Source organism: Vibrio sp. SALL6 (assembly GCF_002002385.1).
GTDB lineage: Bacteria > Pseudomonadota > Gammaproteobacteria > Enterobacterales > Vibrionaceae > Vibrio > Vibrio parahaemolyticus.
Genome location: NZ_MQVK01000007.1, coordinates 1 through 54,372, shown reverse-complemented (window position 1 = coordinate 54,372; position 54,372 = coordinate 1). Strand labels below are relative to the sequence as shown.

The 54,372-nt window shown below is 46.4% G+C and carries 54 protein-coding genes, 1 tRNA gene, 1 pseudogene and 1 riboswitch; of the genes and pseudogenes, 19 read left to right on the top strand and 37 right to left on the bottom strand.

Going from position 1 to position 54,372, the window contains the following annotated elements; genetic code table 11:
• The first annotated feature begins 183 nt into the window (after positions 1-183).
• Positions 184-639, top strand: a complete 456-nt coding sequence (locus tag BIW15_RS04295) for an RNA-binding protein (RefSeq protein ID WP_005480876.1) — start codon at positions 184-186, stop codon at positions 637-639.
• Here the strand turns inward: BIW15_RS04295 and murI are convergent.
• From murI to btuB, 3 genes are read right to left on the bottom strand one after another with little or no spacing between them, the layout of a single operon-like run.
• Positions 593-1,405 carry a glutamate racemase gene (gene murI, locus BIW15_RS04290; protein WP_025509482.1) on the bottom strand — a complete coding sequence of 271 codons (813 nt, stop codon included), beginning with the start codon at positions 1,403-1,405 and terminating at the stop codon, positions 593-595. The genes BIW15_RS04295 and murI overlap by 47 nt on opposite strands.
• Positions 1,406-1,445: 40 nt before the next feature.
• Entirely contained in the window at positions 1,446-2,129 is a 684-nt protein-coding gene (locus BIW15_RS04285; RefSeq protein WP_077280626.1) for an ATPase, read from the bottom strand.
• 59 nt (positions 2,130-2,188) lie between these two features.
• Positions 2,189-4,024: a TonB-dependent vitamin B12 receptor gene (btuB, locus tag BIW15_RS04280; protein WP_025627366.1), complete on the bottom strand. Its 1,836-nt coding sequence runs from the start codon at positions 4,022-4,024 to the stop codon at positions 2,189-2,191.
• 55 nt (positions 4,025-4,079) lie between these two features.
• Positions 4,080-4,280, bottom strand: a riboswitch (cobalamin riboswitch).
• A gap of 184 nt (positions 4,281-4,464) precedes the next feature.
• Here btuB and trmA point away from each other — a divergent pair.
• Positions 4,465-5,574 (top strand): tRNA (uridine(54)-C5)-methyltransferase TrmA, encoded by a 1,110-nt coding sequence (trmA, locus tag BIW15_RS04275; protein WP_005480873.1) that lies wholly within the window; start codon positions 4,465-4,467, stop codon positions 5,572-5,574.
• Between the two features lie 65 nt (positions 5,575-5,639).
• Here the strand turns inward: trmA and BIW15_RS04270 are convergent, their stop codons facing one another.
• Together BIW15_RS04270 and fabR are read right to left on the bottom strand one after the other, a co-directional pair.
• Positions 5,640-6,005 carry a YijD family membrane protein gene (locus BIW15_RS04270; protein WP_005460363.1) on the bottom strand — a complete coding sequence of 122 codons (366 nt, stop codon included), beginning with the start codon at positions 6,003-6,005 and terminating at the stop codon, positions 5,640-5,642.
• Positions 6,005-6,646: an HTH-type transcriptional repressor FabR gene (fabR, locus tag BIW15_RS04265; protein ID WP_005480868.1), complete on the bottom strand. Its 642-nt coding sequence runs from the start codon at positions 6,644-6,646 to the stop codon at positions 6,005-6,007. The genes BIW15_RS04270 and fabR overlap by 1 nt, the downstream gene beginning before the upstream one ends.
• 262 nt (positions 6,647-6,908) lie before the next feature.
• Between fabR and sthA the strand changes: the two genes are divergently transcribed.
• Positions 6,909-8,339, top strand: a complete 1,431-nt coding sequence (gene sthA / locus BIW15_RS04260; protein WP_077280625.1) for a Si-specific NAD(P)(+) transhydrogenase — start codon at positions 6,909-6,911, stop codon at positions 8,337-8,339.
• 95 nt (positions 8,340-8,434) lie between these two features.
• Here sthA and dinF read toward each other — a convergent pair whose 3' ends face one another.
• The 3 genes from dinF to lexA all read right to left on the bottom strand — a co-directional run bounded on the left by dinF (position 8,435) and on the right by lexA (position 11,444).
• Positions 8,435-9,778 (bottom strand): MATE family efflux transporter DinF, encoded by a 1,344-nt coding sequence (gene dinF / locus BIW15_RS04255; protein WP_179115223.1) that lies wholly within the window; start codon positions 9,776-9,778, stop codon positions 8,435-8,437.
• Positions 9,779-9,833: 55 nt separating this feature from the next.
• The gene (locus tag BIW15_RS04250) at positions 9,834-10,628 is read right to left on the bottom strand and encodes a class I SAM-dependent methyltransferase (protein ID WP_005496421.1); all 795 of its coding nucleotides are present in this window, start codon (positions 10,626-10,628) and stop codon (positions 9,834-9,836) included.
• Positions 10,629-10,823: 195 nt separating this feature from the next.
• Complete coding sequence (gene lexA, locus BIW15_RS04245) at positions 10,824-11,444, bottom strand: transcriptional repressor LexA (RefSeq protein WP_005480871.1); 621 nt, start codon at positions 11,442-11,444, stop codon at positions 10,824-10,826.
• Positions 11,445-11,811: 367 nt separating this feature from the next.
• Between lexA and plsB the strand changes: the two genes are divergently transcribed.
• Complete coding sequence (plsB, locus tag BIW15_RS04240; protein ID WP_023583990.1) at positions 11,812-14,238, top strand: glycerol-3-phosphate 1-O-acyltransferase PlsB; 2,427 nt, start codon at positions 11,812-11,814, stop codon at positions 14,236-14,238.
• Between the two features lie 57 nt (positions 14,239-14,295).
• Here the strand turns inward: plsB and ubiA are convergent, their stop codons facing one another.
• Positions 14,296-15,150 (bottom strand): 4-hydroxybenzoate octaprenyltransferase, encoded by an 855-nt coding sequence (gene ubiA / locus BIW15_RS04235; RefSeq protein WP_005460372.1) that lies wholly within the window; start codon positions 15,148-15,150, stop codon positions 14,296-14,298.
• Entirely contained in the window at positions 15,151-15,690 is a 540-nt protein-coding gene (locus BIW15_RS04230; RefSeq protein WP_005460374.1) for a chorismate lyase, read from the bottom strand.
• A 153-nt stretch (positions 15,691-15,843) separates the two neighbouring features.
• Here BIW15_RS04230 and BIW15_RS04225 point away from each other — a divergent pair, with 153 nt between their 5' ends.
• A complete protein-coding gene (locus BIW15_RS04225; RefSeq protein ID WP_005460376.1) occupies positions 15,844-16,254 on the top strand; it encodes a flagellar basal body-associated protein FliL in 411 nt (136 codons plus the stop codon).
• Between the two features lie 59 nt (positions 16,255-16,313).
• Here the strand turns inward: BIW15_RS04225 and glpG are convergent, their stop codons facing one another.
• The 6 genes from glpG to ftsY form a co-directional block, all read right to left on the bottom strand.
• Entirely contained in the window at positions 16,314-17,156 is an 843-nt protein-coding gene (glpG, locus tag BIW15_RS04220; protein WP_025506374.1) for a rhomboid family intramembrane serine protease GlpG, read from the bottom strand.
• Entirely contained in the window at positions 17,156-17,476 is a 321-nt protein-coding gene (glpE, locus tag BIW15_RS04215; protein ID WP_005460380.1) for a thiosulfate sulfurtransferase GlpE, read from the bottom strand. Before glpE ends, glpG begins: the two co-directional genes overlap by 1 nt.
• A gap of 491 nt (positions 17,477-17,967) precedes the next feature.
• Positions 17,968-18,828: an RNA polymerase sigma factor RpoH gene (gene rpoH, locus BIW15_RS04205; RefSeq protein ID WP_005490420.1), complete on the bottom strand. Its 861-nt coding sequence runs from the start codon at positions 18,826-18,828 to the stop codon at positions 17,968-17,970.
• A 175-nt stretch (positions 18,829-19,003) separates the two neighbouring features.
• Complete coding sequence (ftsX, locus tag BIW15_RS04200; protein WP_005481956.1) at positions 19,004-19,972, bottom strand: permease-like cell division protein FtsX; 969 nt, start codon at positions 19,970-19,972, stop codon at positions 19,004-19,006.
• On the bottom strand, positions 19,962-20,636 hold the full coding sequence (gene ftsE, locus BIW15_RS04195) for a cell division ATP-binding protein FtsE (RefSeq protein ID WP_005481953.1): 675 nt from the start codon (positions 20,634-20,636) through the stop codon (positions 19,962-19,964). Before ftsE ends, ftsX begins: the two co-directional genes overlap by 11 nt.
• A gap of 22 nt (positions 20,637-20,658) precedes the next feature.
• Positions 20,659-21,894 (bottom strand): signal recognition particle-docking protein FtsY, encoded by a 1,236-nt coding sequence (gene ftsY, locus BIW15_RS04190; RefSeq protein ID WP_005484141.1) that lies wholly within the window; start codon positions 21,892-21,894, stop codon positions 20,659-20,661.
• 223 nt (positions 21,895-22,117) lie between these two features.
• On the opposite strand from ftsY, the gene rsmD reads away from it, so the two are divergent.
• A complete protein-coding gene (gene rsmD, locus BIW15_RS04185; RefSeq protein WP_005455148.1) occupies positions 22,118-22,717 on the top strand; it encodes a 16S rRNA (guanine(966)-N(2))-methyltransferase RsmD in 600 nt (199 codons plus the stop codon).
• 25 nt (positions 22,718-22,742) lie between these two features.
• Entirely contained in the window at positions 22,743-23,009 is a 267-nt protein-coding gene (locus tag BIW15_RS04180; protein WP_005496405.1) for a DUF1145 domain-containing protein, read from the top strand.
• A 53-nt stretch (positions 23,010-23,062) separates the two neighbouring features.
• Here BIW15_RS04180 and BIW15_RS04175 read toward each other — a convergent pair whose 3' ends face one another.
• The 4 genes from BIW15_RS04175 to BIW15_RS04150 form a co-directional block, all read right to left on the bottom strand.
• Positions 23,063-23,647 (bottom strand): YhgN family NAAT transporter, encoded by a 585-nt coding sequence (locus tag BIW15_RS04175; protein ID WP_005455144.1) that lies wholly within the window; start codon positions 23,645-23,647, stop codon positions 23,063-23,065.
• 118 nt (positions 23,648-23,765) lie between these two features.
• Entirely contained in the window at positions 23,766-23,987 is a 222-nt protein-coding gene (locus BIW15_RS04170) for a YecH family metal-binding protein (protein WP_025632157.1), read from the bottom strand.
• 69 nt (positions 23,988-24,056) lie between these two features.
• The gene (locus BIW15_RS04165; protein ID WP_005481960.1) at positions 24,057-24,677 is read right to left on the bottom strand and encodes a lysoplasmalogenase; all 621 of its coding nucleotides are present in this window, start codon (positions 24,675-24,677) and stop codon (positions 24,057-24,059) included.
• A gap of 976 nt (positions 24,678-25,653) precedes the next feature.
• Positions 25,654-26,022 carry a hypothetical protein gene (locus BIW15_RS04150; protein ID WP_005489749.1) on the bottom strand — a complete coding sequence of 123 codons (369 nt, stop codon included), beginning with the start codon at positions 26,020-26,022 and terminating at the stop codon, positions 25,654-25,656.
• Positions 26,023-26,263: 241 nt separating this feature from the next.
• Between BIW15_RS04150 and BIW15_RS04145 the strand changes: the two genes are divergently transcribed.
• Entirely contained in the window at positions 26,264-26,593 is a 330-nt protein-coding gene (locus tag BIW15_RS04145) for a DUF2500 domain-containing protein (protein ID WP_023583986.1), read from the top strand.
• 1 nt (position 26,594) lies between these two features.
• Here the strand turns inward: BIW15_RS04145 and BIW15_RS04140 are convergent, their stop codons facing one another.
• The gene (locus tag BIW15_RS04140; protein WP_005489757.1) at positions 26,595-27,608 is read right to left on the bottom strand and encodes an acyltransferase; all 1,014 of its coding nucleotides are present in this window, start codon (positions 27,606-27,608) and stop codon (positions 26,595-26,597) included.
• 251 nt (positions 27,609-27,859) lie between these two features.
• On the opposite strand from BIW15_RS04140, the gene BIW15_RS04135 reads away from it, so the two are divergent.
• Positions 27,860-28,240, top strand: a complete 381-nt coding sequence (locus BIW15_RS04135; protein WP_021449829.1) for a cystatin domain-containing protein — start codon at positions 27,860-27,862, stop codon at positions 28,238-28,240.
• An 80-nt stretch (positions 28,241-28,320) separates the two neighbouring features.
• On the opposite strand, the gene arsJ is transcribed toward BIW15_RS04135, so the two are convergent.
• From arsJ to rhtB, 6 genes are all read right to left on the bottom strand, one after another.
• Positions 28,321-29,538, bottom strand: a complete 1,218-nt coding sequence (gene arsJ, locus BIW15_RS04130) for an organoarsenical effux MFS transporter ArsJ (protein ID WP_025795796.1) — start codon at positions 29,536-29,538, stop codon at positions 28,321-28,323.
• 256 nt (positions 29,539-29,794) lie between these two features.
• Positions 29,795-30,289 carry a cyclin-dependent kinase inhibitor 3 family protein gene (locus BIW15_RS04125; RefSeq protein WP_045588365.1) on the bottom strand — a complete coding sequence of 165 codons (495 nt, stop codon included), beginning with the start codon at positions 30,287-30,289 and terminating at the stop codon, positions 29,795-29,797.
• Between the two features lie 12 nt (positions 30,290-30,301).
• Complete coding sequence (locus BIW15_RS04120) at positions 30,302-31,303, bottom strand: ArsJ-associated glyceraldehyde-3-phosphate dehydrogenase (protein WP_077280623.1); 1,002 nt, start codon at positions 31,301-31,303, stop codon at positions 30,302-30,304.
• A 42-nt stretch (positions 31,304-31,345) separates the two neighbouring features.
• Entirely contained in the window at positions 31,346-31,681 is a 336-nt protein-coding gene (locus tag BIW15_RS04115; protein WP_005478993.1) for a metalloregulator ArsR/SmtB family transcription factor, read from the bottom strand.
• 106 nt (positions 31,682-31,787) lie between these two features.
• A complete protein-coding gene (locus BIW15_RS04110; RefSeq protein ID WP_005459079.1) occupies positions 31,788-33,011 on the bottom strand; it encodes an EAL and HDOD domain-containing protein in 1,224 nt (407 codons plus the stop codon).
• 24 nt (positions 33,012-33,035) lie between these two features.
• The gene (gene rhtB / locus BIW15_RS04105) at positions 33,036-33,653 is read right to left on the bottom strand and encodes a homoserine/homoserine lactone efflux protein (protein WP_005459098.1); all 618 of its coding nucleotides are present in this window, start codon (positions 33,651-33,653) and stop codon (positions 33,036-33,038) included.
• Between the two features lie 65 nt (positions 33,654-33,718).
• On the opposite strand from rhtB, the gene BIW15_RS04100 reads away from it, so the two are divergent.
• Positions 33,719-34,729 (top strand): alpha/beta fold hydrolase, encoded by a 1,011-nt coding sequence (locus BIW15_RS04100; RefSeq protein WP_005459120.1) that lies wholly within the window; start codon positions 33,719-33,721, stop codon positions 34,727-34,729.
• Between the two features lie 245 nt (positions 34,730-34,974).
• The gene (locus BIW15_RS04095) at positions 34,975-35,799 is read left to right on the top strand and encodes a Cof-type HAD-IIB family hydrolase (protein WP_005478981.1); all 825 of its coding nucleotides are present in this window, start codon (positions 34,975-34,977) and stop codon (positions 35,797-35,799) included.
• 50 nt (positions 35,800-35,849) lie between these two features.
• On the opposite strand, the gene BIW15_RS04090 is transcribed toward BIW15_RS04095, so the two are convergent.
• A complete protein-coding gene (locus BIW15_RS04090; RefSeq protein WP_023623316.1) occupies positions 35,850-36,320 on the bottom strand; it encodes an EVE domain-containing protein in 471 nt (156 codons plus the stop codon).
• Between the two features lie 47 nt (positions 36,321-36,367).
• Here BIW15_RS04090 and BIW15_RS04085 point away from each other — a divergent pair, with 47 nt between their 5' ends.
• Together BIW15_RS04085 and BIW15_RS04080 are read left to right on the top strand one after the other, a co-directional pair.
• Positions 36,368-37,918, top strand: coding sequence for a COG3650 family protein (locus BIW15_RS04085; RefSeq protein ID WP_077280622.1), 1,551 nt, complete (start codon positions 36,368-36,370; stop codon positions 37,916-37,918).
• The gene (locus BIW15_RS04080) at positions 37,918-38,532 is read left to right on the top strand and encodes a tRNA-uridine aminocarboxypropyltransferase (RefSeq protein ID WP_031848964.1); all 615 of its coding nucleotides are present in this window, start codon (positions 37,918-37,920) and stop codon (positions 38,530-38,532) included. Before BIW15_RS04085 ends, BIW15_RS04080 begins: the two co-directional genes overlap by 1 nt.
• 72 nt (positions 38,533-38,604) lie before the next feature.
• On the opposite strand, the gene BIW15_RS04075 is transcribed toward BIW15_RS04080, so the two are convergent.
• The 7 genes and pseudogenes from BIW15_RS04075 to BIW15_RS25045 all read right to left on the bottom strand — a co-directional run bounded on the left by BIW15_RS04075 (position 38,605) and on the right by BIW15_RS25045 (position 45,946).
• Complete coding sequence (locus BIW15_RS04075; RefSeq protein WP_023623315.1) at positions 38,605-41,091, bottom strand: EAL domain-containing protein; 2,487 nt, start codon at positions 41,089-41,091, stop codon at positions 38,605-38,607.
• A gap of 139 nt (positions 41,092-41,230) precedes the next feature.
• Positions 41,231-41,947: a 5-amino-6-(5-phospho-D-ribitylamino)uracil phosphatase YigB gene (gene yigB, locus BIW15_RS04070; protein WP_029847443.1), complete on the bottom strand. Its 717-nt coding sequence runs from the start codon at positions 41,945-41,947 to the stop codon at positions 41,231-41,233.
• Positions 41,948-41,955: 8 nt separating this feature from the next.
• Positions 41,956-42,888: a tyrosine recombinase XerC gene (xerC, locus tag BIW15_RS04065; protein WP_005459099.1), complete on the bottom strand. Its 933-nt coding sequence runs from the start codon at positions 42,886-42,888 to the stop codon at positions 41,956-41,958.
• On the bottom strand, positions 42,854-43,585 hold the full coding sequence (locus BIW15_RS04060; protein ID WP_020839837.1) for a DUF484 family protein: 732 nt from the start codon (positions 43,583-43,585) through the stop codon (positions 42,854-42,856). The genes xerC and BIW15_RS04060 overlap by 35 nt, the downstream gene beginning before the upstream one ends.
• The gene (dapF, locus tag BIW15_RS04055) at positions 43,579-44,409 is read right to left on the bottom strand and encodes a diaminopimelate epimerase (protein WP_005459097.1); all 831 of its coding nucleotides are present in this window, start codon (positions 44,407-44,409) and stop codon (positions 43,579-43,581) included. Before dapF ends, BIW15_RS04060 begins: the two co-directional genes overlap by 7 nt.
• Positions 44,410-44,419: 10 nt before the next feature.
• Positions 44,420-45,673: a diaminopimelate decarboxylase gene (gene lysA, locus BIW15_RS04050; RefSeq protein ID WP_065771460.1), complete on the bottom strand. Its 1,254-nt coding sequence runs from the start codon at positions 45,671-45,673 to the stop codon at positions 44,420-44,422.
• A gap of 61 nt (positions 45,674-45,734) precedes the next feature.
• Positions 45,735-45,946: pseudogene (locus BIW15_RS25045) on the bottom strand (lipoprotein).
• Between BIW15_RS25045 and cyaY the strand changes: the two are divergent.
• Positions 45,926-46,240, top strand: coding sequence for an iron donor protein CyaY (gene cyaY, locus BIW15_RS04040; protein WP_005459084.1), 315 nt, complete (start codon positions 45,926-45,928; stop codon positions 46,238-46,240). The pseudogene BIW15_RS25045 and the gene cyaY overlap by 21 nt on opposite strands.
• A 68-nt stretch (positions 46,241-46,308) precedes the next feature.
• Here cyaY and BIW15_RS04035 read toward each other — a convergent pair whose 3' ends face one another.
• Positions 46,309-48,837 (bottom strand): class I adenylate cyclase, encoded by a 2,529-nt coding sequence (locus BIW15_RS04035; RefSeq protein WP_005496375.1) that lies wholly within the window; start codon positions 48,835-48,837, stop codon positions 46,309-46,311.
• Positions 48,838-49,184: 347 nt separating this feature from the next.
• On the opposite strand from BIW15_RS04035, the gene hemC reads away from it, so the two are divergent.
• From hemC to BIW15_RS25445, 5 genes are all read left to right on the top strand, one after another.
• Positions 49,185-50,123 carry a hydroxymethylbilane synthase gene (hemC, locus tag BIW15_RS04030; RefSeq protein WP_077280621.1) on the top strand — a complete coding sequence of 313 codons (939 nt, stop codon included), beginning with the start codon at positions 49,185-49,187 and terminating at the stop codon, positions 50,121-50,123.
• A 2-nt stretch (positions 50,124-50,125) separates the two neighbouring features.
• Positions 50,126-50,854: a uroporphyrinogen-III synthase gene (locus tag BIW15_RS04025; RefSeq protein WP_077280620.1), complete on the top strand. Its 729-nt coding sequence runs from the start codon at positions 50,126-50,128 to the stop codon at positions 50,852-50,854.
• A gap of 17 nt (positions 50,855-50,871) precedes the next feature.
• Complete coding sequence (locus BIW15_RS04020) at positions 50,872-52,083, top strand: uroporphyrinogen-III C-methyltransferase (protein ID WP_077280619.1); 1,212 nt, start codon at positions 50,872-50,874, stop codon at positions 52,081-52,083.
• On the top strand, positions 52,083-53,264 hold the full coding sequence (locus BIW15_RS04015) for a heme biosynthesis protein HemY (RefSeq protein ID WP_077280618.1): 1,182 nt from the start codon (positions 52,083-52,085) through the stop codon (positions 53,262-53,264). The genes BIW15_RS04020 and BIW15_RS04015 overlap by 1 nt, the downstream gene beginning before the upstream one ends.
• Positions 53,265-53,775: 511 nt before the next feature.
• Positions 53,776-53,937, top strand: coding sequence for a transposase (locus tag BIW15_RS25445; RefSeq protein WP_180710147.1), 162 nt, complete (start codon positions 53,776-53,778; stop codon positions 53,935-53,937).
• 277 nt (positions 53,938-54,214) lie between these two features.
• Here the strand turns inward: BIW15_RS25445 and BIW15_RS04005 are convergent.
• Positions 54,215-54,305, bottom strand: a tRNA-Ser gene (locus BIW15_RS04005).
• Between the last annotated feature and the right edge of the window lie 67 nt (positions 54,306-54,372).

The window sequence follows — 54,372 nt, the reverse complement described above, 5'->3', positions numbered from 1 at the left end:
TGCAAAAAAACTTTCAACCGTTCATTAATCCATCAAAACGCCGAAATTTGCATATTTCTTCGTCACATTTGAGACATATCACAGCAATTGGTTGGAAAAACACCAACCATATACGTAAGATTCATGTGTCTATTCTGTTAAATAGACAATCGATCTCTTTATTATCTATATGTAGTAATCAAAATGACGTCTAAAAAAAATCTGATCCTATCTGCCGGGCTGGCCGTCATTGGGGGAGTGCTATTCTCTCAATTCGCTATTCCACCAGCTTTGAGCTTTCTTATCGGTGTTGCCGCTACTGCTTTTCTATTTTCATTTTCTAGCCAAACACCATCTATTCAACCAACGGAATCTGATCCTTCAACTAAAACGCTGTATGTCGGTAACCTTCCTTATAAAGCAAATGAGAGTCACGTTCGTGATTTATTTGCAGAGTATGGGCAGGTATTCGCTGTGCGCTTAATGAAAGATAAACGCACAGGTAAAAGAAGAGGGTTTGGTTTTGTCGTTATGGCCGCTGCTGACGCAGAACCGGCTATCGCGAAGTTAAATGAAAGGGAATATATGGAGCGAACACTTAAAGTTCGTATTGCTAACGATCCGAAACATCCAGATGGCGATAAATCTGAACTGGATTAAATCCTAATTTCGCCAAACAAATGTTCAGTGCATCTTCTTGCCAAGGAGGTGCGCTGGCAAAGATTCGTTTTATCCCTTCTTCTTTCTCTTCAAGCTCGCCACAAGATAGTAATGCTTTAACCCGGCGCGCTATCGCCTCCCCAGAATCAATCAAAACGACGTTGCTACCCAGCACTTGCTGAATTTCGTTTTTGATTAGTGGGAAGTGTGTACAACCAAGTACAGCGACGTCTACTTTATTGCATAGCGGCGATAAGATACTTTTCAGTTCATCCAAAGGAACACTTTCACCACGTAGCTTTTCTTCTGCCATATCAACCAAACGCGTCGAACCTAGCAATTCAACTGGCTTACCTTGTGCAAAATCGCGGATCAGTTCATGAGTGTATTGACGAGTGACGGTCGCAGGCGTTGCGATTAACCCTACTCCCTGAGTCGCTAGTAGGGAGGCCGGTTTGATGGCAGGCACGACGCCAACAACTGGCACTGATAAGTTGCCACGCAATGACGGCAGCACGATTGTACTGGCAGTATTGCACGCAATGACGACGATATCGATGTGATGCTCTGCCACCAATGCGGAAACCAGCTGATTGACGCGCGAGATAAGCACATTCTGATCAAGTTCGCCGTAAGGATAAGCTTCGTTATCGAACAGATAGAAGTAGTCTAAGTGTGGAAGGAGTTGGTGAATTTCTTGGAAAACTGACAGTCCGCCGACACCGGAATCAAACACTAGAACTTTTTTCTTACTTGATGCTCGCACGAGTCTTACCTGATGAATAGAGACTCGGCGATCATACTGGTTAGATTTGTTTTGGCAATGCTTTGGCGCGGTATCTTTGATGGCTAAATCGCTCCCCTATTTCTACTTCAAGCTTAGTCAGTTCTATATGTCCTTGAAATGATGGGGTTGATGTCACCAATGTGTGGAACTCACCATTTTCTCCACATGGATCAATATGACGTGGTAATGACTCGATTAATACTTGGTCATACCAACGACCACACCATTCTGGAGAGAGAACACTTCCGTCTATGGTGATCAACATAGCTTGAATACCACGCTCTATGATTTCCATCGCTAGTTTTTCGCTGCTCTCCCCTAATAGAGGAAAGACGCACTCCCAACCTGCAGGTTCAATGTAACTGCGTCGGTAATCGGCAATGCCATTGCAAAACATATCGCCAAATGCGACAGCTTCTACGTTTAGACCACTACTTTGTAATGCATTAACGATGGTCGATTGATAAATGTCGTTACTTGGAAAGACTTCAGGTAGCTCGATAGTAATGAGCGGAAGCGCAAGTAAGTCTGCTTGCATTTGTACAACCTCAAGCGGAGTTGCTTGAAAAGGGACTTCTTTTCCTACGTAAGTCGTGTACAAACCGACAACTTGATAATTTGGATTCTCGTTAAGGCGCTCAAGCGTTAATGTCGAATCTTTACCGCTGGACCAACTGATCACCACTCGCTTGGGTTTCTTCATTCGATTTTCCACCACAAAATATTAAAAACCGCCCGAAGGCGGTTTGTGCTCATTCACGATTAGAATTCGTAGCCAACGTTGAGATAGTACGCTCGCTCTGCAGCAGGGTAACCTTTTGCCATCTCATACTCTTCATCAAGTAGATTATCGATACGAGCGCTAATAGAGGTCGACTCATTCGGATAGTAAGTCACCGCCGTATCAACCAACGAGTAAGAAGAAAGCGTAATATCTTGTGAAGGCCAAGTGCTGTAATCCACATCTGGACGCTTACCGACGTACTGATAGCTAACCGACCAATCCACTTTATCGAAGCTCACTAAAGCATTCCACTTATACATTTCTTTAGCGCGGCGCTGCAACTGATGCCCTTTATCGTCTTCAGCATCTTTGTAATCTGCACTCAACTGGTGCTGCACAATCCCTGTATCAAACTCAGCAACAAGCTCCACACCTTGGATATGTGTTTCACCATCGACATTCAAATATTTGTATGTGGTTGGATGGTAATCGATAAGATTCGTGATTTTATAGTCATAACCCGTTACGGACCAAAAAACGCCTTGGACATCACCGCTGAATGCTAACTCCCAAGCATCTGACTCTTCCGGCTTCAGATCTTTCTCACCGTATGTTGGGTCATACTGTTGATATAGGTTTGGAGCCTTAAACGCAGTACCAAAAGAGGCTTTAACCCCAAACTCTGGTACAAACTGGTAACCAGCCGCTAAACTGTAAGTGAACTCACTACCGTATTCTTCGTTATCATCAAGGCGAGCACTGCCCTCGAGCATTGCTTTATCAATACTGGTGGTTGCCATACCAAACAGAGCGCCATTGGTACGATCAAACGTTTTATTCGCACTCTTGTCTTTATAAGACTCGTTGCGCCAATCAATACCACCAGCCAACGTCGTATTGTTGTTTAGCAAGTAACTGTTGGTCCACTGGACATTTTGCTGCTCAAGTTCATCTTCAGTACCTGAGTGTTTGCCTTTTGCTTGCTCATAGTTCCAAGACTTCTGTTTCTGTGCTGTTACTTGTAGTTCTGACATCACATTATCAGACTGATACTTACCGCCCAGAGTGACAGAAAGATCGTCTTTTTCTGCTTCGTAGTAACCGCGACTGCCGTAGCTGCTGTCATATTGATAAACATTTTCGTAAGCACGTAGGTTACCAAATGCAGACCACTGGTCATTGAAGTTATGCACGTAACCTAGCAGACCATTCTTTGTATCAAAGCCATGGCGATCGCCGTCATTAACTCCCGGTACAGGACGAACGTTATAACCATCATCACTTTCACTACCAAGCGCGATATTTAGCTGGCCGCTCTCTGTGACTTTAATACCAGATGCCGCACTCAATTCTTGATAATCTAAACTACCTAAACCCGCACTTAACTTCGTTCCTTCTTCGTCAGCACGCGCAATGGTGATGATATTGATCACGCCCCCAATCGCTTCTGAGCCATAAAGTGACGCACGCGCACCACGCACGTACTCAATACGTTGAACGTAAGTAAGTGGGATTTGGTTAAAGTCCACAGCGCCCTTCGCTGCTCGTGCAAAACGTACGCCATCAACCAGTACTAAAACTTGGTCGGAACTGGTTCCACGAACAAATAAAGACGCTAACTGACCACGACCACCATTTTGTGAAACTTGAATTCCGGTAAGGCGACGCAATACATCTGGTAGGGTTTTCGCTTGAATGCGATCGATGTCTTGTCGAGTAACTACTTCGACATCTGCCAACGTACGGCTTTCGGCTTGCTCAAAACGGTTTGCAGTAACAACGATGGTTTCGTCAGTGGAGGTTTCTTGGGCCTGTAGATAAGAGACAGGTGAAAGCAGCGATGCCAAAGTGATCGCCAGTGCGGATTTTCTCATTGTATTGTCCTAAATCGCGTAATTCCTTCCGAGCCCTGTCATCATGACAGTCCAGTGCTGTGGCTCAGTTGTTGGCAGGTATTCGGACTCAAGAGCACGGGTGTACCGCCTACTTGCTCGACTTCCCACATAAACTAATGCAGTGTCTGATGAGCGTTCGTTCTCTTTTACCGCTGCGCGTCAGTTCTGGATTCACACCAGATTCCCATTTCAGCCATCTAGATTGCTAGATAGCACCAACTTGAGGCAAATATTATTCAGCTATTGATTATTTGTCCAGCCAATATTGCCCTTAGAAGTTGTAACGTTTTGATTGATTTTGCTTTCTACTCTGCCTGTACGCACTATCTTTAAATCAATTCCAGTACAAAACTGGACATCCTATTGAGATTGAATAAAATCTGCGCTCTTAAATTGAATGCACCATAAAAGGTAAGATCATGGCTACTCTTGATGTAAATCCACAACGCTACCAAGAACAACTGGCTGAAAAAGTCGAACGTCTCACTGATATGTTCGCGCCATACAACGTGCCAGAACTGGAAGTGTTTGAATCACCAGAGCAGCATTACCGTATGCGTGCTGAGTTCCGTGTTTGGCATGAAGGTGAAGACCTGTACTACATCATGTTCAACCAAGAGACTCGTGAGAAATACCGCGTAGACCAATTCCCAGCAGCCAGCCGTCTGATCAACGATTTGATGCCGCTATTGGTTGAAGCGATGAAAGACAACGAATCCCTACGCCGTAAACTATTCCAAGTCGATTTCCTATCGACGCTAAGCGGTGAGATTCTGGTTTCACTGCTTTACCATCGCCAACTTGATGAAGAGTGGATTGAAAACGCGAAAGCCCTTAAACAGCGTTTAAATGATGAAGGCTTTAACCTAAACATCATTGGTCGCGCACGTAAGATGAAAATCATCCTAGACCGTGACTACGTGATCGAAAAACTGGACGTAAATGGCCAAAGCTACATCTACCAGCAAGTCGAAAACAGCTTCACCCAACCGAATGGCAAAGTAGCAGAGAAGATGTTGGAATGGGCGGTTGACTGTACTCAAGAGAGCACTGGCGACCTACTAGAGCTTTACTGTGGTAACGGCAACTTCTCGTTAGCATTAGCGCAAAACTTCGACCGTGTACTTGCTACTGAGCTTGCTAAGCCTTCGGTAGAATCAGCACAATACAACATTGCAGCGAACAAGATCGACAACGTACAAATCATCCGTATGTCGGCAGAAGAATTTACAGAAGCAATGGAAGGTAAGCGCGAATTCCGTCGTTTAAAAGACAATGGTGTCGATCTGAAGAGCTACAACTGCAACACGATTTTTGTCGATCCACCACGTGCAGGTATGGATGTGGATACGTGCAAAATGGTGCAAGGTTACGAGCGCATCATGTACATATCTTGCAATCCAGAGACCCTAAAAGAAAACTTGGACATTCTAAGCGAAACTCACAATGTGACGCGCTTTGCTCTGTTCGACCAATTCCCTTACACCCACCACATGGAAGCCGGCGTTTTACTAGAACGTAAAGCGTAAGCCACCAGCGAAAGACATAAAAAAAGCGAGCTCAATAGCTCGCTTTTTTGTTGGAATTTTTTCAATTATTCAGCAGAAGTTTTCTTTTCCATGAAACCCAGCTTTTTACCAATCCATGCCAATAGGATCATCGACACCATGATTGCGAAGAAGTTTGAGCCTGCTTCTGGGTATTGCGCTTTGATAAATGCAGAGTGACCAAAGGCACCAACAAAGAAACACGCTAAGCCCACTAACGGAATATCTTCCGATACCGGGTTGTTTAAGTACTCTTGGTAAAGAGCTTGTACAGCCAGTACGAGTGCAATCAGTGGGAAGATTGAGAAAGACACTTCACTCATGGTCAACCATGACAATAAAGCATCACCACACATACCTGCAACCAGTGCCAAAATCAGCGTTTTCTTTTCAGATTTATTTCCATTCGACATTATTCTATCCCGCCTTTTAATCGGTTACGTTCACGTTCTTTGCGATACCAATAGGCCCCTTTGGCTATCATTCGCAATTGCATGATCAATCGCTCGGCGAGTTCATCGCGCTCACGTCGATCTAAATCTAAAGCTTCAGCACCCGAACTAAAGACCAAAGTCACCGACGCCTCTGCTTGAGTATACGCCTCTTCTCTGGTCATACCGGTGCTCATTAAATACTCGGTTAATTCTGCCGCAAAATGCTGGATTTCTCGAGCGACGGCAGTACGAAATTCAGAAGAAGTGCCAGAGCGCTCACGCAATAATAAGCGGAATACGTTAGGGCTACTTTCAATGAATTCCATAAAGGTTTCAACCGAAGTTCGAATCACACTGCCTTCTTTGACAATACGTTGACGTGCCTGACGCATCAGTTGACGTAATAGTAAACCGCCTTCATCAACCATTGTTAAGCCTAGCTCATCCATGTCTTTGAAGTGACGATAAAAAGAAGTGGGTGCAATTCCTGCCTCTCGGGCAACTTCTCGCAAGCTGAGACTGGAAAAGCTGCGATCCGCACTTAATTGACTAAATGCCGCATCGATCAGTGATCGACGTGTCTTCTCTTTTTGTTGCGCGCGGATTCCCATCGATTTCATTCTTAACTTGCTCTTTTCTGTAGGGTACAAGAGCTTCAATATAACGCAATTCACCCCTACGGAGAAAGATATGTTGCCTCACCCGAGGCAAGCGGCGAGAACGTTACTATTGGCATGCATCTAATTGCAATGTTCTCGAGTCAATTTATAGACATACAACATACCAATTCATCCTTTTGTTCGATTCTGCGTGATCACTTCCACTCTCTCGCAGCCATTACGTGTACGTATAGAGCAAATGAGTTAAAATCGCGCTAAAGCAATGTTAAGCAAATATAACAAGGAAGGCATCATGGCGCATGTTAATCACTATGACGTGATCGTAATTGGTAGTGGCCCTGGCGGAGAAGGGGCTGCAATGGGGTTAACCAAAGCGGGACTGAATGTTGCCATCGTCGAGAAAGAAAGCAGTGTGGGCGGCGGCTGTACGCACTGGGGAACCATTCCATCGAAAGCGCTGCGCCATGCAGTAAGCCGTATCATCGAATTCAATAGCAACCCGCTATTTTGCAGAAACAACACCAGCCTTCATGCAACATTTTCTGACATTTTAGGCCATGCGAAAACGGTCATCGATAAACAGACTCGCCTTCGTCAGGGGTTTTACGACCGCAATGACTGCACGCTGCTGTTCGGTACTGCACGTTTTATTGATACGCACTCTATCGCGGTAATGCAAAATGACGGTACGGAAGAAATCTACTCGGCCGATAAATTTGTCATCGCGACGGGCTCTCGTCCTTACCGACCAAACGATGTCGACTTCTTGCATGAACGAATCTACGACAGTGACTCTATCCTGAGCCTGAAACACGACCCTCGTCATATCATCATTTATGGTGCAGGCGTTATCGGTTGTGAGTACGCCTCTATCTTCCGTGGACTTGGTGTGAAAACCGACCTGATCAATACCCGGGATCGTTTGTTGGAGTTCTTGGATAACGAAGTGTCTGATGCACTGTCTTACCACTTCTGGAACAGCGGCGTTGTCATTCGTAACGACGAAACCTACGAGAAAATCGAAGGCACAGAAGATGGCGTCATTATTCACCTGCAGTCAGGCAAGAAAATGCGCGCCGATTGTTTGCTGTATGCGAACGGCAGAACCGGTAACACCGACAAACTCAGTTTGGATGTCGTCGGTCTAGAATCGGATTCTCGCGGCCAGCTTAAAGTGAACCGCAACTACCAAACGGCGGTTGAGCACATTTACGCAGTGGGTGATGTGATTGGTTACCCTAGTCTTGCGAGCGCAGCCTACGACCAAGGACGCTTTGTCGCACAAGCGATCACCAAAGGTCAGGCTGAAAACTATCTGATTGAAGACATTCCAACAGGCATCTACACCATTCCAGAAATCAGCTCTGTTGGTAAAACAGAACAAGAACTGACGGCAGCGAAAGTGCCTTATGAAGTTGGCCGCTCTTCATTCAAACATCTGGCCCGTGCGCAAATTGCAGGCAAAGATGTCGGCAGTTTAAAAATTTTGTTCCATCGTGAAACCAAGGAAATTCTCGGCATTCACTGCTTTGGTGAACGTGCAGCGGAAATCATCCACATTGGTCAAGCCATCATGGAACAGAAAGGCCAAGCCAATACGATTGAATATTTCGTGAATACTACCTTCAACTACCCGACCATGGCCGAAGCCTATCGTGTAGCGGCATTGAATGGGCTGAACCGATTGTTCTAGTAGCCATACAATGCTGAGATAATGAGGTTAAATGAGTATTTGGGTTGCCATGATCCAAATGCAAAAACAGCAGGTTTTCGACCTGCTGTTTTTATTTACGCGAGGAACGTTCCTTTACGCCATTGATAGAAGAATATTACTCCAAGACCAATCCCTCGCATTGCCATAAAGCTGGTCATCGCAAACCACAGTGCATGGTTTTGCCAGCCAGAGAACAAAAAGAAGATTACGAAGAAACAGCAAGTCGCCACGAACATACTGTTTCGCATATCTTTACCTTTGGTGGCACCAACAAAAATGCCATCGAATAAGAAACACCACATAGATGTCAACGGCATCACCACCAGCCAAGGTAGATAGATCGCTGCTTGCTGCTGCACAATCGCAATAGAAGTGATCATGGCGATCAAATTCGATCCCGCTAAGCCAAATACCGCAGTAAGCCCTAAGCAGATGATCAGACTCCAAAAGAATGTCCCGATCAGAGAATCACTAAGCTGAGCTCGGTCTTTCGCGCCAATCGCTTTCCCCACCATCGCTTCCATCGCGTAGGCAAAACCATCCATGCCGTAGGAAATCATCATCAAGAAGCTCATCAACACAGCGTTTGCCGCGACAACATCATCACCAAAGCTCGCGCCCTGAAACGTCATAAAGCTAAACGCAGCTTGCAAACATAATGAACGAAGAAAGATATCGCGATTGAGTTTCACAAATCGCCCTAGCCCATGCTGAGTGTCAGCAAGTAATTGCTTGGGTGACGGCAACTGACGTGCTTGCCATGTCTTCCACACGCAGACCAAACCAAACGCCATGCCTGAGTAATCAGCAATCACGGATGCAAGCGCAGCACCTTCAACTTTCCAACCTAAGCCCATCACAAATAACAAATCGAGAGCGATGTTGGTGACATTGGTGATAATCACCATCCACATAGGCGCTTTGGAGTTTTGCGTGCCGAGCAACCAGCCCAACAACACAAAGTTCATTAGAGCTGCGGGGGCACTCCACACACGGATAGAGAAATATTGCATGCCGTAGTGCTTCACTTCAGCACTGGCATCACTCCAGCCAAAAATCAGATCAGCAAGTGGGTTATGGGCTATGAGGAACACCAAAGCAAACAGCAAAGCCATGAATGAGCCCTGTATGAACACCAATGCGAGCTGTTTTTTGTCTTCACCACCGTAAGACTGCGCCGCTAGGCCTGTAGTCGACATGCGTAAGAAGCCAAGCAGCCAGAACGTTACGCTGATCATAGTACTGCCCAGCGCGACGCCGCCTAAATACCACGCGTGCTCTAGGTGGCCAATCACCGCCGCATCGACGAAGCCTAATAGTGGAACGGTAATATTCGACAACACCATCGGGATCGCGAGCGCTAACACCTGACGATGCACTTGAGGATTCGATAAAGGAGAGAAAATAGAGTTTGTCACAGGCACCTCGTTGTTTAGATCGACGAGTGTACCTGAGTGCTTAATGACTAGCCAATTACCACTTGATGTGAACAAGCACTGGCGTGAGACGGTGCTTTAGCATTGGAATTTTATTGAGCCAGCGTTGCCAAGCTTTCCATCGTGAACAGAATCGGTCGAATGGCGAGAACGCTTTCACCCATTGTGCCCACGGCAGCCATCTCAGAACTTGTTCCGCCGGTGCCTCAAATCCATGGGCATAGTAATCCGAACCAAGCTTTTGCCCCCACTTGCTTTCTGTTAAGTCTCCAGCGAGTACCATACAGAGCTCAGCCGAGACAAAATGGCGACCTAAGTTTTGAATAAACCGCGCAACATGTCGCTCAGAGCAATCCAACAATGCCATTTCGCACAGAATCAATACGGGTGATTTATCTGGAATGGTCAGAGATTCGAGCCACGACATGTCTTCCACACTCCCACTGCGATGTTCGTAGCGTTCGTTTTTATGGAATAGACGCTGACGCCAAACTAGATTCTCCGTAACATCCAATTCAATCCAGTGACAGCGGCCGTTATCCAAACGGTAAAAACGGGTATCGAGTCCAGCTCCAACATTGATGATCCAAGCGTCCGGATTTTGCTGCAAAAACTGCGTTACCTGTTGGTCGCACAGTTGAGTCAACGTCACGTGTAGCAACTGCTTTTGCGCGACATCACCACTTAAACAATCAGGCGCCATCTTGCAGCTTAGGCAAGCTTTCGCTGCAATGGGGTCATACACCAAACCATTGTCGACCATGCTTTCACGGCTGCGTAATAGCAAAGGCTTCAATAGATGATTAGGAACTTGATGTTTTGACTTAGACATGGGCATTTCCTGCGCCAGTGAGAAAGAGTGGATACCGGAAATAATGATAATGAATATCAATTGCATTATCAAGCGCAGAGATAGGGGCGATAAGAATATGAGAAGTAAACAGAGAGCTGGAGCTCAAAGCGGATGAGAAAAAAGTGCTAAGACAAATAGGCAACAGCCCAGCGAAGCTGGGCTGTTGCGATAAACTTACATCCAATCGGTATTGCGAATAATACCAACGGCTAAGCCTTCAATAGTCAGATGCTGAGACGTTAAGTCCACTTGAATCGGTGCGAACTCTTCATTCTCTGCATGCAGTAAAACGGTTGAACCTTTACGTTCCAAGCGCTTGACGGTCACATCGTCATCAACACGAGCAACGACAACCTGACCATCGCGAACATCTTGTGTTTTGTGCACAGCAAGCAAATCACCGTCCATGATACCGATGTCTTTCATACTTTCGCCGTTTACACGAAGTAAGAAATCCGCTTGCGGCTTGAACATCGCAGGGTCAACTTGGTAGTGCGCTTCTACGTGCTCTTGAGCCAGAATCGGCTCACCCGCAGCGACTTGACCAATCAGAGGCAAGCCCTGTTCGTCATTGGCCGCATCTTCAAGCAGGATTCTGATCCCACGCGATGCGCCCGGAATAATTTCAATGGCTTGCTTACGAGCAAGCGCTTTTAGGTGTTCCTCTGCGGCATTCGCAGAGCGGAAGCCAAGCTCACGCGCAATCTCTGCACGAGTTGGTGGCATTCCGGTGTCATCGATTTTGCTTTTAATCAAATCGAAGACTTGTTGTTGGCGTGGCGTTAACGGCTTCATGTCTCACCTGTCTTTTTATACAGTTAACTGTGAGTATATCCAGTAAATGGTCAAATGGAAACCCAATTGGTTGTTTTTTAATTTATTTGCTGCGCTTTCTGAACTTGCCCACAAACTGTGGCGCAAAGCGCGTTTAAAACACCGTGTCTAAAGTTAATCAAAGTAAAGCAACAACTTAGGAGTTCGACTAATTTCTACTCAATAAAATTAAAAGGTTTGACCAGTTTCTGGTATCCTTGCTGCGCTTAAAATTTATTGCCTAGGCTTATTTCTATTGCCGTACTCATTTCTTTGCCAAGAAGTTGAGCCACGCGGACACAGAACTAAGGTTGGGCCTGTTTGAATACCTATTGAGGCTGTGAACTTTATGTCTTCTGGACAATCATTTTCACGTTCATTACTAAAACTACCTTTATCGGTAATGGTAAAGGGCACCACAATCCCATCGAATCCGATTGACGATCTCAACATCGACCTAACTAAGCCGATTGTGTATGCCTTGCCATTTCGTTCGAACGTGGATTTGCTGACACTGCAAAAACAAGCCATGAGCCTTGGGCTACCAGACCCGCTCAGTCCGCTGGAAATCAATGGCAAAACGCTTAATCGTTTCGTCTTTATTGCCTCACGTCCAACCGTGATGGGTAATGACAACGACATCCCGACAGATTCTGTTTCTCTATTTACTGAGCTGCTGGAACTGCACAAGCTTGATAGCGAGCTTGATGTGCAGATGATCCCAGCGACCGTACTTTGGGGACGCAAACCAGGTAAAGAAGAGAACCATCGCCCGTACCTGCAACCAATGAATGGGCCACAAAAAGCGAAAGCGGTAATGGCAGCAGGTCGTGACTGTTTGGTGCGCTTTAGCCCGGTGGTTTCACTGCGTTATATGGCGGATTCTCACGGTACAGACAGTGCTATTGCGCATAAATTAGCGCGCGTGGCACGTATCCACTTTTCTCGTCAAAAATTGGCGGCATCAGGTCCAAACCTACCGCAACGCCAAGTGCTATTTGCTCGCCTGTTAAAGTCACCTGCAATTGAACAAGCGATTGAAGACGAGGCAAAAAGCAAAGACATTTCGATTGAGAAAGCGCGCAAAGAAGCCCATGACATCATGGATGAAATCGCAGCCGACTTCTCATACGGTCTGGTGAAGAACGGCGATCGCATCCTGAGCTGGCTGTGGACCAAACTGTATCAAGGCCTGCACATCAACAACGCTTCGACAGTGCGTCGCTTGGCGCAAGATGGCCATGAGATCGTGTACGTGCCGTGTCACCGTAGTCACATGGACTACCTACTGCTGTCTTACGTTCTGTACCATGAAGGTATGGTGCCACCGCACATTGCTGCGGGTATCAACCTGAACTTCTTCCCTGCGGGTCCGATTTTCCGTCGTGGTGGTGCGTTCTTTATTCGTCGTAGCTTTAAAGGCAACAAACTGTACTCCACGATTTTCCGCGAGTATCTAGCCGAGCTGTTTGCAAAAGGCTACTCGGTAGAGTACTTCAGCGAAGGTGGTCGCTCACGTACCGGTCGTTTACTGCAAGCGAAAACGGGTATGTTGGCCATGACGATTCAAGCGATGCTGCGTGGTCTAAACCGTCCGGTAACGCTGGTACCGGTTTACATCGGTTACGAGCACGTAATGGAAGTGGGCACTTACGCCAAAGAACTGCGCGGTAAACGTAAAGAGAAAGAGAACGCAGGTCTTGTTCTGCGCACTCTACGTAAACTGCGTAACTTTGGTTTGGGCTACGTGAACTTCGGTGAGCCTATTCAGCTCAACCAATACCTTAACGAGCACGCGCCAGAGTGGACAAAAGACATCGATAGCATGGGCGGTAGCAAACCACAATGGATGAATCCTGTGGTCAATGAGCTAGCGAACAAGATGATGACGCACATTAACGATGCGGCAGCGGCAAACGCCTTAACGCTTTGTGCAACGGCCTTGTTGGCTTCTCGCCAACGTGCACTGTCTCGTGATTCTCTGATCAATCAGATTGAGTGCTACTTGAAGCTACTCAAGAACAACCCATACTCAAGCACTTCAACCATCCCAACGGAAAGTGCTGAAGAGTTGGTTGATCACGCTATCTCGTTAGATAAGTTTGTGATTGAAACAGACAGTATGGGCGACATCATTTCTCTGGATCGTAGTCAATCGATTCTGATGACTTACTATCGCAACAACATCATTCACTTGTTTGCGCTGCCATCGTTGATTGCTCAGATGATTATTCGTCAGCGCAATCTCACCGTGGAGAAAATCCAAGAGAACGTTGCGCAAATCTACCCATTCTTGAAGAAAGAGCTGTTCCTAAGCTACCAAGAGGAAGATTTAAACGACCTTGTGGTGAAAACGTTGAATGAGTTTGCCGAGCAGAAAATGATCTGTCTTGATGGCAACAAATTGGAAATCAACCAATCAAACAACCAACCGCTGGTTCTACTTGGTCGCACGATTACTGAGACGCTGCAGCGTTACTCCATCGCCATGAACCTATTGGTTGCGTACCCTGAGTTGGGTAAATCGGATCTGGAACAAAAGAGCCAAGACATCGCGCAACGTTTAGGTCGCCTGCACGGTATCAACGCGCCGGAGTTCTTCGACAAAGGTGTGTTTACCGCCATGTTCAATACACTCAAACAGCAAGAGTACCTCGATAGCGACGGCAACTGCGATAAGAAGAAAACGCAGAAATTTGCCAAGCTACTGTTTACGCTTCTGTACCCAGAAGTGAAGTTGACCATCGAAGAAAGTATCCATCAACTTCAGGCATAACAAACACAAAAAAACAAAAGGCATCCAATTGGATGCCTTTTTTGATCTTCGGATTGATTACCAGAACGCGACTAATAAACCTATCGCTATCACCATGCCAACGTAGTTGTTGTTAAGGAAAGCTCTGAAACACAAATCGCGCTCGCGGTGGCGGATCAAATGCTGCTGATAAACAAACAATGATGCGGCAATCAGCACCGTCCAGTAGTAACTTTGGCCTAATTGATAAAACTGCCCTAGCCCCACCAACATCGCCAACGTCACTAACTGTAACACTCCAATAATTAACTTGTCGTGGCGACCGAACAGAATCGCTGTCGATTTGATACCGATTTTTAAATCGTCATCGCGATCCACCATTGCATACTGAGTGTCGTAGGCAATCGTCCACAATGCATTAATCACAAACACAAACCAAACCATCACTGGTAGCTCACCGGTTTGTGCCGCCCACGCCATAGGAATCGCCCAGCTAAACGCTAATCCCAAAAACAGCTGCGGGATATGCGTGTAACGCTTCATAAAAGGGTAAATAAAGGCTAAGACAAGGCCCGCAAAAGAGAGCTGAATCGTTAAGGGGTTCATGGTCAACACAAGTAAGAATGAGCTCACGGCCAAAACCAAAAATAAGCCAATCGCCTCTTTCGCCGTGACCTTACCCGAAGGCAATGGGCGCTGTTTAGTACGCTTCACATGACCATCGACTTTACGGTCTGCAAAATCGTTAATGACGCAGCCTGCACTACGCATTAAAAATACACCCAACACAAATACAATGAGCACATCCCAACTCGGTATGCCTTGGGCTGCAATGACCAGAGCCCAAACCGTTGGCCACAACAATAATAGTGAACCAATTGGGCGATCCATTCGCATCAGCTGCCAATATGCTTTGGCTTTTTCTGCGGACATTTACACTCTCTCCTTGGCGTAAATAGGTGAATTCGATAAGAATAACTCAGCGACTAACATAGGTTTGTGATTCATCCACAACCTTGAGCGTCGTGCGAGAAAACGGCCTTGAGGCAAGTGAACCCAACCCATTTGTAGCGAGTCGCGCTCGACATTATCAGCGCTAAAGACGGTGAGCCCTAGTGGGATATCGCCTTGCTGCGCTAAGTCGTATTGCTGATCGACCAACGTAGTACGTGGGATCAAAGTACGACCAACAACCCAAGGGCAGTCGTCTCCACACAGGACGACCTCTCTTAGGAGGCAATCTTGCTCAGACAGTAACTGACTTTCATCCGATTTCAGTGTCTTCGCTGTGACGATATGATTTTGCAGCAGTTCTACCGTCAATTCCTGACAGTGCTGCTTTAAACGACGTGACAAAGACCCTTGTTCTTCCAGCCAATGCTTGGCAAATTCGTTTGGAAATTCAAATTCTTCGGGCTTTTGCCACTCTACTTCCAATAAAGAAGCAAGATAGAGTGATGTTGGCTGATTCATACTAGTATTCAATTGGAGGCTTTATGCGTACAATAAAGCAACAACTTACCGTCTTATTAAAACCGTAAGTTCCGTTATTTGTTATAGACGGTCTATTGTATCAAGACTGAAGCGATTCGAATATCGCGATCCAGAGAAAGAAAAGTTAGAAATATGTACAAACGTTATGTAGCCCAAATTATTTTTGCGTTAACAATCCTGATCTCCGCACCAAGTTGGGCTGAAACGGAAGAGACTGGACCAAAATTAGCGTACTTCACCCTAGAGCCAGATTTAACCACTAACTTTTACACCAAAGGTAAAAAATTAGGCTATGTACAAGTGCGTATCGACATCATGGTGATGAGCCAACAAGACCTAGCGATTGTTGAGCACCATCAACCCTTGATTCGCGATGCGGTCATCGAACTCCTAGGCAAACAAACCGAAGATACGATCAAGTCGCTTTCTGGCCGAGAAGACCTACGCAAAACGTTGGTAAAAGAGCTAAACGAAACCTTACTGCCAGAGACCGGGAAAACCGTCATTGCTGATTTGCTGTTTACCAAATACCTCTATCAGTAAGTAACGCTGCTTTAGATACAAAAAGACCGCTTTCGAGCGGTCTTTTTTTGTTTTTGCTATCACGCTTGTTGTTGGTATTTCTGCTTGCCCGAGTCGAACAGCGCAATCGCCATCCCGGCCAACAAGCCAGCTAAGTGAGCCGTATTGGCAATGGCCATAAACGGTTGCACAAAACCAAGTACCAACCACGCCAACATAAAACCAATGATGGATTTCGGCAGCGTTAAACCTAAATGAGGTAAGCGGTAACCCAAAACCCACAAATAGCCGAGTAGCGCGTACACAACACCAGATAACCCGCCGAAGTTCGCACCTTCAACATAGAACTGGCCAGCACCAGAGAGTGCCGCAGATACCACAAAGATTTGCAGTAACTTGCCAGAACCAAGGCGACGTTCAATATCGCCACCAAGTTGCCACCACCACAACAAGTTAAAGATGATGTGTGTTACCGAGAAATGCAGCAATGCATGACTCACCCAACGCCACAATTGCCATTGCTGGCCTTCAAACGCGGGAAAGTGCAACAGAGCAAATACCCCATTTCCAAAGCCTAACATCTGCAAACCATAAATCACGGCGCATACGGTCATGATCAATAAGGTCACTGGACCGGCTTTGGCTTTGATCATTCCCATGATGCTTGGGCTAGCGTAATAAAATTGGCTCTTACGAGTATCGGCAACGTCCCAGGAAGCGGCGCTGTATTTGCTAGCGGATGGATTCACCAAAAATTGCTTCAGTTCGGCTTCTGCCTCAACTTCATGCTGGCTGTCCGTAAGCCAAAGTGCAAATTGTCCTTCACCTTCGGGCATCATCTCAATATCTATCTGACGAGAGGCCATATAATCGATAAAGGCTTGCGCCATGCGTGGATTATTTAACGTTACCAATCTCTTCATTAACTTCTCACTATCGGTAGTTGTGCTCGCTGCCAGGCTTCAAAGCCACCGTCTACACTGTACACCTGTTCGAAGCCTTGGTTAACTAAATATTGCGCTGCGCCTTGGCTGCTAATTCCGTGATAACACATCACGAGGATCGGCTGTTCAAACTCTACATCTTCCATAAACGCCACAATCGTATCGTTGGTTAGATGATAAGCCGACTCAGCATGTGCCACGGCAAACGATTGAGGATCACGAATATCTACAAGCTTTGCCTCGCCCTGCTCAAGCAAAGCCTGTGCACCTTGTACATCGATATGCTGAAACTGGTCCATTTACTTTCTCATTTTGTCGTTATGAATATACCCAAATAACCTTGGTACCCGAACTAAACACTATGCTGCTCGGTGTATTAAGTCGGAAAAAGTCATTTGGGTATACTGCCGCCATTGTAACCTATCCAGTGGCAAACTTAGACACAAGGATAATCAGGGCTTTTAAAATTGTACACATTCCAACCATTTGTGGATAAAGCTGTGAATTGCGTTGATAAAGTATATTTGGATCTTTTGATCCACAAGATGTAGTGATGATCCTGATCTAGCTGTGTGTATATTTATAACTATCCCCAAGCGACAAAACCGCTATCACCCTTATTTTGTCTGGGTTTCGAACAGTTGATAAATAATTACTTCACAGAGTTATGCACAGGTAGCACAGAAAATTTAGATCGCAAACGCTATCTATTTTCGATCGAAAATAAAAAAGCCGAGATCACATGATCTCGGCTTTCTATGAAAATCTTACTTTATATTAGAGGCTGAAGTTAGAACTCACCAACGGCCAGTTTCAGCTTCTTCATCGCATTCTTTTCTAACTGACGAATACGCTCTGCAGAAACGCCAAACTCATCAGCCAAGTCTTGCAATGTTGCTTTCTCATCGTCTAACCAACGAGAGCGCACAATGCGTTGGCTACGCTCATCTAGGCTTGCTAGTGCGTGACCAAGACGATTATTGGTGTGCATTTCCCAGTTTGCAGCTTCGATGTTGTCAGCCACGTCCGACGATTTGTCTTCTAGGTACAGCATCGGTGCAGTATATGAGCTAGTTGCACTGTCATCATCGTCAGTTGGCATATCGAACGTTGAATCGACCGCCGCAAGACGTGATTCCATCTCGCGAACTTCGGAAGGTTCTACGCCCAACTCACGAGCTACGGTTTCGACTTCGCCATTGTTAAACCAACCTAAGCGTTTTTTCGATTTGCGTAGATTGAAGAACAATTTACGCTGCGCCTTAGTTGTTGCAATTTTAACGATACGCCAGTTACGTAGTACATACTCATGGATCTCTGCTTTGATCCAGTGAACAGCAAAAGACACCAAACGTACGCCCACTTCTGGGTTAAAACGTTTAACGGCTTTCATTAGACCGATATTGCCCTCTTGCACTAGATCTGCCATTGGCAAACCGTAGCCTGAGTAACCTCGAGCAACGTGAACAACGAATCTTAGGTGTGACAGGATCAGGCCTTTCGCAGCCTCAATCTCACCTTTGTAGTGTAATCGTTCTGCCAGTTCACGCTCTTCGTCTGCTGTCAGCATTGGGTAGCTGTTTACAGAGCGAATATAGCTATCAAGGCTATCTTGCGTGACTAGAGCCATCGGATACGCTTCTTTTGTCATTCAATTCCTCATCAATCTCTGATCTGGAGCATTACATTGCAATTTAGCTTCGATATCTTGAACTCAAAATGAACAAGTTTCAAGAAGGGCGAGCAATTATCCATAAACAATTGGTCTAAACAAGAGGTAAAAATTAGCTTGTGCTAATAAATTCCAAGTATAAGACCTTCATCACTTAAACTGGTTCAATTTCTTTTAAGTGACGCTGCGCTGAAATGCGCGCGGCAATACAACCTAAAAGGCTACCGGTGATAATCAGCAGCAAAGATTCATCCCAACTTAGGCCAATCAAACGGAATTGGCTGTCGTACAACGCGGCAAGATCTTCTACGGCGCTGTTCATCACAATGGTCACTAACGCCGTGACAAACCACGCAATGACAGCACCTAATACACCAAACCACATACCTGTGTACAGGTACGGACGCAAAATGAAGCCGTCGGTCGCACCGATAAGCTTCATGGTTTGAATCTCTTCTTTATTCGCCAGTACATTAAAACGTAATGTGTTACCAACGATTAAAAATACCGCACCCAACATCAGGATTGTCAGAGTCACGACAATAATGCCTGCTAGGGTTTTGATGGCATTTAAGCGCGCAAGCCAGTCTTCATCTAGCCTAACATCGGTCACATCTTGTTGTTGACCTACTTCTTTTGCTAGGGCTTGAATGTCTGTTTTGATATCAGATTCAGGCGTAATCACCAACACGCCCGGTAACGCATAACCGCTTAGCAAGCTCAGTGCTTGGTCAAAACCCGCGTACTGGCTTAAATCGGCCAAACCTTGCTGTGGAGAAATATATTCCACTTCTTTTACAAGAGGCCAAGTTTCAATTTGATCTTTGAGAACCATCACACGCGCATCCGGCATGCCTTCCACTAAGTAAGCACTAACTTGCGAGGGAGATGCCACATCTTCGGCAGCGCCTGCCACGTTTTTGCCCAATAGATACAAACAAGCTGGCATGGCAAGTGCCATGGAGATCACCGCTAGAGTCAGAATGTTGCCTAGTGGTCGTTGCCATAAGGCGCTAAAAGAGGATTTTGCTTGTTTTGCATGGACAGAGAAAAAACCATCGGTATTTGCACGCTTGGCACTGCGGCCTTTCCCTTTCTTTTGGGAGTGCTTGTTACCTGCCATAGTCTTCTACCTCACTTAGGAAGCCTTGGTTCAATTCAAAATGACGATATTGTGGGCGAGTGTTTACTAACCCAACATCGTGCGTGGCAAGTAGGATGGTCACGCCCGCACGGTTAAATTCTTCGAATAAACGCAACACACGGTTGGATAATTCTGGGTCAAGGTTACCCGTTGGCTCATCTGCCACTAATAACGTTGGTCGGTTTACCACTGCACGGGCAATACCAACGCGTTGTTGTTCACCACCAGAGAGCTGGCTCGGCAAACAACGGGCTTTATCGAGTAAGCCCGTTTTGTCTAACGCCGCAGAAACGCGACGCTTAATTTCAGTTTCGGAAATCGATTCAATACGCATCGGCAGTGCGACGTTATCGTACACACTGCGGTCCATTAAGAGACGGTGGTCTTGAAAGACAATCCCAATATTGCGGCGCAAAAATGGAATGTCTTTGCTTGGAATGCGCGTGATGTCGTGACCATTGAAATGGATTTTGCCATCGGTCGGACGCTCTATCGCACATATCAATTTCAACAAGGTACTTTTACCGGCGCCGGAGTGCCCGCCTAAAAACGCCATTTCTCCGCGCCTCAGGTGAAAATCGACTTTTTGTAGTGCTTGTCGACCACCTCGGTAAGCTTTACTCACTTGTTGAAATTTGATCACCGTTGATTTCCTCTAACTTCAATTACTCTTCACGGCTAAACAAAGCGTCGATAAACTCTTGAGTTTCAAAAGGACGCAAGTCTTCAATGCCTTCGCCAACACCAATGTAGCGAATTGGAATACTAAACTGATCAGCGATAGCGAAAATAACGCCGCCTTTCGCTGTACCATCCAGCTTAGTCAATGTAATCCCGGTTAGAGGAGCTACATCACTGAAAAGTTTCGCTTGGCTAATCGCATTTTGGCCAGTACCTGCATCCAGCGTCAGCATGATTTCATGTGGTGCAGAATCATCAATTTTCTTCATCACACGTACAATCTTGCGTAGCTCTTCCATTAGGTTGGCTTTGTTTTGTAGACGACCCGCCGTATCGGCGATAACCACATCGACGCCACGCGCTTTTGCCGCTTCAATCGCATCGTAGATAACCGATGCGCTGTCTGCGCCAGTATGCTGCGCGATCACAGGAACATTGTTACGCTCGCCCCACACTTGCAGCTGCTCAACTGCAGCCGCTCGGAAAGTATCGCCAGCCGCTAACATCACTTTCTTGCCTTGGCTTTGGAACTGCTTCGCAAGTTTACCGATGGTGGTGGTTTTACCCACACCATTCACACCAACCATCAAGATGACGTAAGGTGTTTTGCTGCTGTCGATCTCTAGAGGCTGTTCTACTTTAGATAGAATCTCCGCCATTTCTTCTTTCAGCAGACCATAAAGGGCTTCGCCATCTTTCAGATCACCTCGAGAGGCTTTTTCTGTCAGGTTGTTGATGATTTTTGTGGTGGTGTCCATGCCCACATCGGCAATGAGCAGTTGCTCTTCTAGCTCTTCAAATAGGTCGTCATCGATTTTTTTACCGCTGAACAGGCCAAAGAAACCAGCACCGATGTTTGCTTTTGTACGGCTAAGGCTGCGCTTAAGGCGAGCGAAGAAGCTTTCTGTCGGCTTTTCTTGCTCTTGAATACGAGGCGCAACCGGTACTTGTGGCTCTTCTGCTTCTGCTTCTGCTTCTGCTTCTGCTTCTGCTTCTGCTTCTGCTTCTGCTTCTGCTGGGGCAGCCTCAGCTTTTTCTGGCTCTTGTTCAAGCTCTTGAGTTTGTTGCGCTTGCTCAGCAACCTCTTCGGTTTGCTGTTCTTCAGAAGGCGCTTCCACTGCTTCTTCTGTTACTGTTTCTTCAGTTTTTGGTTTTGGGCTTTGTTCTTCGTCACCAAAACCTAGCCACGAAAGTAATCCGCGCTTCTTTTTTTCCGTCATCTGGGGCTATCCTAGATTGTCTTTATATCTATTAATGACTCTTTTTTGACAAGATTATTATCTGTCTAAAAAAGGCTAATGACAAAGTTGTGAAAACTTTCCAATTAGGTGATTCTAATCTTATTAGTGTTACACTCTGTCATCTTGAATTTTCTGGGCTGTATCCAAGCTCAAAGCTTGGGCGATTGGGTATAGTATCACTTTATTAGCGGTCAAAAAATCTATGGTAAGACGTCGCCAGCAAAACACATCACAAAAAAAGCCAACAACGGGCTTTGTTCGCATTATTAGTGGTTTATGGAGAGGCAGAAAACTCCCTGTCCATGACGCTGAAGGTTTGCGTCCAACCACTGACCGCGTGAAAGAAACCCTGTTTAACTGGTTAGCACAAGATGTGCCGCAAGCAAAATGCCTCGATTTATTTGCTGGCTCTGGTGGTTTGGGTTTTGAATCGGCTTCACGCCAAGCAGAACTCGTGACCATGATTGAGCTCAACCCGCAAGCTTTTCAGCAGTTACAAAAAAACGTCGCATCATTGAAAGCCACTAATATCCAAGTGGTGAACACCGATGCCTTGAGCTTTCTGAAACAACCAGGCACACCACATCATGTGGTTTTCATCGATCCACCTTTCCGTAAGGGACTATTGGATGAAACCGTGACCTTGCTAGAGCAAAACGGTTGGCTTGCAGAAGACGCAATGATTTATATTGAAACGGAAAAAGAGCTGAGCATTGCTGGGCTTCCGGAAAATTGGCACCTGCACAGAGAAAAAACCGCAGGCCAAGTCAGTTACCGTCTGTATGAACGTACCTCAGCCTAACGCCTCGATTTAAAAGGACACTAAAATGAAAGCACTACTTATCCTAGCTAAAGCGGCGATTGCCTTTGTTTGGCTGGTTTTGATTCTGAATATTGTGATGCCATTTCCAGGTAATGCTGCGATTGCGTTGTACATCATGACAGCCTTCTTGTTCATCATGCACGGTTTGCAAATGGCAATCTTCATTGGTGCATTTGGCGATAAGATTCAGATGAGCAGTTGGGAAAAGTATTCCATCTTGATTTTTGGTATTTTTGCCCTGCTCGACATTCGTCGTAAACACATGATGTAAACATCGTTATAAAGAAAAGCCGCTCACTGGAGCGGCTTTTTGTTGTCTTTGATTTATCCCAAATAGCTTTTCACACCATCTAGGAACATCTGGGTGGAAATCATCACCAATAACAAGCCCATCAAGCGTTCCACCGCTTTCAGACCGCGTTCGCCCAACAGACGATTGAAAAAGCCATAGAACATCAAAATAAAGAAGGTCGCGCCCCACGCAATCACCACCGACGCTGAGAGTTCGACCAGTTTGTCGGGATGCTGGGAAGAAAGCAGAAGCAACGCGGCAATCACTGATGGGCCGGCAATCATTGGAATCGCCATCGGCACAATAAACGGCTCTTCACCCGCCGCTAACCCGGTGATGCTCCCTGCACTTGGGAAAATCATCTTAATTGCGATGATAAATAAGATGATGCCACCAGAGATACTCAAGGTTTCCGGCTGTACGTGCAAAAAGCTCAGGATGCTTTGTCCGGCGAACAAGAACAACATCAAAATCAATAAGGCAAAAATCAGCTCGCGGATGAGCACCTTACGACGACGTTTGGGATCGATGTGTTTAAGAATGGACAACACAATGGGCAAATTGCCAAGAGGGTCCATGATAAGAAACAGCATGGTCGCTGCAGAAAGAATATCCATGTTCTGGCCTCGACGAAAAAATGGCGACCAGTGTATAGTAAGGAGATTGTGCGAGTATACGGCTAAGGGCGAAATCAGATAATTCGCCCTCGATTACCGAAACAACCTCAGACGCCGCTTAATGGTTGCAAATACGCGCCATGTTGACGACGAACTTGCCTTCGAGTTCGCGAACCTTATCGCGCTGTAATAAAAAGGTTAGCAATGCATCTAAGTCTAGATCATTCAACTTACAGGTATGAAAGCGTACGTCTGCGCCAAAATGTTGTGCGAGCTCGTCGCGGCTCATTGAGGTTTCACGTAGTAGGTTTAGTAAGTTGTGAGCATGAATGTCGCTCATCATTAACTCCAGTTAGCAAATAGAACCCGACCAGTGTACTGAAATCGTCGAGCACTGCTTTGACTTACGTTAGTAAATGATAGAAGCAACAATGAGTGCATGAGCAAGAAAGTAGCTACCACTTACCCAAACATACGCGCGCTTCATTGGTTTACGGAATCCGTGTATGGCGTAAGCGAGCGCGGAATACGTCATGATGACGGTGCCACTAAAGCCAATGGCATTCGCGTAGCTAGGCGTTTGTAGCCAAACCTCACCGGCTGCCCAAGCGAGCTGCACTAGCATTATGCCCATAGTCACAACGGGAAAAACGAGCGAATCTAACTGCGGTAAAAGAAGGAAAAACGCCACGATACTGGCGGCAAGCAACAAAGCCAGCAACCACCACACGATATCGCCATTGAGCTGAACCCAAAAAGATTTGCTGTAGCACACTTGCGCTGCGAGATAGGCAGCAAAATAGATAAGCTTGCGAGTTTTAAACGAATGCAGCGTATCGGCGAACATAGAAACCACCAACCCACCAGCAATCCAGTAGCTGTGATCGGCCGACGGCCCTTGGGTTAGCACCAAAATAAGAAGAAGTAATAGCGTAAAGATTTTAAACACTAAGGATTGTGTCGGGTTCGCTTGCTTTGCACCCAACACGGAATACATACCTGATAACCCTATCGCCAGCCAACTCCACATGCCGTACATACCTTTTACTTAAACTCGCCGCTAGTCTAGGTAGACCAGTTTTGATGTAAAGACACAATCTACGAAAGTTGGATCTCGCTAGCGATTCGAAACATTTTGTAACCCTCTCTAGCGCTAGCAAAAATAATGTGGATTGGAATTCGTAGTTAGTGTTCACACGATTTCATAGTGTGTGTAAAAAAGCCAACTTGTGTGTATGACCATCAACACGGACAAACATCAACCACAAAAAGTCTGGTTACCCCTATTCATCCTGATATGGAAAAGAATGCCATGATAAGCCTATCTAAACATCACTCTCCAAGTAGATTTGTTTGTATTAAAAATATCATTAAAACAACGTAACCTAATGATAAATAAAAATACATTAACGTTAATGAGGGCAAAAACACTATTAGCCGCTCCACGACCCACCAATTATACTTCCTTGCCAGATTTTCTCATCAGATAAGAAATTCTTGCACCATCCTAGAGCCTTCATTAACCACCGCCATAGCACAACACTCACTTTTCTCAACTTTTGAGAAATACAGACAAAATACCAAATCAACCATCAATCTGAGACAAAAAACAATATAACAGCCACTTATTAACCATTTATAACACATTAAAATCAATAACTTAAAACAAAAAAGTATAATTAAGACCCAAAGCGAACACTTTGAATACAGCCCAAAAAACACTGTTTTATTGGTCAATTTAAAGTAAAAACAGCCAAGTTAAGTATGAGTTTTGAAAAGTTTTCTACAGATACGTTGATCAACAGCCAAAAACAGTGCTATATTTATCCCATCGAGTTCATCAAAGATTTAAGGGGTAGTGTTATGATTTCATCTTCTCAAAAACAAGGGCTGGTTATGATTGCAGTGGTTGTGGGTTTAATGACACTGCCAATGATGTACTAAGTCACTGATTAAAAATAAAAAAGGACGCTTTCGCGTCCTTTTTTATTTCTCAATTTTTAGGTTTACTGTATGTGCTCTGACAAGATGTCCCAATGCATGTAGTAAAAACCGAGTGCAGCGAGTGTGATTAGCGCCATTAGCAAAATAGCGGTTCGCCAAATAAAACGGGAGCTTCTTGGCGTTAACTCTTTTTCACAGTCATCACACGCTGCCATGAAACCTTTTCGATCATCCAGCTTATAGTTGTCCTCATGCACGACTTTATTACGCACAGTGGCGATAAAACGCAATTTCGCGATCACATCATGAGGTAAGCGCTCTTCACAACTGCTGATAAGTTGGTGCAACCCTTTCCCTTCTGCGTGATATTGAGTACGCAAAAGCTTTTCGATCGTTCGGGTACGCATGACTACTTTTTCGATATCTGACATCGTAACCCTCCTTTACTGACCTTCCCTTCGTTAGTCATTTCATTCTTCTATAAATTTAGAGCTTTTTCGAGCGGTTAAGTGCAATTTTCCTTTCAAATTGTGCCCTTGCACGCATATAAACTGTGAAGTCCGCCGAATAAAATCTACACCCCTTTTATTAGATCACGAATAGTTTATCTCAACTCATAGTTTAATCAGGGAGTTCTGTAGAATAAGGCCCAATGAAACATTGGAGGTTATCATGCCAATCTCACTTATCTTGGCCACTTTTGCCCTCATCGCTCTTGGCGCATGGGTGTTCTTTCGTTTCTACAGCAAACATTACGTTGGTGAAGATGCGCCAGAACAAAGTGTTCAAGTCACGATTTTAGACAAACAAGCGATCGATGTGCCGGATGCGCAGCCGGGACAGGACGACCAAGAATATTGGATTTATGTGCAACGTGGCCCAATCGGCCCGAAACGAGAATTCCAAATTGGTGTGCACTATTACCACGCGCTTAATCCAGGTGATAAAGGCACCCTGACCTACTGCGGCGACAAATTCCTACATTTCGCAATCAAACGCTAACTTACGGCAGCAACCAACGAGTCTTGGCTGATTTCGAGAACAAATAACTCATCGCCAAGGCTCCCGCCCCACTTAACACAATCCACACAGGGATCACCCATCCCGGATGACCGGTATACCAACCGAACTCTTTCATCGGCCATAAAAAGATTGGGTGAAGTAAGTAAATGCCCAAGCTGTGCTGGCTGATAAAACTCACCACTTTCTGCACGTTCTTCGGCAACCCTTCCCCAAAATACCGACACAGCATAAAAATCATCGATGCCGCCAAAATCACGTTCAATGTTTTGTATGACAACCAACGCCCCACGGTGTATTTCTCTGCTTCTAAACTGTTGGTCACCACCATGGTGAATGTTACGGCTAACGCCACCAATCCAAACCCAGTGAACAACGTCACCATAGAACGATTTAGTGGCACTTTTTGAAACAGCACATAGCCCAAAGGCAGATAGCCCATATAGAGCCACATTTGGTTACTCCATGGCCCATCAATCTTGAACAGGAATAACGTGCTAGTGAACATCCAAAAAGCCAGATAGGTATAGAGGACATTGTCATCAACATTACGTGCCATCCATTGGAATAGAGGAATCACGAAATACAGTGGAATAAAGTAATAGAAGAAGCCTAAATGGTAATAGGTGGCATGAAACGGACTATTACTCAGCACTTCTTTGACGGTTTCAAAATCGAACCCTTGTGCCGTCCAACCCGATAGATACGCGTAGAACGTCGACCAAATTAGAAAAGGCACCAACACCTTCCCCAAACGCCGCTTCACGTAATACTTGCCATCAAAAGGACGTGTATCACTGAGCATCAGAGCGCCCGTAATCAAAATAAATACCGGCACCGCCCATCGGGTCACGCTGTTCACTCCAACGGCGGTGAGCCATTGGTCCATTGGGATCACGCCCAACTCGTTTCGATAAGGCGCCAAGACATGAATAGCGATCACAGCCACTGCGGCGACGCAGCGCAATAAATCAAAAAACAGAACCCTTTCTCTCATATCCTTTCCTACCTTGGATCGCTTATCGTTTATAGCATAGGGCAATTTTCACTCAATTAAATAGTTAACAATCTGTTTTTGCTTATTTTTAACCCAACAATGACCTGTTAATTGTATTTAACCGATAAATACTGCTGAACAGAATCAATTGAAACAAAGCGATATGTGACCAACACTTTCTTGAATATGAAACAGATATAATTCACAGAACCCCCTAGGATACTGAGCACATTACAAAGAAAGGTCTTGTTATGAAGAAAACATTATTGGCGTCACTCGTATGTGTAGTGGCTTTAGCTGGATGTAATCAAAAGGAAGAGACCGTGGCACCTGCCCAATCGCAACCGGAAGCGAACCCAATCTGTAACTTAGAAAAACTGCCCGGCGGATGGTCACAAAGTGACATGACCGATGAAGCGCAACCATTGCTTGATGTGGTACTCGCGCAAATGAACACTTCCGCTAAGTTAAAGCAAATCCTCAGTGTTCGCACTCAGGTGGTAAGCGGCATGAATTACGCGATTGAATTTGAAATGGATAATGGCGAAATCTGGAATACGATTGTCTACCGCTCGTTAGACGACGAAATCAAGATGACGCAACCTGCAAAACTTGGACGCTTCTGCTCATAATATGCAGACATAAAAAATGGCTCCCGATTGGAGCCATTTTTATTCACGATGTTCTGTTCAACCCATCACATTCATCAGAACTAAGCCGTGGCGATATTAGCTTTGGGTAACTTAATCGAAATCAACGTTGTCAGCGCCAAGAAAGCGAAAGAGACCCACAAACACGCCGCTAGTCCTGCTTCTTGGTAAATCCACCCCGACAACACCGTGCCAATCAAACGTCCCATGGCGTTGGCCATGTAGTAAAAACCGACATCCAACGAGACGCCGTCGCCTTTGGCATAGCTCACAATCAAATACGAATGCAGCGAAGAGTTAATGGCAAAGACCGCACCAAAAATCATCAGCCCAACCACAATCACGATTTCCGGCTGCCAACCAATTTGTACTCCGTAAGCAATCCCGCCCGTGATTAAGGCAAGAACCCCCGCCCACACTAATGCCGCACTTCCATCAGGCACGCGACCCTGCGCTTTACCCGTAATGCGCGGCGCAAAACCTTGCACAAAGCCATACGCGATCACCCATGATGCTAAAAAGCCACCAACCCACAAGTGATCCCAGCCAAATACGCTGCCGAGATAAACCGGCAAAGCCACCACAAACCAGACATCCCGCGCACCAAACAGGAACATGCGCGCTGCGGACAAGATGTTGACCGATTCAGACTTAGAAAAGATGTGGCTAAACTTAGGCTTATTTTTCGCTTTGCCCATGTCGGCTTCTAGCCAGATCATGCTGAAAATGAACACTACCGCGAGCACACTCGCCATAATAAACATCGAGTTTTGGAAACCCACCCAAGACAACAACAAGCCACCGACAAAGAAACCCGCCCCTTTGAGTGCGTTCTTCGAGCCCGTCAAAATCGCCACCCATTTGTAAAGCGCGCCTTGCTGCTCATCTGGTACTAGCGTCTTAATCGCACTCTTTGCACTCATCTTGTTGAGGTCTTTAGCGATGCCAGACAAAGCTTGCGCAGCCATCACCCAAGGAATCGTCAGCCAAGCGTTGGGCACTGCCAACATTAACAACGCAAACACTTGCATCGCTAGGCCAATATTCATGGTTTTGTTCAGGCCTAACCGGGCCCCTAACCAACCACCAATCAGATTGGTCACCACGCCAAAAAATTCATAGAAAAGAAAGAGCGAGGCAATGGCTAACGTGGAATAACCCAAGTCGTGAAAATAGAGCACCACCAGCATACGCAGCGCTCCGTCGGTTACGGTAAAGTTCCAATAGTTAAACGTCACTAGCATGTACTGACGAATACTTTTGCTCAATTGAGAAATCATATTGACCTCTTATGTACAGCGATAGACGCATTTAGATCATCATGTTCTAAATACTGATTAACCTGTACACCAGCCATAAGGCGATACAACCTTAGTTCAAGTTTACAAACACGCTGGCATTTATAATTTAAAATTAATAATCAATAAAAACAAAAGTTTAAATTACCACCTTCCGTTTTATTACTGAGCTATATTCCATTATAAAAACCAGACAATAGCTTTTGGATCATGATGTTCCAAAAGCTATTTAAGCTGATCACGCGTCTTTTGCCACCCGTTCGATGTACTCAAGCTGCACTGGTTTGGTAAACGCGCCTGGGCGCAGTGCCTGAACTTCTCGCACGATATCGTCCAGCGTCCATTCTTTTTCTAGCAGTAAGTGAGCTGCGAATAAACCAGTGCGACCCGAGCCGCCCATGCAGTGCATCGCGACTTTGCCATCTTGAGCAAGAATCGCATGCAGTTCAGGGCTAGCTTGTTGCCACTTCATCGCGAAATCCTCACTGGGTGCGCAATCATCTTCAATCTCGATCTGGAACCATTTCATACCCAGTTGTTGGGTAACTTCACCCAAATCCGCGACGTCTTTCGATGCTAGCTCAGCATTGTCCAATGCCGTAACCACGGCTTGAACACCCTGCTCTTTTAATTGCTGTAAAGACGTTTGCAAATCGACGTCTTTCGTACCCGGGCACGGTGTTAAAACTAATGCACCAGAGTCCAAATCTAATTGCCATGTAGGATGAGACATTGTGAACTCCTATTAAGCCAAACCAACTTTACGAACCAATTCTGCGGTGCGCGTTGCGTAACCCATTTCATTGTCGTACCACGCGTAAATCTTCACCATGCGAGAACCAACGACCATTGTTGAGAGTGCATCAACGATGGTTGAGCGTTGATCGCCTTTGTAATCGATCGACACCAACGGACGCTCTTCAAAGCCAAGAATGCCTTTTAGCTCACCTTCTGACGCTTCTTTCAGCAAAGCATTCACTTCTTCTGCGGTGGTATCGCGTTTCACATCGAAGATGATGTCTGTCAGTGACGCATTCGCCAACGGGACACGCACTGCGTGGCCGTTAATCTTGCCTTTTAAATCAGGGAAAATTTCCACAATCGCAGTCGCACTGCCCGTGGTGGTCGGGATAAGACTCATGCCACACGCACGGGCACGACGCAGATCTTTGTGCGGTGAATCCAAAATGGTTTGCGTATTGGTCAAATCATGAATCGTCGTGAAAGAGGATTGCTCAATGCCCAATTTCTCATGAATGACTTTTACTACTGGTGCGATGCAGTTGGTCGTGCACGAAGCCGCTGTCACGATACGATGTTTGTCAGGATCGAAAATGTGGTCGTTCACGCCAACAACGATGTTCGCAATACCTTCTTCTTTCACTGGTGCGCTAACCACCACTCGCTTCACGCCCTGATCGAGATATTGGTCAAGGTACGATGTTTTGCGGTGCACGCCTGTCGCTTCAATCACAACATCACAACCAGACCAATTCACTGCATCGATGTCGCGATGCTGTGTCGTCGCGATGCGCTTGCCATTGATGACGAGTTCATTTCCCTCAACCTGCACTTCATGGTGCCAACGGCCTTGAACAGAGTCGAACTCCAATAAGTGGCCCAACGTTGCTGCATCGCCCGCCACATCATTGATTTGCACAAATTCCAATTCTGGCCAATCGAATGCCGCGCGCAGCGCCAAACGCCCAATGCGCCCAAACCCGTTAATCCCTACTTTAATCGTCATAGTCTTACCCTTTAATCTTCAACCTTGAATCTTTGTTCGCTGTTAACAGCAAGCCTCACGACTTTTATCGTGCAAGCGTGTAATGTCGTCTTGGTATTCTTGCTTCAAGCAATTCGATGCTACTAAGTCTTCAATCAACTTGCGCATCCATCCTGGCAATTGCTGCGATAACTCGTAGTACACCCATTGTCCCTGACGCTTATCGACTAAAATGCCACTCGATCTTAACTGAGCAAGATGACGAGAAACTTTCGGCTGACTCTCTTGCAATGCAAACGCCAAATCACCTACGCAAATTTCTCCTTCGCGGGCCACCAGCATTAAGCAGCGCACACGAGTCTCGTCAGATAAAAGCTTGAAAAACTGATGTGGAAGCATAGTTAACATACCTATATATGGATATGCGTATATGTTTATTTAATTGTGCCAAGGCGTCAAGAGCCATGCCCTTGCCTTCATAAAAGTTTCATACTAATAGAGAGAATTAGACCGTGACGACGCTTTGGCTCCAGCGAACCGCTTCACTTAACGAGGCTTTGACTTCATCGAATGACAAACCCAACTGACCCGAGAGCTTTTCGACGCCATGCCAATCTGCTCGCTCGTAGCATTCTTCTAGTGAGATCAGCACGCCGTACTCACCCTTACGATGCAGTAATGCTTGCTGCACAGAATCACTCAACGGCAGTTGCTTCACCAAGGCTTCGATCGATAAGTCGAGCATGGCATCTAAGATCGACAATAAGCCGACCATAAAGCCTTGCTCATTGAGATGAGAAAAAGGTTGGTAACGCGACATCAGCTCACAGAACTGGGCACGTTGCAAAGAGAGGTTGTACAACTCACGCGGTTTGTTGCTTGAGATGTAAGACGCCACCACCAAAGAGACAAATTGCTTCAGCTTGTCTTGACCAAGGTAAATCAGCGCCTGACGGAACGAACTGATTTCCACCTCTAATGTGGTGATCTGGGTATTCACAAAACGCAGTAACTTGTACGACAAGGCCACATCTTGCGTAATGATGCTTTCAATGCGGTCAAAATCCGGCTCTGGCGCGCAGACTTCCCGAAACAGTTGTAACGCTAACACCTGCTCCGGACTGACGTATTTGGTTTGCGACACCAATGGCTTGCTAAAAAAGTAGCCTTGAAAGAATTTAAAACCCGCCGCTTTGGCTTGCTCAAACTCTTCTGCGGTTTCGACGCGTTCCGCTAAAAAGTGATATTTGACGCGCTTGGCGAGGTGGGTTTTAACCAGTTCACACGCTTTTTCTAGCCCCATCGCCATGATATCGAGTTTAACGATGTGCACATAAGGTAAGAAGCGACGCCACTCCGGCGTTAAGGTGAAATCATCCAGCGCGATCAAATAACCTTCTCGATATAACTCGCGAATTGCATCGAGAAGATCATCGGTAGGTTGGCAAGTCTCTAAGACTTCTACGACGATTTTGTTTTTTGGCAAGCTGCGAGGCAAACGGCGTACCAAGCTCTGATGAGGAAAGTTGATGAAGCATCGCGAAGACGCAATCACTGGGTTAGTACCCAGTGATAGAAAGTTCTCGACGATTAATCGGTATGTCGCTCGGTTTGATTCGATATGAGCGGGATAGGCGTTGCTTTCTCCATCTCTAAATAACAATTCATAACCCAGCGTCTGTCTTTTACGGTTAAAAATCGGCTGACGAGCGACATACGTTGTATTCATGCGATAGAACTACCTATAAATGGCTTAGGATTTTGCAGCCGCTAATAATGCGCCACAACCCATAAACATTGAACCGAATACTTTGTTAATTTTACCCATGATCTTGTCTGAACGGATAAAGCGTCCCATCTGCGCCGCTAACGTGGTGTAACCCAACATTACGCACGCATCAATTACCACTGTCGTCACCCCTAGCGCCAACAATTGCGTCAGTTGGTCTTTTGCAGGGTCGATAAACTGTGGGAACAACGCCACCAAAAAGACGATCGATTTAGGGTTAGTCAGGTTAATTAAAACGGCTTTATACAATAATGCGCTACCTGACATCTCTTTGTGACTCTCATTGGCAATCAAGCCTGAAGTATCACGCCATTTCTGAATACCCAACCATACAAGGTAAGCCGCGCCTACCCATTTAATGATAGTAAACGCAGTTGCCGATTGTGCCACCAGCGCACCGATGCCAGCGCCAACCAAGGCGATGTGAATCGCGAGCCCGATTTGCAGACCAACAATCGCGCCAAGCGATTTACGCGTGCCGTAACTCAAGCCATTGCTGATTGAGTTAACCGTGCCAGAACCCGGAGCCAAACTAAAAACGATTGCAGTTACCACATAGGCCAACCAAACGTGGGTATCCATTGCATTTCCTCACTAATTCTTCGATGATACATCGCGTCTACAATGTATCTTCAGGTAATCGACTAATGGCTACTAACCATTCACCTTTGACTTATACTCAAGAGACTTTATTTGAGCAAGCAATTGGTGGTCCGATCGCAGCACTTTGGCAAACTCGCCAAGAGGGCTTTGTTAAAGGGACAGAGAAAAAGAAAATCTACTGGTGCAAACTCACCAACCCTGAACACAAAAAAGCCGTGCTGATCGTCAATGGCCGCATCGAATCTTCCTGGAAGTACCAAGAGCTGTTTTACGATCTCTACCGCCAAGGTTACGATGTGTATTCCTTTGACCACCGAGGACAAGGTTTATCAGATCGCCTATTATCTGACTCTGATATGGGTCACGTCTATGACTTTACTGACTATATTGATGATATGGACGTGGTGATCAAACAACACGACCTTAAACAATATCAGCAGTGCTTTATCATCGCGCACTCCATGGGCGGTGCCATCGCGACGCGCTACCTGCAAACCCACCCAGAGCACCCATTCACTGGTTTGATTTTAAGCGCCCCCATGTTTGGCATTAACTTGCCGTGGTACTTATCGCCTATCGCTATCCCAGTGACGCAAATTCTTTCTGCCGTGTCACCACTGCCGCGTTATGCGCCGGGCCACAAGCCGTACTTTCCCAAGCCTTTTGAGGACAATCCTCTCAGCCAAAGCGCAGGCCGCTACCAGTGGTTTCGCAATCTCTATACAGAAAAACCGGAACTGCAAGTCGGCGGACCAAGCACGCGCTGGGTATGGCAAGGACTCATGGCAGCGAAACAGTGCTTTTTGTTAACTCGCCAAGTAAAAGTGCCTGTGCTACTGGTTCAAGCAGGCAATGATCGTATCGTCAGCAATCTCGCGCAAAAACGCTTTATCGAGAAGCTGCGTAAAACCAATCCTCATGCGGCATTGCTTTCTATTGAAGGCGCACAACATGAAATCTTGTTCGAAACAGACCAGTACCGCAATCAAGCGCTCGATGCAATCTTCCGCTTTATGGATGACCCTACTTCGTCGTCAGACGAAAAAATGCAATAAGAGTTGTAGGCGACCACTTCACCGCAATGATTAAAGAGGAAATGTCTCTCAAACGATTTACCCTCTTTTTCATCCTTATTTTGGCGTACACTGCTTGCGTCTGTTTCGCCCACCTCGCACGTTTAACGAGGAAAGCAGGCAGCATTAAGTTCCCCCGCATTCGGAGCAGTATGATCTAGTCAGTCTACTGTACTCCGTTTGCAATCAACCTGTTCCACTCTATCCAAACCGTTTACGAGGGCTTCATGAGCACATCGCTACCTTGCAAAGAGATCACTAAAATCGTTGCCTCAGATCTGGATGGCACGTTACTGGCACCAAACCATCAGCTAAGTGCTTACTCAAAAGAGACGCTAAAAGCGCTGCATGAAAAGGGTTACACCTTTGTCTTTGCAACGGGTCGCCACCACGTAGACGTTGCAAGCATTCGTCGCCAAGTGGGCATTCCGGCTTACATGATCACCTCAAACGGTGCGCGTGTTCATGACCAAAACGATCAACTGATGTACAGTGAAAACGTACCTGCGGATTTGGTTCAAGGCGTGATCGACACGATCAAACATGATCACGAAATACTTATCCACATGTATCAAAACGACAGTTGGCTGATGAACAAAGACGACGAAACACTGCGTGATTTCCATGACGAATTCACATACGTCTTATTCGATGAAGACCAAGCGCCAACCGACGGCATTGCGAAAATTTTCTTCACCCATCCAGCGCAAGATCATGAACGTTTGGTGGTGTTTGAAAACAAACTGCGTGAACAGTTTGGCGATAAATTGAATATCGCGTTCTCTACTCCTTGGTGCTTAGAAGTCATGAGTGCGGGCGTTTCGAAAGGCCACGCGCTACAAGCAGTCGCGGAAACTCTGGGTTTAACGCTCGAAAACTGCATTGCATTTGGCGACGGCATGAATGATGTAGAAATGCTATCAATGGCAGGCAAAGGCTTAGTAATGGGCACATCACACGAGAAAGTGATGAAAGCGCTGCCAAACAATGAAGTGATTGGCAGCAACGCAGACGATGCCGTGGCGCATTACCTGCAAGATCACCTGCTCTAACCCTTGGGTTAACAACAAAATCACGAAGGGCTGCAATTTGCAGCCCTTTTTTATCTCTGGCTTGGTAACTTCTCTTTGCCAAGAATCGCTTCCCACTCATCTTCGGTCACAGGCATGATCGAAAGGCGATTTCCGCGTTTCACCAGTGGCATGTTCTCAAGTTCAGGCATCGCTTTCATGACCGACAGTGGGATCACCCGCGCGGTTTTACGCACAAACTCAATATCGACCATGATCCAACGAGGGTTATCTGGGTCCGATTTTGGGTCGTAATAATCACTTTCTAGGTCGAACTGAAAATGGTCGGGATAGGCTTCTCGCACGACTTTGGCAATCCCCGCCACGCCAACATTTTTACAGGAAGAGTGGTAAATCAGGACGAAATCGCCCACCTTTACTTGGTCACGCATCATATTGCGCGCCTGATAATTACGAACTCCCTCCCAACATGAAACCTTTTGGGTTCTAAGCGTGTCAATAGAAAAGGTATCTGGTTCTGTTTTAAATAACCAATATGCCATAATGCCATCCGATGCCGATTGAGTAACAATAATGAGGAAGATATAACATGAAGGCTTTGAAAAACCCAGTGGCACTCGCCACTCTGTTGGTTCTGCAAGCATGTAGTTCGCAACCGCCACAATCTGGCGCGGAAACACCAACCTCTCCACCAGCATCATTAGATAAGCCTGAAACCATTCAACCTCAAACTTTTATGTTGCGCGGCAAAGTAATCATCGGCCATGAAAGCCAATACATCATGCCTTGCGGCAGCGACAAGCAATATTGGTTGCAACTGTCACCACAACAAATTCAACGCGCCATTAAGCTCGGCAATGAACCGTACCAAACCATGTATGGCGAAGTCATCGGTCATCTTAATCCTCCGGGCATTGATGGTTTCTCTGCGGATTTCGATGCCAACTTTGTGGTTGAGCAAGTGAACTTCCTCACCACCGAAAACCCAAATCGTTGCAGCCAACCGCAAAAGCCGACGCGTGTATTTGGCAACGAGCCGTCTTGGGCAGCCAGTTTTGAAGCCAATGCGCTTAAGTTCCAACAGATGGGTAAAACCACCGAAATGCTGTCTATTCAAAGCAGTCAACTGCAGCCGCGCCAACGCACTTATAGGCTTGATGATGGTGAACTGCGTATGACGGAAAACCTCTGTTCAGACACCATGAGCGACTCTTTATATGGCTGGAAAGCAACACTCAAACACGATGGAAACACTTACCAAGGGTGTGGCATGGCAGCGAACGTTGATGCAACGCTTAGCTGGGCAAATACCTATGTAGCCACCTCAACGCAATCACAAGGTTTTGAGGTGCAAATGACCTTAAACCCTGACCACAGCGCCACGACGAAATACAGCTACTCAAACGGTCAAGACCCATTAGTGGAACGCGGTTTCTGGCAACAGTTGAGCCCGTCGCAAGTTCAAGTTGTGATGACCCACCACCAGCAACAACGTTTGATGTCTGAGCGACTCTTTACGCGCGAAGGCAACCAACTCAAAGCCACCAAGGAAAAAGTGGGCAGCATGGTGTACCCGATCGCCGATGGTGGCTTAGTGCTTTACCCAGCAACCGTTCGTGATGCAGGCGTTCAACAACCGGCGACGAAGCGTGCAGACCAACCTATCGGCAGCGCTGACGTCCCATCCAGTGCCGATTTCGATTCCAAAGTCGATGCTGCGGTACGTAACTACTTCTTCATCCATCAAACCGACCCAAGCAATAACCAATACCGCTGGCTAACGTACGATCTCAATGGTGATGGTAATGAAGAACTGCTGGTTCAATTGGATTGGTGCGGCTCAGGCGGTTGTACGCTCTTGGTGTTCGAAAACCATGAAAAAGAATGGCGCTTCAATAGTCGAATTACACTGGTAAGAAGCCCAATAATGCTCGGCCAACAAACGTCGCACGGTTGGCGCGACCTGATTTTCGATGTTAGTGGCGGTGGCGCAACACCAGCAAAACATGTCATGCAGTACACTGGCGTAAGCTACCCTCTGAACCCGAGCATGGCACCAACAGCCACACCAGAACAAATCAGTGGTGTTCGTCTGTTCTCGGATGGTATTAGCCCAGTGCGTGAAGGGGTTCGACTGTAATGTCACAACCGTGTCCCCATTGCGGTTTTCAGTTCAACTGTATTTGCTCGCTGGTGCCTAAACTCACCAGCAAGCACGACATACTGCTATTGATGCACCCAAATGAGCTTACTCGTGACACCAATACGGGCCAGCTATTACAGCATTGCCAACTCAACGTCGAGCAAGCAATCTGGGATCGCAAACAACCACCAGCAGAGTTGCTCACTCGCTTGGCTAATCCATCACTGTACCCAGTGATTCTATTCCCAAGCGAAGAAAGCATCACACTCGAACATGTGGAAATGCAAAGCCAGCAACAAGCCAAAATGCCGCTGTACATTATTTTGGATGCCACCTGGCAAGAAGCACGCAAGATGATCAATAAGAGTCGCTGGTTAGAAGGTATCCCTACCATGGGACTTTCCGTACTCGCCGATTCTCAATATCAACTGCGACGTAATCAGCAACAAGGCAATTTGTGCACCTTTGAGGTTGCTGCCCACTTATTAGGTCAACTTGGTGAGCAGGATAACCAACAGCAAATGCATACGTTTTTTGCTCACTACCTTGTACTGTTCCAAGCCGAGAAAAGTGGCCATGCTCTCAAACCGTCACCACGCTCTCTCGAATAAACCCAATCGACGAAACAAAAAACGCAGCCAAGGCTGCGTTTTTTTATTGGCATTGTTTCACGTGAAACACGACTAAAACAGACGCGTAGGTTCACCTAAGTAGTAGCCTTGCAGATAATCGACGCCCATATCCTGCGCGATTTTGCACACCTCTCGATTGTGCACAAACTCCGCGACCGTTTCTGCATTAAACACCTGGCACAAACGCACCAACTGAGAAGCTATTTTTCGCTGCTTTAAATCCTTATCGATGTCTCGAATCAAGCTGCCATCCAGCTTTATCACTTCCGGCTCTAGCTTTAAGATCTCATCAATATTGGAGTATCCAGAACCAAAATCGTCCACGATAATGCGCGCACCCAGTTTTCTGAAATGGCTGCACACTTCTATCATACGACCGTAATCTTTAATCTGTTCAGACTCCAGCACTTCCAGCCCTATCCGCGTCGAGTCATTCAACTGGCTGATTTCATGCTCCAGCAACATCAACGTTTTGTCGCTCAACAAATCTTGCGGAGACAAGTTAATCGAGAAATCCCCTTTCTTATCTCGCATGTAATGCAGCGTCGAGCGGATCATGTGACGACTCAATCTGGTGTACAAATGCGTGTCTGAGATGATCGGTAAAAATCGCCCTGGAGCAATCACTGTTCCGTCTTCTTCTAAAATCCGCACCAGACATTCTTGGCTGGCAGGAAGATGACTGTAAGCGTGCACAATCGGTTGGCTATACGTAATAATGTTCTGCTTGAGAATCGCTCGGCTGACGCAACTCAACCACCCTAGTTGCTCTTTACGTACATCTTCACTGACTTCGATGTCTTTAGCGTTGCAAATATGCGTGTTGCTGCGAACGCCAGAACGACGCGCTTCTATGCCTTTTAATAAGAGCTCATCAGGAGAAGCCGAAGGAAAATCACGACGGCTAACCAAGCCACCACACAAGGAAATAGACAGGTAATCAATTTCGCGCAGGCCGAGCGGCTCAAAGTTAGTTTGCTCAACCGCATCAGCAAAACGAGTAAAGTGCTGTTTGATAGTCTCGCTACTTTGTTCAGCCTTAAACACAAAAGCCCACTCACCTACACCAATGCTGTACAGTTGCAGCGCCGCTGGCATGCCTAAGCGCTTTCTCAATCGATTGGTAAAATGCATCGACAGATCTTTGAGCAGCTGGTCTCCGACTCGATACCCGTACTTTTCGTTGATGTGGCTGAAATTGAGCAGCTTAAGCGTTAACAAATGCTCGTCACAATCGATGTGACTTAAGCGCTCTTGCAGCGCCACGCGATTTTGCAGCCCCGTGCGACTGTCACGACGGTAGCTTTCTTGTAACTTGCGAGTTTGACGATCAAGTTGATAACCCATGTGAGCGTTCATATGATTCAAATCGCCAATCGCATTGCGTATTAAGCTAAACAGCGGTGAAATCGAAGCGCTCACTTGCGGTTTAGGCAAATTCAGCGATTGCACCTCATCGCCTTCGCGCATCGCAAGGTACGTCAAACTGTGGTGAAGAATTTCTGGCTGGCCAATGTCACCATGTATTTCACCCATGCAGTAGCTGCCAAAGGTCGCGGCAATATCCATAAACGCCTGCACTTCATCGCTGCTATCAATAAAATCCAACCGCGAGGCACAGTTGTAAATCATCACTACTTCAGGCTGATGCATGGCAAGTTCCACCACCCCATGACGCACTTGTTCTAACGTCAGAGAAGGATGGTTATAACAAAACTGAACCTCATCACCGAGGCACCACGGCCTATCGAAACTCATGCTTCCATCGGCGTGAAGTTCTGTGACGGTACAAACTTCCTTGCGCCCCAACGTCTCTCGATACAACGGGAAACTGAGTAATTGGTTAATCGTCACGTCGTGCCCGTCGGCAAGATAATGCTTATAAACATCGAGGGCTTTACGCTCTCCTAAGCAATACAAGCGCGTGCCTTTCGCATGCGTCACTTTGTGCGGCATGCCGATTGGGTTCCACTCGGAATACGCGTCTGTCCAAGTTTTCAAAGTATCACTGTGCAAAGCCACTGCCACTACGGCGTTGTCGTATGTCTGGTTTTGATAGAGCACCCAACAACCGTCTTCTATGGTCTGCGCTAATCCACCAGACACTCGCACGTTTTCGGTCGCAAAAGTTTGATACAAAGGATAATCACGACGTTCGATTTGCACGGCAAAACTGATGATGACTTGAGAGTTGCTTTGTAACTGCAGCGAACGTTTGAGCTCGCCACCGTCTATATCGGGAGAGAAAGAATACGCTTGGACGGCAGACGTTAGCGTGGTTTGGTCAAACTCAATCAGGTTGATGAGGCAGCCAGAGGTAAAAATGTCGCCATCCAAAATTACATTGCGAGTACTGTGACCGATGACATGAGCATTGGGCAACATCGACAAAACCGCTTTGGCGAGTGCAGCCGCACATTCTCGCGATTGCGTAGACAAAATTTGCACCAAATACTGTTTATCTGGGTGCAACTGAGAAGTGACTAAAAAGTCATTAAGCTGACTTACATCGTGGACCCGTTTGGAAAAAGCTCGCATGTACCCTACTACTGCCGTAACACTATTTTCACCACGATGAGTGGCGTCGTTATTTTTACTTTAGGCTTAGTAATTTACGTTTCTTTTTGATGCTTTTCTAGGCACAAAATGACTTTAGAATGGATTAATGCGAAAGCAATTAAAAAAGTGTGAGTAACGGCTGCAAACTATTGATTTCAATGTCAGGTAACGTACGTGTTCTTGAATGATTAATGACATTTTTATTCATATCATTAAACCAACATGCGGCAAAACCCGCTAACTTTGCACCATGTACATCCGTCGTGAGGTGGTCACCAACATGCAGAATGTTTTCGGCAGGTAAATCGAGAAACTGCTGCGCTTTGACAAACAAATCGGCAGCAGGCTTGGCGAGACCGTCAGGGCCCGCTTTTAATACGCATTGGAAGTATGGCGTCAAACCGATTTTATCTAAGTCGACATTACCATTGGTGATCGCCACCAGAGGAATGCGTTCTCCCAACTCCGCCAATACATCGAGACTTTGCTGCGGCACGTCAAACTGACTGCGCCATTCCAACGCCAGTTGCACGCCCTCTTCCGCTGCGACTTGAGCTTGCGCTTCATCATAGCCAACGGATAGAAAAGCATGCTTTAGCTGCACTAGGCGCCAAAGCGTCACATCGCTTTTGAGATCTGGACGTTGCTGGAGCACATGTTTTTTTACCTGCAACCAGTCGGCCTTTTCCATGTGCGCCACTGCAGGATGCGTTTGTTGCAACCAGGTCAGTAACTCGCGCTCCATACGAACAATCACTGGATGGTTGTCATACAGCGTGTCATCCAGATCGAATGTCATGGCCTTAATCGGCTCGATACGGCGGTAAAATTTCATGCTTTGGCTCACTCCCCGTTCTTTTTGCGGGCGCGTGGGTGGGCTTGGTCATACGCTTGCGCTAGATGCTGGAAATCCAAGTGTGTGTAGATTTGGGTCGTCGATATGTTCTCGTGACCTAAAAGCTCTTGCACCGCACGTAAGTTGTTGCTCGACTCCAGCATGTGCGTAGCAAATGAGTGGCGCAACTTATGTGGGCTAATGTGACTGGCTACAGACTGTTTTTGTCCCCACTCGGCCATGCGTTTTTGCACGCTACGGTGCGAAATACGGGTTCCGAGTTTAGACACAAACAATGCAGGTTCACCTGGCGCTGCTAAGTCACCACGAACGCGTAGCCACTTACCAACCCATTCCGTTGCCATCCCCGAAAAAGGCACTTTACGTTCTTTGTCACCTTTACCGATAACACGAAGCTCGCCACTGCGCAGCTGCACATCTCGCACATCCACACTGACCAACTCGGCTAAACGCAGGCCGGCACCGTACATCAGCTCCATCATTGCGCGATCGCGGATCGCCAACGGGTCATCTTCATTCACTTCGAGCAGTTGATTCACTTCATCCACATCGAGGTTTTTTGGCAGCGGGCGCTTTTTACGAGGTGCAGACACCCCTTTGGCAGGGTTGGCTGACATCTCACCACGCAAAATCAAGAAATCGAAAAAGCTACGCAGCGAAGACAAGCGCGTAGCTAAGCTGCTGGCCTTCATGCCTTCTCGCATGCCTTTACCCGCAAGTTGTCGAACCCAGCCAGCATCAACTTGAGACCAATCTTTCAGTCCCATTTCGGCAAGATGCTGCGCCATGGTTTCCAACTGTTGCTTGTAATTGCGTTGAGTGTGCAAGCTGAGCCCCTTTTCGCTTCGCAAGAATTCGTAGAAGCGTTCAAGAGGCTTTTGAAGACTATTTGGCAGAGGAGTGTTGGGAGTTGTCGTCATCGTAACTTTGCCATACCAATGTTTGAGCAAGATGTGCCACTACTAAGGATAGGTGACGCAAAAACAAGGTATCCATATCTGGTTGGAAATGACCGCCATCTTCGCTAGAAAACGCAAGCACGCCAAGCGTCTGCTTCTTCACTAGCGGCAGTACCACATAGGAACCCATTTCTGGCACATCCATATTGCCAAACAACGCTTCACGATCCACTTTACGCAAACGGCCCAAATAAGCCTCTTTGCCATTTAGGTGGTTGGTCGCAAAACGCTGGTAATGTTCTTTGCTAAGTTGCGTCGATGCATCGCATTGGCTAAACAAGCGAACATACGCACGCAGTCCGAGATCTTTGGCTTTTAGCTCTATCGCGCTAATAACTTGCTTGAAGTCACCGCACTTTAGAATCGAGCCCTGCAAATCCATGAACTCGTAGAAGGTACGATCGTTGTTTGCCGCAAGCGACATTAACGTGGTGATCTCTTCTTCAAGCTCTTCAATACGCTGACGCTGGCGATTCATTTGAATATGCACCAACGAAACCGTACCTAAATCCGAATGTGGAAAAGACAGACGATCCACCAGCTCAGGGCGCTCAACAAAAAAATCAGGGTGATCTTTTAGGTATTCAGCCACCACTTCTGCAGTTAATGCGTCAGCTTCAACTTGAGACAAACCGTTTCCTTTTTCTTTGACTAGCACGACAGTTGACCATCAAATACGTGCGTGGCTGGGCCGGTCATAAAGAGTGGTTTACCTGGGCCTTGCCAAGAAATATGCAGCTCACCACCAGGTAGCGATACTTTCACACTCTCATCCAAAAGTCCTTGCAAAATACCCACAGCCACCGCGCCACATGCGCCGCTACCACAAGCTTGTGTTTCACCTGCGCCGCGCTCGTAAACTCGAAGACGAATGTGGTCACGACTCACCACTTGCATAAAGCCAGCGTTCACACGTTCAGGGAAGCGTTCGTGTGATTCAAGCAGCGGACCTAGAGTGTCCACATCTGCGGTATCCACGTCATCCACTACTGTCACCACATGCGGGTTACCCATGCTGACGGCACCACAAAACAGCGTCTTGTCACCCGCGCGCATGATGTAGGTTTTTTCTTTCTGCTTCGCTTTGAACGGAATTTTGTTCGGTTCAAACTCTGGCACACCCATGTTGACCGTCACTTCACCGTCGTCTTCCACATCAAGAATCATCTTACCTTTCTTGGTGCTCACGCTGATGCTGTATTTATTGGTCAACCCTTTCAAACGAACAAAACGCGCGAAACAGCGCGCGCCGTTGCCGCATTGCTCCACTTCACTGCCATCGGCATTAAAAATGCGATAGTGGAAGTCGGTTTCAGGATCATAAGGTGCTTCTACCACAAGCAATTGGTCAAAACCGACGCCAGTGTGACGATCCGCCAAACGACGGATCAAGTCTTGCGAGAAAAACACGTTCTGGGTAATGCAGTCGACGACCATGAAGTCGTTGCCCAAACCGTGCATTTTGGAAAAGTGGAAATGCATTTGTTGTGTGTTACTCCGGTAGAATCTGTTCCAGCTGCCACAAACTGGTCAGCTCTTCACGCTGGCGAACAAGGTGGCTTTGATTACCATCCACCATTACTTCTGCCGCTCGGGTACGAGTATTGTAGTTCGAAGACATCACAAAACCATAGGCACCTGCTGAACGAACCGCGAGTAGATCACCTTCTTGCAAAACGAGCGCGCGATCTTTACCCAAGAAGTCACCAGTTTCACAAATCGGGCCAACCAAATCGTAAGTTTGTGGCTCACCATTACGAGGGGAAACAGGCACAATATCTTGCCAAGCTTGGTACAGTGCTGGACGCATCAAGTCATTCATCGCCGCATCAATGATGGCAAAGTTTTTATGCTCAGTGTGTTTGAGGAATTCCACACGGGTGAGCAAAATACCGGCGTTTGCTGCAATCGCACGGCCTGGTTCAAAAATCAGTTCTAGGTCTTGATGATTTTCAAGACGCCCCAACAACGCTTTCGCGTAATCAGAAGGCTGAGGCGGTAATTCATCACGATATACCACGCCTAAACCACCACCAACGTCGAGGTGACGAATGTTGATGCCTTGTGCTTTCAGGTCATCAATCAAAGCCAGCAAACGGTCGGTTGCATCAATAAATGGGTCAATGCTCGTTAACTGAGAACCAATATGGCAGTCGATACCTTGCACATTCAGATTAGGTAGGCTCTGGGCAAATTGATACACTTCTGGCGCGCGGTCAAACGCAATGCCAAATTTGTTGTCACGAAGACCAGTCGAAATATAAGGGTGAGTTTTCGCGTCAACATCTGGGTTAATACGTAGCGAAATAGGCGCAATCACACCAAGCTCACCCGCAACTTTATTCAAGCGTTCGAGTTCCGGCTCTGATTCGACGTTGAAGCACTTGATGCCAAGCTCTAGTGCGCGCTTCATTTCTGCTGGCGTTTTACCCACCCCAGAAAACACGACTTTCTTCGCATCACCGCCTGCAGCAATCACACGCTCTAGTTCACCACCAGATACGATATCAAAACCCGAACCCAAACGAGCCAGCGCGTTCAGTACGCCCAAGTTTGAGTTGGCTTTTACTGCGTAGCACACAAGATGAGGATGTTGACCCACAGCACTATCAAACGCCTTCCAGTGGCGCTCTAGCGTGGCTCGAGAATATACGTAAAGAGGAGTGCCATATTGCTCGGCAAGAGCTTGAAGTGAGACGTCTTCGGCCCAAAGTTGGCCATCATCCTGATAGTTGAAGTAATCCAAAATTCGCTTCCCTTATTTAATTCGACTGCTGAACCCTAATTTCACCCTAAGGTGCGGTTATTTATTGTGATTGCTCGTTTTGTTGTGCGTCATCTGGGATGTAAAGCGAGCCAGATTGGCCACACCCTGCCAGCATCGCGGCAGCCATCACAAACAACACAGTTACTAATTTTTTCATTTGGCATATCGTGATTATTGAATCAATGCCCCCTATAATCGCACCACACTCAGGAAAAGCAATAGGATAGACGGATGAACGATACTGAATTTCATCAACTGGTGGATGCGCAGATGCAAATCATCGAAGAATCCATCGATGATTCAGGCGCAGACATTGATTACGAGGTGTCTGGCAACGTAATGACATTAGAGTTTGAAGACCGCAGCCAGATCATCATCAACCGCCAAGAGCCAATGCATGAGATTTGGTTGGCCTCAAAATCGGGTGGTTTCCACTTCAAGTTAGTAGAAGACAAATGGACCTGCTCAAAAACGGGCATGGAGCTGTTTGAAATGGTGAAGCAAGAGTGTGAAAAACACGCTGGCGAAGAGATTGATTGGGCGTAAATCCTCTCGATGAACACCAAAACCAAAAGAGCACCGAGGTGCTCTTTTTGTTTATGGATATGGTTACGTTACGCGTTTACCGCTTTAGTAGGACGATGCGGTGAGCACCCATCATTGCGATAAGGAATGATGTAAGCGTTACCCTCTTCAGGGTGAATGATCTGATAGTACTGCGGTAAATTGAAGTTAATAAACTTAGACGCCACACGGCTGTCGTCTTTAACCGAAGTGTAGAAGCTGTTGACCGAAGCGATCATCTCATCTTTTGAGCCACTGAACTGGTGATACACTTCCACTTGGTTCGACTCATCCAATACATAAATGTTGAAACCGTCTTCGTTATCTTCAAAGAAGAACTGCACCAAACCTTCACTGGCAAAACCATCCACCGCTTCTGGTAATTGGTATTCTTGCTCACGGTCGAGCATTAACAGCGGCGAGCCTTTTAGCTTATTGGTAGAAATGCTGCGGTAGAAATCGATGGAGTTTTCTAACTTCTGCACCGACACACCACGGCGTTCAAAGAACAATCCGTAGGTTTGGTTACCAAGACGCATCGCTTTAAAACGGCGGCGTTTTTCTTGCTCCACTGGCTTCAAACGCAAGTCGATGCATTCCGCAAGAAGCTGATACACCATATTACGCATCACTCCACGCATGTTTTTCGCGTAGCAGAACACGTCGACCGATTCTGGTGGCAACGCATCTTGGTGCATTTTGCCCAAAATGGTTTTTAGCGCATCCAACATCGCCGTTTCGCCTTTGAAATGCAGTGTACGCACTTCATGCCAGGAGTTGCGGTAAACCAAATCGACACTGCCGACTAAGTTTTTATGTTCCGGACCAAAACTGAAGATATCAGTATTTTTCACATCCACCTTCAGTGAACGCCCCGACAGCTCTGACGTAGGGTCATTTTCGAAGTTGATGAACATCGCCAACTGGCTGATTTCACACGGGCTCGCTAACGCTTGCATCGTCGGACGACGTTTACGCAGTGCAAAGGTATTTCGTAAGTCACTCACCATTTGGTAGAACTTATCAATATCTAGCTGTGCTTCACGCACCACGGCATGCAAACGCGTGGATTCGGTGATGAGGCCATTAAAGAAAGCCCACGAGACCAGTTTGCTCAAGTACTCATGATGCTCAAGACATGGCTGACCAAGAATGCGATGTGCGATCAATGGTTGCTTGTAGAGATACCAACCCGACTTGTTCACCCCGCCTTCTTTAACTTCGATGAAGCTCAAATCTGGTTCATGTAAATCAGGGGAAATTTGTGGGTTCAGCAACGTCACTTTGCCCGGCAACACTTCAAACGCAGCGTACAACTTACGCGCAAGAATGCTGATGTCTTGCGGGCTGATCGCGGATGTGATGTCGTTGCGACGCGCAAACTGAATCAAGTTACGGTAGCTCTGCATCAATGCATCAAGCAACGCATGATGCACGACTTTCACCTGTTCAACTTTCCAGTTGCGGCGATCATCGAGCTCGGCAACCACGCTGTCATCCCAATTCCATTTCGCAATCATGTCGCTCAACGCTTCACGACGCCAAGCCACCGAACCGACATCGGGTTCACGCGACAGCTTTTCATGAGTTTTGAGATAAAAACAACGACGCACCAAATCCAAACGTGTATCGTCTTGGATTCGTTCTAAATAGCGCGTAACTTTTTCCAACATTAAGTAGTATGCGTCCATGCCATAGAGATCTGGCTCATGGGCAAAGAATCGACGCTTGGTATCAATACTTAACAGTTGTGTGTGCGGGTATTCCCACGAGTAAGCTTCCAGCAGAATGGCTTTTAATACCGACTTGTATGGCGAATCGATACTTTTGTACAGTTGCCATAAGTTCGAGCCAAAGTATTCTTCGGCAGGAATGCGGTTCAACTTACCAAAATCGATCCACTCGCTACAGTCGATGTAGCCATCGCTGCACAATTGAGAAACGTACTCGTCGTAACACTCTTCCATTTCTGGTGGCACAATTTGCCATAACAGGCGCTGGCCAGCGATACGCACCGCACTGCGATAGAACTCATCAAGCAAAAGCAAATGCTGTGAGGAACCGCAGTTGTCACCCGTCATCTCTTCAGAATGGTTACTTCTAAAACGCTCTTCATCCATCAAGAAGAAGTTCGCTTCCACCCCTTGGCTTTGCGCCCAATCGGTGATCAGCAAACATTTGTTGGTGAGCAGTTCACGTTCGTCGCAATCCATCTCTGGCGAAATACATACCCAAATGTCTAAATCGCTGGAAGTGCTTTGACCAATCGATGACGTACTACCCATGGTATATAAGCCCAAGATCGCTGGCTTTTCTGCCGTCTTGAGTGGCTGACCAATGGCGAGTTGTATATCGTCGATGAACTGCTGTTGGATAGGATTGAGTTCAAGCCCGTGTACGCCGTACGGAACGTCAGCGTCGTAGTAACCCGGAATGACTGGGTGATTGTAGTTCAGTAAGGCAGGAATCAAGTGGAAAACTTGCTGGCTTTGCGAATCCATAAGCGCCAGCGCGCGATCGATACGCTGCTGGTTCAAATTGTCTAATCGCTGAATGATGGTATAGGTGTAAGCCTGCAAGGGTAATTCCTTGGTTGAACAATCACGGACATCTGCTGATGTTTTAAACCAAAACGGCCTAAAAACGTGATCAATTTAACACTTTCATTGGAGTTGGTAAAGTTTTCCACCCGTAATTCGCACCGGACGTAAAACCATACTTTAGTCACAAAAATGAAGACGCGGTAGTGTCGCTTGTAATCGCCTCTAACTAATAATAGTCCTTAGTCTAATTGAGAATCCAGTCACACTATTTTCACAACCTTATGTAAATCCTTCCTTAGCCCCACGAGATAACTAACTAACAGTAAGCATTTCTTTATGAGAATGGTAGGATAAAGCCAAATCCAAACAGCATTGAGAAGATCATGACCCAATCCACACCAATTCGCATTGCAACTCGAAAAAGCCCACTTGCACTATGGCAAGCTCATTTTGTTAAAGACGCTCTTCAAGCCGCTCATCCTGGCTTGGAAGTCGAGTTGGTAACCATGGTGACCAAAGGTGACGTGATTTTGGATACACCGCTGGCTAAAGTTGGTGGCAAAGGCTTGTTCGTTAAAGAACTTGAAGTTGCCATGCTTGAAGGCCGTGCAGATCTAGCCGTGCACTCAATGAAAGACGTACCTGTCGACTTCCCAGAAGGCCTTGGCCTCGTGACCATTTGCGAGCGCGAAGACCCTCGCGACGCCTTCGTTTCTAATACCTATAACAGCATTGATGAACTCCCTCAAGGTGCGGTCGTCGGTACTTGCAGTTTGCGTCGCCAATGCCAACTGAAAGAATACCGCCCAGACATCATTATCAAAGAACTGCGTGGCAACGTGGGGACTCGACTTGGCAAACTGGATGCGGGTGAGTACGACGCTATCATTCTTGCAGCCGCAGGTCTAAAGCGCTTGAAATTGGAAGACCGAATTCGCAGCTTTATCGAACCAGAACAATCACTGCCAGCGGTTGGCCAAGGCGCAGTCGGTATTGAATGCCGCGTAGACGACGAACGCTTACTCAAACTTCTGGAGCCACTCAACCATAAAGACACCGCCGATCGCGTGTTGTGCGAACGTGCCATGAACCTAACTCTTGAAGGTGGCTGTCAGGTGCCAATCGGTAGCTACGCGCTACTTGAAGGTGATGAAATTTGGCTTCGCGCGCTAGTCGGTGAACCAGATGGCAGCGAAATTGTGCGTGGCGAAGTGCGTGGTCACCGTAAAGATGGAGAAGCGCTCGGTATCCGGTTGGCTAACGAGCTACTTGATAGCGGTGCCCGCGACATTCTAACCAAGCTGTACGCAGACCACGATTAATCATGGCAGTGTTGGTCACTCGGCCGGGAGAGCAAGGCAGCGCGCTTTGCTCTCTGCTCGAAAGGCACGGCATTTCCGCACACCACCATCCGCTGATCGACATTGTTGCCGATCTCACGGACACGCACCTCACGACTCATCTCCATCAAGCTCAAATAGTTATCGCCGTTAGCCGACACGCCGTGCAAGGTGCCCAGCAAATCCTAACCAGCAATGGCGCATCATGGCCGAAACAAGCGGTATACCTTGCCGTTGGTCAAAAAACAGCACACTATTTAAGCAAATGCACCCAACAGAAAGTACACTATCCCGAAGTCAGTGATAGTGAACACTTATTGCGACTTCCAGCGTTACAGAATGTAGAACAGCAGCAGGTTCTTATCCTTCGTGGTAACGGAGGACGAGAGCTGATCAAAGATGCATTGGTGAGACGCGGAGCAAAAGTTCACTATAGTGAGACTTACAAGAGAGAATTCATCCCATTCGATCCAGTAAGCTGTGTCTCACTATGGAAAACCCTACAAATTGACCAGATCGTCGTCACCAGTGGTGAACAACTGGATTATTTGTGCAGCCAATTGACGTCAGAGCAATTGACTTGGCTTAATAAACAAGAGTTGTATATCCCCAGCCAGCGCATCGCTGACATTGCAATTCAAAGGGGGTTCACTCAGGTGAGGTGCACAGGAAGCGCATCCAACCAAGAATTACTGGCTGCTCTCCAGCCCTAGCTACACAGGATATAGGCATGACAAGTAAAAATAACGACCAAAAAAATAACGATAAAAACCTTTCCGAAGAAACCTCATCGGCACCGCTAGCAGAAAAAGACGCACCGAAAAAGGATGCTGAATCTAAAAAGGAAGCCTCTAAACCGGTTGAGCCAGCAAAACCAGCAGAACCAACAAAGGTTGAATTTGAAGAGAAGCAAGGCAAACGTGGTGTCAAACTCGGCACCGTAGCGATCATTCTTTCAATCATCTTCGGTGGCGGTCTCGCTTATAAACTTCATGAGCAACAAGCCGATTACCAAACTCAAATCGCTCAGCTACAAAACCAACTAGAAAAAGCGCAAGCTTCGATGAAGCAAGAGCTAAACCAAGTTAAAGAAGAAACCATCGAGAAAGCGACCACAGTAACGCACAAAGCAGAAGTGGTACTTGGTCAACAACAAAAGAGCATTGAAAGTATACAACTCGCCGTCGCAGATGTGAAAGGCCGACGTCCAAACGACTGGCTATTGGCAGAGGCGGATTACCTTGTGAAGTTGGCTGGTCGTAAACTGTTCTTAGAGCATGACGTAGAAAGCGCAACTCAACTAATGGAAAGCGCAGACCAACGTATTGCCGCGCTAAACGATCCAAGCTTAGTTAAACTGCGTAAAGCGATGGCAAACGACATCACCAAACTGCGCACTGTCCCATTGATTGACCGTGACGGTCTTGTTCTGCGTTTAACCGCTCTACAGCAGCAAGTAGATAAGTTGCCTCTAGCAAATGCACTACTGCCGGAAGCCCAAGTCGTTGCTCAACATGAAGTATCAGAAGACATTTCAAACTGGCAAGATAATTTAATGACCTCTCTGAAAGACTTCTCTGAGAACTTTATTACTTTCCGTACTCGCGATGGCAACGTCATCCCATTATTGTCTCCAGAGCAGCATTTCTATTTAAAAGAAAACATCAAGGCCAAACTTGAAACAGCAATCAAAGCGGTTTACCAAGAACAAGGCGAAATCTACACCACTTCGTTAACGACAGCTGACAAGTGGGCGATGGCTTTCTTCAATCAAGACGACAATGCGGTGAAAGAATTCAACAAAGCACTCAACCAATTAAGCCAACAAAATATTCAAGTTGAGTACCCTGCAAAACTGGAAAGCCAATCTCAGCTATCGGATGTGATTCGTGAGCGACTACGTCGTGAAGTCACAACAATGACAGGTACGGGGGATAAATAATGATTCGCCTTATTTTCCTATTTGTCGTTCTAGGTGCAGGTCTATTTGTCGGTACTCAGTTTTCTGGTCAACAAGGATATGTACTGATCTCAATAGCAAACAAGACCATCGAGATGAGCGTAACCACTTTGGTGATCTTCGTTATCGCTGCGCTAGCTGGTCTTTTCCTCCTTGAATACCTGATTAAAAAGTTGGTTTACGCAAGCTCAAGCACTTGGAACTACTTCAGCGTACGTAAAATGCGTCGTTCTCGTCGCTACACCAATGAAGGCATTATCAAGCTCCTTGAAGGTGATTGGAAAGGTGCAGAGAAGAAAGTCACTCGTTGGGCAAATCACCACGATATGCCACTACTGTGCTATCTCGTTGCTTCTGAAGCTGCTCAAGGTCAAGGTGATAAAGCAAAACGCGATCATTATCTTGCATTAGCTAGCCAACAAGAGAATGCTCATCTCGCTGTCGAACTGACTCGAGCCAAGCAATTTATTCGTGATAATGAGTTCGAAGCCGCTTTCGATACCCTGCAATCGCTAAAAGGCCAATACCCAAATAACTCGATTGTCTTGAACTTACTCAAAACAACTTACATGCAGCTTAAATTGTGGCAGCCACTGATTGACCTAATGCCACAACTGGCGAAAGCAAAGCTAGTAACGGAAGAAGAGCAAGCAGAACTGATTCAGAAAGCACAATGTGGTTTACTGCATGAAGTTGCGCAACAACAAGGTAGCGAAGGGCTAATTTCTCATTGGAACAGTCTGGCTCGTAAAGTGAAGCAAGACACGCATCTTATTGCTTGTTTTGCACGTGAGCTTATCGCTCGTAAAGCCGATACCGAAGCCTTTACCGTACTAAAAGAAGCACTGAAAAAGCAGCCTGAACCAGAACTTTACCAACTACTGCCAGACTTAAACCTACCAGATATCCATCCTGTAGTAGTCTTCCTAGAAGGCGTAGTAAAGAAAGGAGCTGACAACGCAGCGGCACACAGCGCTCTAGCACACTTCTACTTCCGTCAAGAGAAATGGCAACAAGCTCAGGAGCACTTTGAAATAGCTCTAAAACTTCGCTCAGACGTATCTGACTATGCTTTCCTAGCAGACACACTAGAGAAGCAAAATCTAACCAAAGCAGCTCATGAAGTCTCTCGTAAAGCTCTGATGCTGGTTCAGCACGACTAACCAGTAACAACATTATCAAGCCGACAGTTTACTGTCGGCTTTTTATTGCCTGCCATTTATCCATAACCATCAACACGTATTACATTAACTACAAACCCAGCCCCTCTCTCTTAAACCACTCGCTACAGTTTGACCCTTATCGTTTTTTTGGCTTTTCTCCACCCACACCAATGAGCACCACTCAACAGACAAGCAATACCAATCTAAGTAAAAACATGATCCAATTGAGGCTGTCCAACAACAGAACTGATTCGCTATGGACAGCCTCAATAATATCGACTTTAAAAAACTCGCAAGTCAGCAAAAATCCATTCAGATGAAAATGAGGCCACTGACCCTTACTCATTTCAAAGATGGACACTCACGTACACAAATCGCCAAGTTTCTCAAGGTAAGCCGAACCAGTGTCAATAAGTAGGTTCAAACCTTTCTTGAAGAAGAGCTGGAAGGACGACAAGAAAAGCCAAGAACAGGAAGACCACCATTCTTAATTTCCGAGCAAAGAGAGCTGTTGAGCCAATACATAAAAGATAAAGCCAATGACTTTAAAAATGTCAGTGTCATCAAACTTCCGCCCTATTCTCCAGAGCTAAACTCTATAGAACAAGTCTGGAGTTGGTTGAGGCAACCAATCTTTTACGGATTACGACGACATCATCTCCAAAGTCTGTGATGCATGAAATCGGTTTTTGGATTGCTCCAAAAGAGTCACCAAAATGTCTTCGAGAAGATGGATAGACCTGACCAGTTAGTTTTCCAGATTGGGACAACCCCCTCTCATTTCCAGCTTGCGCTGAAATAAAAAAAGCCTCGCTATTTCTAGCGAGGCTTCTTAATTGTACAGAGAGTCTGGGTCGCGACCGACTTGGGATTTAATACAAATTCCATCTAATTTTCAAACGTCGAAAATGACGAAAGCCTGCAAATTACTTTGCAGGCTTTCTGTATAGTGGCGGAGAGATAGGGATTTGAACCCTAGATACGCTATTAACGTATGCCGGTTTTCAAGACCGGTGCTTTCAACCACTCAGCCATCTCTCCACAAATTGTCATCATCAGATTAGCACACTGAAGATGTTGTTACACGTAGTACGGGTAACGATATTTA

What these genes read in the sequence shown, in the direction of transcription:
- BIW15_RS04085 (WP_077280622.1), top strand. Translation starts at nt 36,368, where the DNA reads ATGAAGGCTTTGAAAAACCCAGTGGCACTCGCCACTCTGTTGGTTCTG.
- arsJ (WP_025795796.1), bottom strand. Translation starts at nt 29,538, where the DNA reads ATGATTTCTCAATTGAGCAAAAGTATTCGTCAGTACATGCTAGTGACG.
- rpoH (WP_005490420.1), bottom strand. Translation starts at nt 18,828, where the DNA reads ATGACAAAAGAAGCGTATCCGATGGCTCTAGTCACGCAAGATAGCCTT.
- sthA (WP_077280625.1), top strand. Translation starts at nt 6,909, where the DNA reads ATGTTAAGCAAATATAACAAGGAAGGCATCATGGCGCATGTTAATCAC.
- BIW15_RS04225 (WP_005460376.1), top strand. Translation starts at nt 15,844, where the DNA reads ATGTACAAACGTTATGTAGCCCAAATTATTTTTGCGTTAACAATCCTG.
- BIW15_RS04230 (WP_005460374.1), bottom strand. Translation starts at nt 15,690, where the DNA reads ATGAATCAGCCAACATCACTCTATCTTGCTTCTTTATTGGAAGTAGAG.
- BIW15_RS04015 (WP_077280618.1), top strand. Translation starts at nt 52,083, where the DNA reads ATGATTCGCCTTATTTTCCTATTTGTCGTTCTAGGTGCAGGTCTATTT.
- BIW15_RS04165 (WP_005481960.1), bottom strand. Translation starts at nt 24,677, where the DNA reads ATGTGGAGTTGGCTGGCGATAGGGTTATCAGGTATGTATTCCGTGTTG.
- trmA (WP_005480873.1), top strand. Translation starts at nt 4,465, where the DNA reads ATGGCTACTCTTGATGTAAATCCACAACGCTACCAAGAACAACTGGCT.
- rhtB (WP_005459098.1), bottom strand. Translation starts at nt 33,653, where the DNA reads ATGGATACCCACGTTTGGTTGGCCTATGTGGTAACTGCAATCGTTTTT.
- BIW15_RS04250 (WP_005496421.1), bottom strand. Translation starts at nt 10,628, where the DNA reads ATGTCTAAGTCAAAACATCAAGTTCCTAATCATCTATTGAAGCCTTTG.
- ftsX (WP_005481956.1), bottom strand. Translation starts at nt 19,972, where the DNA reads ATGGCAGGTAACAAGCACTCCCAAAAGAAAGGGAAAGGCCGCAGTGCC.
- hemC (WP_077280621.1), top strand. Translation starts at nt 49,185, where the DNA reads ATGACCCAATCCACACCAATTCGCATTGCAACTCGAAAAAGCCCACTT.
- yigB (WP_029847443.1), bottom strand. Translation starts at nt 41,947, where the DNA reads ATGAAATTTTACCGCCGTATCGAGCCGATTAAGGCCATGACATTCGAT.
- BIW15_RS04110 (WP_005459079.1), bottom strand. Translation starts at nt 33,011, where the DNA reads ATGAATACAACGTATGTCGCTCGTCAGCCGATTTTTAACCGTAAAAGA.
- BIW15_RS04090 (WP_023623316.1), bottom strand. Translation starts at nt 36,320, where the DNA reads ATGGCATATTGGTTATTTAAAACAGAACCAGATACCTTTTCTATTGAC.
- cyaY (WP_005459084.1), top strand. Translation starts at nt 45,926, where the DNA reads ATGAACGATACTGAATTTCATCAACTGGTGGATGCGCAGATGCAAATC.
- BIW15_RS04140 (WP_005489757.1), bottom strand. Translation starts at nt 27,608, where the DNA reads ATGAGAGAAAGGGTTCTGTTTTTTGATTTATTGCGCTGCGTCGCCGCA.
- BIW15_RS04175 (WP_005455144.1), bottom strand. Translation starts at nt 23,647, where the DNA reads ATGGATATTCTTTCTGCAGCGACCATGCTGTTTCTTATCATGGACCCT.
- dapF (WP_005459097.1), bottom strand. Translation starts at nt 44,409, where the DNA reads ATGCATTTCCACTTTTCCAAAATGCACGGTTTGGGCAACGACTTCATG.
- ubiA (WP_005460372.1), bottom strand. Translation starts at nt 15,150, where the DNA reads ATGTCCGCAGAAAAAGCCAAAGCATATTGGCAGCTGATGCGAATGGAT.
- BIW15_RS04025 (WP_077280620.1), top strand. Translation starts at nt 50,126, where the DNA reads ATGGCAGTGTTGGTCACTCGGCCGGGAGAGCAAGGCAGCGCGCTTTGC.
- BIW15_RS04020 (WP_077280619.1), top strand. Translation starts at nt 50,872, where the DNA reads ATGACAAGTAAAAATAACGACCAAAAAAATAACGATAAAAACCTTTCC.
- BIW15_RS04100 (WP_005459120.1), top strand. Translation starts at nt 33,719, where the DNA reads ATGGCTACTAACCATTCACCTTTGACTTATACTCAAGAGACTTTATTT.
- BIW15_RS04125 (WP_045588365.1), bottom strand. Translation starts at nt 30,289, where the DNA reads ATGTCTCATCCTACATGGCAATTAGATTTGGACTCTGGTGCATTAGTT.
- BIW15_RS04075 (WP_023623315.1), bottom strand. Translation starts at nt 41,091, where the DNA reads ATGCGAGCTTTTTCCAAACGGGTCCACGATGTAAGTCAGCTTAATGAC.
- btuB (WP_025627366.1), bottom strand. Translation starts at nt 4,024, where the DNA reads ATGAGAAAATCCGCACTGGCGATCACTTTGGCATCGCTGCTTTCACCT.
- BIW15_RS04080 (WP_031848964.1), top strand. Translation starts at nt 37,918, where the DNA reads ATGTCACAACCGTGTCCCCATTGCGGTTTTCAGTTCAACTGTATTTGC.
- glpE (WP_005460380.1), bottom strand. Translation starts at nt 17,476, where the DNA reads ATGGACCAGTTTCAGCATATCGATGTACAAGGTGCACAGGCTTTGCTT.
- lexA (WP_005480871.1), bottom strand. Translation starts at nt 11,444, where the DNA reads ATGAAGCCGTTAACGCCACGCCAACAACAAGTCTTCGATTTGATTAAA.
- BIW15_RS04135 (WP_021449829.1), top strand. Translation starts at nt 27,860, where the DNA reads ATGAAGAAAACATTATTGGCGTCACTCGTATGTGTAGTGGCTTTAGCT.
- glpG (WP_025506374.1), bottom strand. Translation starts at nt 17,156, where the DNA reads ATGAAGAGATTGGTAACGTTAAATAATCCACGCATGGCGCAAGCCTTT.
- rsmD (WP_005455148.1), top strand. Translation starts at nt 22,118, where the DNA reads ATGGTAAGACGTCGCCAGCAAAACACATCACAAAAAAAGCCAACAACG.
- plsB (WP_023583990.1), top strand. Translation starts at nt 11,812, where the DNA reads ATGTCTTCTGGACAATCATTTTCACGTTCATTACTAAAACTACCTTTA.
- BIW15_RS04115 (WP_005478993.1), bottom strand. Translation starts at nt 31,681, where the DNA reads ATGCTTCCACATCAGTTTTTCAAGCTTTTATCTGACGAGACTCGTGTG.
- xerC (WP_005459099.1), bottom strand. Translation starts at nt 42,888, where the DNA reads ATGACGACAACTCCCAACACTCCTCTGCCAAATAGTCTTCAAAAGCCT.
- BIW15_RS04170 (WP_025632157.1), bottom strand. Translation starts at nt 23,987, where the DNA reads ATGAGCGACATTCATGCTCACAACTTACTAAACCTACTACGTGAAACC.
- BIW15_RS04270 (WP_005460363.1), bottom strand. Translation starts at nt 6,005, where the DNA reads ATGTCGAATGGAAATAAATCTGAAAAGAAAACGCTGATTTTGGCACTG.
- BIW15_RS04120 (WP_077280623.1), bottom strand. Translation starts at nt 31,303, where the DNA reads ATGACGATTAAAGTAGGGATTAACGGGTTTGGGCGCATTGGGCGTTTG.
- BIW15_RS04150 (WP_005489749.1), bottom strand. Translation starts at nt 26,022, where the DNA reads ATGTCAGATATCGAAAAAGTAGTCATGCGTACCCGAACGATCGAAAAG.
- BIW15_RS04295 (WP_005480876.1), top strand. Translation starts at nt 184, where the DNA reads ATGACGTCTAAAAAAAATCTGATCCTATCTGCCGGGCTGGCCGTCATT.
- ftsY (WP_005484141.1), bottom strand. Translation starts at nt 21,894, where the DNA reads ATGACGGAAAAAAAGAAGCGCGGATTACTTTCGTGGCTAGGTTTTGGT.
- BIW15_RS04180 (WP_005496405.1), top strand. Translation starts at nt 22,743, where the DNA reads ATGAAAGCACTACTTATCCTAGCTAAAGCGGCGATTGCCTTTGTTTGG.
- BIW15_RS04095 (WP_005478981.1), top strand. Translation starts at nt 34,975, where the DNA reads ATGAGCACATCGCTACCTTGCAAAGAGATCACTAAAATCGTTGCCTCA.
- BIW15_RS04145 (WP_023583986.1), top strand. Translation starts at nt 26,264, where the DNA reads ATGCCAATCTCACTTATCTTGGCCACTTTTGCCCTCATCGCTCTTGGC.
- BIW15_RS04285 (WP_077280626.1), bottom strand. Translation starts at nt 2,129, where the DNA reads ATGAAGAAACCCAAGCGAGTGGTGATCAGTTGGTCCAGCGGTAAAGAT.
- fabR (WP_005480868.1), bottom strand. Translation starts at nt 6,646, where the DNA reads ATGAAATCGATGGGAATCCGCGCGCAACAAAAAGAGAAGACACGTCGA.